At 63.0% G+C, this 55,943-nt stretch carries 57 protein-coding genes and 3 pseudogenes (2 of these 60 only partly in view); 35 read left to right on the top strand and 25 right to left on the bottom strand.

Annotated elements, in window-relative coordinates:
• The 5 genes in view from urtC to FB547_RS22150 are tightly spaced (at most 50 nt apart) and all read left to right on the top strand, a layout consistent with a single transcriptional unit that may run on beyond the window.
• A protein-coding gene (urtC, locus tag FB547_RS33640; protein WP_145745829.1) for an urea ABC transporter permease subunit UrtC crosses the window boundary here: on the top strand, positions 1–23 show its final stretch. The gene continues 1,075 nt to the left of window position 1, outside the view; the window shows 23 of its 1,098 coding nt (coding positions 1,076–1,098); the start codon falls outside the window, past its left edge; the stop codon is at positions 21–23.
• Entirely contained in the window at positions 20–766 is a 747-nt protein-coding gene (gene urtD, locus FB547_RS22165; protein WP_145745828.1) for an urea ABC transporter ATP-binding protein UrtD, read from the top strand. Before urtC ends, urtD begins: the two co-directional genes overlap by 4 nt.
• A 5-nt stretch (positions 767–771) precedes the next feature.
• Entirely contained in the window at positions 772–1,506 is a 735-nt protein-coding gene (gene urtE, locus FB547_RS22160; RefSeq protein ID WP_145745827.1) for an urea ABC transporter ATP-binding subunit UrtE, read from the top strand.
• A 50-nt stretch (positions 1,507–1,556) separates the two neighbouring features.
• Positions 1,557–2,552, top strand: coding sequence for an acetamidase/formamidase family protein (locus FB547_RS22155; protein WP_126184668.1), 996 nt, complete (start codon positions 1,557–1,559; stop codon positions 2,550–2,552).
• Between the two features lie 28 nt (positions 2,553–2,580).
• Complete coding sequence (locus tag FB547_RS22150) at positions 2,581–3,342, top strand: SDR family NAD(P)-dependent oxidoreductase (RefSeq protein WP_145745826.1); 762 nt, start codon at positions 2,581–2,583, stop codon at positions 3,340–3,342.
• A gap of 74 nt (positions 3,343–3,416) precedes the next feature.
• On the opposite strand, the pseudogene FB547_RS22145 reads toward FB547_RS22150, so the two are convergent.
• The 3 genes and pseudogenes from FB547_RS22145 to FB547_RS22135 form a co-directional block, all read right to left on the bottom strand.
• Positions 3,417–3,811: pseudogene (locus tag FB547_RS22145) on the bottom strand (transposase); the annotation flags it as partial.
• A 30-nt stretch (positions 3,812–3,841) separates the two neighbouring features.
• A complete protein-coding gene (locus tag FB547_RS22140) occupies positions 3,842–4,117 on the bottom strand; it encodes a hypothetical protein (RefSeq protein ID WP_410000809.1) in 276 nt (91 codons plus the stop codon).
• 296 nt (positions 4,118–4,413) lie between these two features.
• Positions 4,414–4,959, bottom strand: a complete 546-nt coding sequence (locus FB547_RS22135) for an RraA family protein (RefSeq protein WP_145745824.1) — start codon at positions 4,957–4,959, stop codon at positions 4,414–4,416.
• Positions 4,960–5,270: 311 nt separating this feature from the next.
• On the opposite strand from FB547_RS22135, the gene FB547_RS22130 reads away from it, so the two are divergent.
• Both FB547_RS22130 and FB547_RS22125 read left to right on the top strand, forming a co-directional pair.
• Positions 5,271–6,482 carry an MBL fold metallo-hydrolase gene (locus FB547_RS22130; protein ID WP_261380358.1) on the top strand — a complete coding sequence of 404 codons (1,212 nt, stop codon included), beginning with the start codon at positions 5,271–5,273 and terminating at the stop codon, positions 6,480–6,482.
• 134 nt (positions 6,483–6,616) lie between these two features.
• Positions 6,617–7,174: a transposase gene (locus tag FB547_RS22125; protein WP_145745823.1), complete on the top strand. Its 558-nt coding sequence runs from the start codon at positions 6,617–6,619 to the stop codon at positions 7,172–7,174.
• Positions 7,175–7,316: 142 nt separating this feature from the next.
• Here FB547_RS22125 and FB547_RS22120 read toward each other — a convergent pair whose 3' ends face one another.
• Positions 7,317–8,150: an IclR family transcriptional regulator gene (locus FB547_RS22120; RefSeq protein ID WP_145745822.1), complete on the bottom strand. Its 834-nt coding sequence runs from the start codon at positions 8,148–8,150 to the stop codon at positions 7,317–7,319.
• A gap of 203 nt (positions 8,151–8,353) precedes the next feature.
• Here FB547_RS22120 and FB547_RS22115 point away from each other — a divergent pair, with 203 nt between their 5' ends.
• The 3 genes from FB547_RS22115 (at position 8,354) to FB547_RS22105 (ending at position 11,532) form a co-directional block, all read left to right on the top strand.
• Positions 8,354–9,517 (top strand): CaiB/BaiF CoA transferase family protein, encoded by a 1,164-nt coding sequence (locus tag FB547_RS22115; protein ID WP_145745821.1) that lies wholly within the window; start codon positions 8,354–8,356, stop codon positions 9,515–9,517.
• 237 nt (positions 9,518–9,754) lie between these two features.
• Positions 9,755–10,735 carry a Bug family tripartite tricarboxylate transporter substrate binding protein gene (locus FB547_RS22110; RefSeq protein WP_186454226.1) on the top strand — a complete coding sequence of 327 codons (981 nt, stop codon included), beginning with the start codon at positions 9,755–9,757 and terminating at the stop codon, positions 10,733–10,735.
• Positions 10,732–11,532 carry an enoyl-CoA hydratase-related protein gene (locus FB547_RS22105; RefSeq protein ID WP_145745819.1) on the top strand — a complete coding sequence of 267 codons (801 nt, stop codon included), beginning with the start codon at positions 10,732–10,734 and terminating at the stop codon, positions 11,530–11,532. Before FB547_RS22110 ends, FB547_RS22105 begins: the two co-directional genes overlap by 4 nt.
• A 116-nt stretch (positions 11,533–11,648) precedes the next feature.
• Here FB547_RS22105 and FB547_RS22100 read toward each other — a convergent pair whose 3' ends face one another.
• From FB547_RS22100 to FB547_RS22040, 13 genes are all read right to left on the bottom strand, one after another.
• Positions 11,649–13,127, bottom strand: a complete 1,479-nt coding sequence (locus FB547_RS22100) for an amidohydrolase family protein (RefSeq protein ID WP_261380357.1) — start codon at positions 13,125–13,127, stop codon at positions 11,649–11,651.
• Positions 13,128–13,521: 394 nt separating this feature from the next.
• Positions 13,522–13,875 (bottom strand): DoxX family protein, encoded by a 354-nt coding sequence (locus FB547_RS22095; RefSeq protein WP_145745818.1) that lies wholly within the window; start codon positions 13,873–13,875, stop codon positions 13,522–13,524.
• A gap of 3 nt (positions 13,876–13,878) precedes the next feature.
• Positions 13,879–14,421 (bottom strand): NADPH-dependent FMN reductase, encoded by a 543-nt coding sequence (locus tag FB547_RS22090; protein ID WP_145745817.1) that lies wholly within the window; start codon positions 14,419–14,421, stop codon positions 13,879–13,881.
• A 36-nt stretch (positions 14,422–14,457) separates the two neighbouring features.
• The gene (locus FB547_RS22085; protein WP_222431249.1) at positions 14,458–14,772 is read right to left on the bottom strand and encodes a Dabb family protein; all 315 of its coding nucleotides are present in this window, start codon (positions 14,770–14,772) and stop codon (positions 14,458–14,460) included.
• Between the two features lie 17 nt (positions 14,773–14,789).
• Entirely contained in the window at positions 14,790–15,095 is a 306-nt protein-coding gene (locus tag FB547_RS22080) for a YciI family protein (RefSeq protein ID WP_145745815.1), read from the bottom strand.
• Between the two features lie 301 nt (positions 15,096–15,396).
• Positions 15,397–15,783: a RidA family protein gene (locus FB547_RS22075; RefSeq protein ID WP_125966973.1), complete on the bottom strand. Its 387-nt coding sequence runs from the start codon at positions 15,781–15,783 to the stop codon at positions 15,397–15,399.
• 46 nt (positions 15,784–15,829) lie between these two features.
• Positions 15,830–16,924, bottom strand: a complete 1,095-nt coding sequence (locus tag FB547_RS22070) for a maleylacetate reductase (protein WP_145745814.1) — start codon at positions 16,922–16,924, stop codon at positions 15,830–15,832.
• Between the two features lie 5 nt (positions 16,925–16,929).
• Positions 16,930–17,772 (bottom strand): intradiol ring-cleavage dioxygenase, encoded by an 843-nt coding sequence (locus tag FB547_RS22065; protein ID WP_145745813.1) that lies wholly within the window; start codon positions 17,770–17,772, stop codon positions 16,930–16,932.
• Positions 17,773–17,921: 149 nt separating this feature from the next.
• Positions 17,922–19,091, bottom strand: coding sequence for an MFS transporter (locus tag FB547_RS22060; RefSeq protein ID WP_145745812.1), 1,170 nt, complete (start codon positions 19,089–19,091; stop codon positions 17,922–17,924).
• Between the two features lie 179 nt (positions 19,092–19,270).
• Positions 19,271–19,996 carry a DUF1028 domain-containing protein gene (locus FB547_RS22055; protein ID WP_186454225.1) on the bottom strand — a complete coding sequence of 242 codons (726 nt, stop codon included), beginning with the start codon at positions 19,994–19,996 and terminating at the stop codon, positions 19,271–19,273.
• Positions 19,997–20,029: 33 nt separating this feature from the next.
• Entirely contained in the window at positions 20,030–21,013 is a 984-nt protein-coding gene (locus FB547_RS22050) for a tripartite tricarboxylate transporter substrate binding protein (RefSeq protein ID WP_186454224.1), read from the bottom strand.
• Between the two features lie 31 nt (positions 21,014–21,044).
• Positions 21,045–21,764 (bottom strand): DUF1028 domain-containing protein, encoded by a 720-nt coding sequence (locus tag FB547_RS22045; RefSeq protein WP_145745809.1) that lies wholly within the window; start codon positions 21,762–21,764, stop codon positions 21,045–21,047.
• A gap of 53 nt (positions 21,765–21,817) precedes the next feature.
• The gene (locus FB547_RS22040) at positions 21,818–22,801 is read right to left on the bottom strand and encodes a Bug family tripartite tricarboxylate transporter substrate binding protein (protein WP_145745808.1); all 984 of its coding nucleotides are present in this window, start codon (positions 22,799–22,801) and stop codon (positions 21,818–21,820) included.
• 123 nt (positions 22,802–22,924) lie between these two features.
• Here FB547_RS22040 and FB547_RS22035 point away from each other — a divergent pair, with 123 nt between their 5' ends.
• From FB547_RS22035 to FB547_RS22025, 3 genes are all read left to right on the top strand, one after another.
• On the top strand, positions 22,925–23,845 hold the full coding sequence (locus tag FB547_RS22035; RefSeq protein ID WP_145745807.1) for a LysR family transcriptional regulator: 921 nt from the start codon (positions 22,925–22,927) through the stop codon (positions 23,843–23,845).
• An 821-nt stretch (positions 23,846–24,666) separates the two neighbouring features.
• A complete protein-coding gene (locus tag FB547_RS22030) occupies positions 24,667–25,182 on the top strand; it encodes a GlcG/HbpS family heme-binding protein (RefSeq protein ID WP_145745806.1) in 516 nt (171 codons plus the stop codon).
• A 78-nt stretch (positions 25,183–25,260) separates the two neighbouring features.
• A complete protein-coding gene (locus tag FB547_RS22025; RefSeq protein ID WP_261380356.1) occupies positions 25,261–25,719 on the top strand; it encodes a RidA family protein in 459 nt (152 codons plus the stop codon).
• 84 nt (positions 25,720–25,803) lie between these two features.
• Here the strand turns inward: FB547_RS22025 and FB547_RS22020 are convergent, their stop codons facing one another.
• The gene (locus FB547_RS22020; RefSeq protein WP_145745805.1) at positions 25,804–26,721 is read right to left on the bottom strand and encodes a LysR family transcriptional regulator; all 918 of its coding nucleotides are present in this window, start codon (positions 26,719–26,721) and stop codon (positions 25,804–25,806) included.
• 71 nt (positions 26,722–26,792) lie between these two features.
• On the opposite strand from FB547_RS22020, the gene FB547_RS22015 reads away from it, so the two are divergent.
• From FB547_RS22015 to FB547_RS21995, 5 genes are all read left to right on the top strand, one after another.
• On the top strand, positions 26,793–28,202 hold the full coding sequence (locus FB547_RS22015) for an aspartate aminotransferase family protein (protein WP_145745804.1): 1,410 nt from the start codon (positions 26,793–26,795) through the stop codon (positions 28,200–28,202).
• A 46-nt stretch (positions 28,203–28,248) separates the two neighbouring features.
• Positions 28,249–29,226, top strand: coding sequence for a Bug family tripartite tricarboxylate transporter substrate binding protein (locus tag FB547_RS22010; protein ID WP_186454223.1), 978 nt, complete (start codon positions 28,249–28,251; stop codon positions 29,224–29,226).
• Positions 29,223–31,541 carry a LamG domain-containing protein gene (locus tag FB547_RS22005; RefSeq protein WP_145745802.1) on the top strand — a complete coding sequence of 773 codons (2,319 nt, stop codon included), beginning with the start codon at positions 29,223–29,225 and terminating at the stop codon, positions 31,539–31,541. Before FB547_RS22010 ends, FB547_RS22005 begins: the two co-directional genes overlap by 4 nt.
• Positions 31,538–33,589, top strand: a complete 2,052-nt coding sequence (locus tag FB547_RS22000) for an acetoacetate--CoA ligase (protein ID WP_145745801.1) — start codon at positions 31,538–31,540, stop codon at positions 33,587–33,589. The genes FB547_RS22005 and FB547_RS22000 overlap by 4 nt, the downstream gene beginning before the upstream one ends.
• A 426-nt stretch (positions 33,590–34,015) precedes the next feature.
• Positions 34,016–34,156: a JAB domain-containing protein gene (locus FB547_RS21995; protein ID WP_261380355.1), complete on the top strand. Its 141-nt coding sequence runs from the start codon at positions 34,016–34,018 to the stop codon at positions 34,154–34,156.
• A gap of 45 nt (positions 34,157–34,201) precedes the next feature.
• Here FB547_RS21995 and FB547_RS21990 read toward each other — a convergent pair whose 3' ends face one another.
• Positions 34,202–35,014 (bottom strand): NYN domain-containing protein, encoded by an 813-nt coding sequence (locus tag FB547_RS21990; protein ID WP_145745799.1) that lies wholly within the window; start codon positions 35,012–35,014, stop codon positions 34,202–34,204.
• Positions 35,015–35,557: 543 nt separating this feature from the next.
• Here FB547_RS21990 and FB547_RS21985 point away from each other — a divergent pair.
• Both FB547_RS21985 and FB547_RS21980 read left to right on the top strand, forming a co-directional pair.
• Positions 35,558–36,391 (top strand): DUF932 domain-containing protein, encoded by an 834-nt coding sequence (locus tag FB547_RS21985; protein ID WP_145745798.1) that lies wholly within the window; start codon positions 35,558–35,560, stop codon positions 36,389–36,391.
• A gap of 78 nt (positions 36,392–36,469) precedes the next feature.
• Entirely contained in the window at positions 36,470–38,542 is a 2,073-nt protein-coding gene (locus tag FB547_RS21980; RefSeq protein WP_145745797.1) for a ParB/RepB/Spo0J family partition protein, read from the top strand.
• A 138-nt stretch (positions 38,543–38,680) separates the two neighbouring features.
• Here the strand turns inward: FB547_RS21980 and FB547_RS21975 are convergent, their stop codons facing one another.
• Complete coding sequence (locus FB547_RS21975; RefSeq protein ID WP_145745796.1) at positions 38,681–39,064, bottom strand: hypothetical protein; 384 nt, start codon at positions 39,062–39,064, stop codon at positions 38,681–38,683.
• Between the two features lie 175 nt (positions 39,065–39,239).
• Here FB547_RS21975 and FB547_RS21970 point away from each other — a divergent pair, with 175 nt between their 5' ends.
• The gene (locus FB547_RS21970) at positions 39,240–39,548 is read left to right on the top strand and encodes a DUF736 domain-containing protein (RefSeq protein WP_145745991.1); all 309 of its coding nucleotides are present in this window, start codon (positions 39,240–39,242) and stop codon (positions 39,546–39,548) included.
• 594 nt (positions 39,549–40,142) lie between these two features.
• Positions 40,143–40,489, top strand: a pseudogene (locus FB547_RS21965) (DUF2958 domain-containing protein).
• A 12-nt stretch (positions 40,490–40,501) separates the two neighbouring features.
• On the opposite strand, the gene FB547_RS21960 reads toward FB547_RS21965, so the two are convergent.
• On the bottom strand, positions 40,502–40,819 hold the full coding sequence (locus FB547_RS21960; protein ID WP_145745795.1) for a helix-turn-helix domain-containing protein: 318 nt from the start codon (positions 40,817–40,819) through the stop codon (positions 40,502–40,504).
• 143 nt (positions 40,820–40,962) lie between these two features.
• Between FB547_RS21960 and FB547_RS21955 the strand changes: the two genes are divergently transcribed.
• The 12 genes and pseudogenes from FB547_RS21955 (at position 40,963) to FB547_RS21905 (ending at position 50,687) form a co-directional block, all read left to right on the top strand.
• On the top strand, positions 40,963–41,304 hold the full coding sequence (locus tag FB547_RS21955) for a DUF2958 domain-containing protein (RefSeq protein WP_145745794.1): 342 nt from the start codon (positions 40,963–40,965) through the stop codon (positions 41,302–41,304).
• Positions 41,305–41,429: 125 nt separating this feature from the next.
• Positions 41,430–41,615 (top strand): transcriptional regulator domain-containing protein, encoded by a 186-nt coding sequence (locus FB547_RS33635; protein ID WP_225612727.1) that lies wholly within the window; start codon positions 41,430–41,432, stop codon positions 41,613–41,615.
• Positions 41,616–41,682: 67 nt separating this feature from the next.
• The gene (locus tag FB547_RS21950; RefSeq protein WP_261380369.1) at positions 41,683–42,225 is read left to right on the top strand and encodes a DUF2285 domain-containing protein; all 543 of its coding nucleotides are present in this window, start codon (positions 41,683–41,685) and stop codon (positions 42,223–42,225) included.
• 92 nt (positions 42,226–42,317) lie between these two features.
• On the top strand, positions 42,318–42,614 hold the full coding sequence (locus tag FB547_RS21945) for a helix-turn-helix transcriptional regulator (RefSeq protein WP_225612725.1): 297 nt from the start codon (positions 42,318–42,320) through the stop codon (positions 42,612–42,614).
• Positions 42,615–42,640: 26 nt separating this feature from the next.
• Positions 42,641–43,465, top strand: a pseudogene (locus tag FB547_RS21940) (replication initiator protein A); the annotation flags it as partial.
• Between the two features lie 200 nt (positions 43,466–43,665).
• The gene (gene parA / locus FB547_RS21935; RefSeq protein ID WP_261380354.1) at positions 43,666–44,427 is read left to right on the top strand and encodes a ParA family partition ATPase; all 762 of its coding nucleotides are present in this window, start codon (positions 43,666–43,668) and stop codon (positions 44,425–44,427) included.
• Positions 44,424–44,687, top strand: coding sequence for a chromosome partitioning protein ParB (locus FB547_RS21930; protein ID WP_145745792.1), 264 nt, complete (start codon positions 44,424–44,426; stop codon positions 44,685–44,687). The genes parA and FB547_RS21930 overlap by 4 nt, the downstream gene beginning before the upstream one ends.
• On the top strand, positions 44,684–45,214 hold the full coding sequence (locus tag FB547_RS21925; RefSeq protein ID WP_145745791.1) for a DUF2840 domain-containing protein: 531 nt from the start codon (positions 44,684–44,686) through the stop codon (positions 45,212–45,214). Before FB547_RS21930 ends, FB547_RS21925 begins: the two co-directional genes overlap by 4 nt.
• Positions 45,211–45,723, top strand: a complete 513-nt coding sequence (locus FB547_RS21920; RefSeq protein WP_145745790.1) for a S26 family signal peptidase — start codon at positions 45,211–45,213, stop codon at positions 45,721–45,723. Before FB547_RS21925 ends, FB547_RS21920 begins: the two co-directional genes overlap by 4 nt.
• Positions 45,724–46,098: 375 nt before the next feature.
• Positions 46,099–48,069, top strand: coding sequence for a DUF3363 domain-containing protein (locus FB547_RS21915; RefSeq protein ID WP_145745789.1), 1,971 nt, complete (start codon positions 46,099–46,101; stop codon positions 48,067–48,069).
• 211 nt (positions 48,070–48,280) lie between these two features.
• Positions 48,281–49,651, top strand: coding sequence for an aspartate aminotransferase family protein (locus FB547_RS21910; protein ID WP_145745788.1), 1,371 nt, complete (start codon positions 48,281–48,283; stop codon positions 49,649–49,651).
• Positions 49,652–50,150: 499 nt separating this feature from the next.
• Positions 50,151–50,687, top strand: coding sequence for a GNAT family N-acetyltransferase (locus tag FB547_RS21905; protein WP_145745787.1), 537 nt, complete (start codon positions 50,151–50,153; stop codon positions 50,685–50,687).
• A 287-nt stretch (positions 50,688–50,974) separates the two neighbouring features.
• On the opposite strand, the gene FB547_RS33880 is transcribed toward FB547_RS21905, so the two are convergent.
• Complete coding sequence (locus FB547_RS33880) at positions 50,975–51,220, bottom strand: transposase domain-containing protein (RefSeq protein WP_410000811.1); 246 nt, start codon at positions 51,218–51,220, stop codon at positions 50,975–50,977.
• A 263-nt stretch (positions 51,221–51,483) separates the two neighbouring features.
• Between FB547_RS33880 and FB547_RS21895 the strand changes: the two genes are divergently transcribed.
• The gene (locus FB547_RS21895) at positions 51,484–52,449 is read left to right on the top strand and encodes a helix-turn-helix domain-containing protein (RefSeq protein WP_145745786.1); all 966 of its coding nucleotides are present in this window, start codon (positions 51,484–51,486) and stop codon (positions 52,447–52,449) included.
• Between the two features lie 189 nt (positions 52,450–52,638).
• Here the strand turns inward: FB547_RS21895 and FB547_RS21890 are convergent, their stop codons facing one another.
• The 3 genes from FB547_RS21890 to FB547_RS21880 all read right to left on the bottom strand — a co-directional run.
• Positions 52,639–53,946, bottom strand: a complete 1,308-nt coding sequence (locus tag FB547_RS21890; protein WP_145745785.1) for an alginate export family protein — start codon at positions 53,944–53,946, stop codon at positions 52,639–52,641.
• Positions 53,947–54,126: 180 nt separating this feature from the next.
• Complete coding sequence (locus FB547_RS21885; RefSeq protein ID WP_145745784.1) at positions 54,127–55,656, bottom strand: PepSY domain-containing protein; 1,530 nt, start codon at positions 55,654–55,656, stop codon at positions 54,127–54,129.
• A gap of 46 nt (positions 55,657–55,702) precedes the next feature.
• Positions 55,703–55,943, bottom strand: partial view of a DUF4198 domain-containing protein gene (locus FB547_RS21880; RefSeq protein WP_209535074.1) — the final stretch only. The gene runs 587 nt beyond the window's last position; the window shows 241 of its 828 coding nt (coding positions 588–828); the start codon falls outside the window, past its right edge; it ends in the stop codon at positions 55,703–55,705.

Raw genomic sequence — 55,943 nt, 5'->3', positions numbered from 1 at the left:
GTATCTGGAAGGCGGCGTCATGAGCCAGACGACCGCCCTGTACATCAACGGGCTGAACGTTCGTTTCGGAGGCTTCGCGGCCATCACCGATCTCACACTGGAAATCCGCTACGGCGAGACACGTGCCCTGATTGGACCGAACGGTGCAGGGAAGACCACCTTGATGGACGTCATTACTGGCAAGACACGACCCAACAGTGGCGAGGTCTTTCTGGACCGCACGCTGGATCTGTCCACGCGCGGTGAGGCGGAGATCGCGCGCAGCGGCATCGGGCGCAAGTTCCAGAAACCCAGCGTTTTCGAAGCATTGCCGGTAGCGCAGAACCTCGAGCTGGCTGTGCGGCGCGGGTTGGGCTGGGGCGAGATGGTGATGTCGCGGCTGAGCGTCGCGCAGCGGGAGCGCATCGAGGAGGTGCTGGTGACCATCGGCTTGCAGGAAGAGCGTCAGCGCAAGGCGGCCGAGCTCTCGCACGGCCAGAAGCAGTGGCTGGAGATCGGCATGTTGCTGGTGGCCGAGCCCAAGGTGCTGTTGCTGGACGAGCCGGTGGCCGGCATGACAGAGGCGGAGTCCGAGCGGACGATCGAATTGATTGCGTCTCTGCGTTCCCCCGCCCGGGCCATCGTGGTCGTGGAACACGACATGGAGTTCGTCGATCGTGTGGCTGATCTGGTGAGCGTGCTGCACGAGGGACAGCTGTTGGGCGAAGGATCGATGCAGGCGGTGCGAACCAACCCGAAGGTCATCCAGGTCTATCTGGGGAGGTGATGGTGATGCTCAAGATTGAAGGACTGAACCAGTACTACGGCAGCAGCCATGTCTTGCGGCAGGTGAGCCTGCAGGTAGCTGACGGAGGCTGCACGGTGCTACTCGGACGAAACGGCGTCGGCAAGACCACTCTTTTGCGCTGCCTCATGGGACTGCTGCCCATTCGTTCAGGTCAGGTGATGCTGGGTGGTCAGGAGGTGGCATCGTGGACCCCCGAAGCCCGCGCGCAGGCAGGGATGGGCTACGTTCCTCAGGGCCGCGAGGTGTTTTCGGAGCTCACGGTGCGTGAGAACCTGCTCGTGGGTGAAATCACCGCTGAGCGGCGGCGCCGGCCGGCAGGGTCAGGAGGCGGTGCCGGACAGGATCGCCGGCCCCGCCACACCTACGAAGACGTCGTGAGCCTGTTTCCCGTGCTCAAGAGCATGGGGCAGCGGCTGGCCGGGAATCTCTCGGGCGGTCAACAACAGCAGTTGGCCATTGCACGGGCGCTGCTGACCCAGCCGAGACTGCTGATCCTCGACGAACCCACGGAAGGCATACAGCCCTCCATCGTGCAGGAGATCCAGGCCGTCATTGCCTCACTCAAGGGGCAGTTGTCGATTCTTCTGGTGGAGCAATACGTCGACTTTGCAGAGTCGGTGGCCGACCATTTCACCGTGCTCGTGCGAGGACAGGTCGTGGCCAGTGGTGAAGGCCGTGACATGGCGGCTACCGACATTCGTGCCCTGATCTCGGTCTGACCATCCCGGCTGACCATCCCCTATTTCAACTCAACACAGTAAGGAAAAAAATGGACTGGCTCAAACAATCGATCATGCACACGCGAGGTGTCGCCCGCGGTCAAGTGGGGCAGACTCATGAGCTGAGCGAGGCCCGCCAGGGCACCTTTCACTACACGATCGGCCCGTACTCGCAGCCGGTGATGCAAGTCGCGCCAGGTGACCGTATCGTTGTGGACACCCGTGATGCGTTCGACGGGAAGATCCAGACCGAAAAGGATCTTCCGAGCCAAAAGCTGAAAGTGCCGTTCCTCAATCCCCAAAGCGGCCCGATCATGATCGAGGGTGCTGAAAAGGGCGACGTGGTAGCTGTCCACATCGAGTCGATGTTGCCGCGCGGCGCCAACCCCCGAGGCACTTGTTGCCTGATCCCACGCTTCGGCGGACTCGCAGCCACGGATTTCACTGCACTGCTCAACGATCCGCTGCCGGAGATCACTCGCAAGATCGACCTGGATGAAGAAGGGGTGTACTGGAGCCGACGCGTCACGCTGCCCTACCGGCCGCACATTGGCACTCTGAGCCTCTCGCCCGAGATCGACTCCATCAATTCGCTCACTCCCGACAACCACGGGGGAAACATGGACATCCCCGACATGGGGCCAGGCAGCATCACCTACCTGCCGGTTCGTTCGCCCGGCGCGCGGCTGTTCATTGGCGATGCGCATGCCTGTCAGGGCGACGGCGAGGTCTGCGGCACGGCGGTGGAATACGCCAGCAGAACCACGATTCACGTCGACCTCATCAAGGCTTGGGAGATCGACTGGCCCCGCCTGGAGACCGAGGACAAGATCATGGTGATCGGCAGTGCGCGGCCGCTCGAGGACGCTACCCGCATCGCCTACCGGGAACTGGTGCTCTGGATGGCCCAGGAGTACGGCTACGACCAATGGGATGCCTACATGATGCTCAGCCAGTGCGGCAAGGTTCGCCTGGGCAACTTTGTGGACCCCAAGTACTCGGTGGCTGCCGGCGTGGAGAAGAAATACCTCGCTGACCTGGCTTGAATCCGTTGCTCAGACACAGGAGATCGATGTGGACCTGCGATTGCAAGGATTGAACGCCGTTGTCACCGGCGGCACCAAGGGGATTGGACGAGCGATCGTCGAAACGCTTCTGGCTGAGGGGGTAAGGGTCGCTTTTTGCGCACGCCACGGCGCCGAAGTCGCACAAGTGCAAGCCGAACTCTCGGCCGGAGGCGCGAAAGCTCGGGGCCACGCACTGGATGTGAGGGATGGCGACGCGCTTAAAGCTTGGGTCGCCGAGGTCAACGGCGAGTTTGGCGGCATAGACATTGTCATTGCCAATGTCAGTGCGCTGGCCATTTCGCACGACGAAGCTGCCTGGCGCAACGGGTTCGAGGTGGACTTGATGGGCACAGTCCGTTTGGTTGACGCGGCCATGCCTTCGCTGGAAAAGAGTGCACACGCGGCCTTGGTCACCATAGCCAGTGTCTCCGCGCGAGAAATCGACTTTGCCTCCGGGCCATACGGCGCCGTCAAGGCCGCGATCGTGCACTACACGCAAGGCTTGGCTTTTCATCTGGCGGGCAAGGGCATCCGTGCCAACTCCGTTTCACCGGGCAACACCTACTTTCCCGGCGGTGTCTGGACGCAGATCGAAACTGACAATCCCAAGTTGTTTGCGGAAGCGCTTGCGCTGAATCCAACAGGGCGGATGGGAACGCCTCAGGAAATGGCCAATGCGGCGGTGTTTCTCGCGAGTCCGGCGGCGAGCTTCATTACCGGGACCAACTTGGTAGTTGACGGAGCGCTAACGCGTGGAGTTCAACTTTGACTTAGAGCTCGCCGGTATGTTGATTTCCATCCAGAAGTGACCCAGTGGGGGTGCGGATAAAAACTTGGACTAGTTTATGCCGCAAGTCCAAGGCTCACCCGGTATTCGATCGGGCTGAGGGAGCCGAGCGAGATCTTGATTCGCTTTTCGTTGTACCAGCGGATGTACGCGTCGAGCGCCTCGACGAATTGCTCGATGCTGGCGTTCTTCCAGTCTTGAGGATAGAACAGCTCGTTTTTCAGCCGACCGAAGAAGCCTTCGCAAGCGGCGTTGTTAGGCGAGCATGCCTTGCGAGACATCGAGCGGGTGAAGTTCGCGTCGCTCATTCTGGATAACCAACCTGGCCAGCGGTAGTGGTCGCCCCGATCGGAGTGGGCACAGGACGATCAGTCGTGTCGGCCACCGTCTCGATGGCTGCGTCCAGCATCGTGTTGACCAACTCCGCGTCCGGACTGGTCCCAATGGTCCAACCACGTCGCCATCGCCCCGCGAGCCCACGTCAAACTAGGTTTCTTTGCCGCCCCGGAACATCGTTACGCGTTCGGGCTCGCCGGCCACGCCGGATGCCTGCTGCCCGCCGATGAACTGGGGCATCATCTGCGCCGATCGATCCGCCGAACGCGATGGGTTCCATGCGCACATTCGCCTTGCGTGTGATGGCAGCACCGATGATGTCGGGCACGCCGCCGATGAGCGGAACCCCGTAGTTGCCGTTCTGAGGCGATTCGCGCACGTAGTCGACAAATTCCGGAAGCGTCTTGACGGGGCTGGACATCGGGACAGCGAACGTCCACTGGAACCGCGCCACCTTTCCGACAGGGATCAAGTCCTCTATGGCGCCGTAGCCGGCAGAGGGCGCGAATCTTGATCGGGTGCTTGAAATCCTGGCTCGCCGCTGCGGTCGAGAGCAGGGCGGCGGCGAGGCCGCCAATGAGGGCGCGTCGATTGGACAAGTCGTGGCTCCGTGCGCGGCCTTGTAGTGGCCGCGTTAAATCAAGAAAGAAGGGCGCCGAGCATCGGCGGCATTTGTGAATGCGCAACAGGCGGCGAGCTTGAACTCGCCGCGTCGCATCATTGCTCGATGTAGCAGTTCAGGCGGGTCAGCGTCGCGTCGATCCACGAACGGTCGAGGGTTCCGACCTTGATGTCGGCCACCATCTTGTTCTCGATCACTTGCTTCTGATGCGCTGCAGCGAGCAGGCGTTCTGCATCGTCGAAGGGCACGCACAGGAGGCCGTCTTCGTCGCCGATGACCAGATCGCTCGGTTCGATGACCATGCCGTCGATCGAGATCGGCACGTTGACTTCGCCCGGACCGTCCGCGTAGGGGCCGCGGTGCGTGACGCCTGCTGCAAAGACAGGAAACGAACCTTCGCGGATCGCGCCTGCATCACGGATGGCACCGTTCATCACGAAGCCGCCCAGCTTCTGGTTCACGGCGTCACCGACCATGATTTCGCCGATGAGGGCGTTAGTCAGATCGCCACCGGCGTCCACCACGACGACATCGCCAGGCTTGGCCAGGTGGAGCGCCTTGTGGATCATCAGGTTGTCACCGGGGCGCGCCTTGATCGTCAGCGCCGGGCCGGCCATGCGGCCAGGCACTACCTTGATCATGGGAGCTGCATCGCATTCACCAAGGGGGTTGAGCTAGCTATCCCAGCGTTGTCGCCTCCACGCTGCTTGGCGCATAAGCGTGAAATGTGGCAGAGCTCGCGGCCATCACCCGTGACAGATCGACACGCGCAGGGTTTGTACCGACTCCCACATGTCAGCGTTGACAGCTATTCGACAGCTTGCAAACGCCACGATTGCGGCTCTGCTGGAAGGCGGTCCTGGATTCGCTTTCCTTCCCCAGCCCGTCTTTATGTCAGGGTGACTTGCAGAGTGGCATCCAAGAATCAATCTGAAAAATACAGAGGCAACAAATGAAACTCAAGATGTTCGCGTACACCTCGCTTGCGGCCGCCGCGGCGCTGACTATGACGTTGACCGCATGTGGTGGCGGCTCAGACAACAACAACAGCTTTCCCTTGATCGGCATTGGTGCCAATACGCCGCCTCCCGCGGTCCCGAACACACCCGCCGAGCCGCCTGCTCAGGAGCCTGCCGATCCGCTCGCCAAGGCGCCGTCGGACATTCGGACCACCTGGTTCGGCATCAGCAACTGGCACTATCAGGTCGGCGACCTTGGCTTCATCCTGGACGGCGAGGTCGTCAACTCCGGTCGCACACCTAATCCGGCAGCCGTCAAGAAGGCCTTGACGGCGTTGACCAAGCGCGGGACTGTCGACTTCTTTCTCGTAGGCCATGAGCATGGCGACCACGCCCTGCAGATCCCTGAGTACGCAAAGCAAACTGGAAAGCCGATCTACGCCCCCGCCGCCGTTTGCGCAGCTGTGGCCGCGTATGGCAACCCCGAGTCGCAATGCACCACCCTCAAGGGCGGCGAAACATTCAAGATGAACGAGTTCGTGACCGTGCGCGTGGTGCGCTGGTTGCACAGCCTGGACTGTGGGCAGGCAGGCAACGGCACGGCAGGGGTGGAGACATTCGGATTTCTCGTCACCGCACAGACGAAGAACAAGGACAAGGTACTGACGCTCTATGTCTCCGACAGCGGCGCGGGAGGCGTCGACCTCTTCATCCCCCGAGTCGTCGGCAAGGGCACGCCTTCGGAGACCGTCTACGGCGCGCCTTTCTCCAACCTCGCCGACGCTGTGCGCGCGGCCAAGGTGCCCAACATCGATGTCTGGCAAGGTGGCCCCGAATCGCGCGTGGTCAACCAGGCGCGCGTACTGATGCCGGCCTTCGGCATCAAGTATTTCCAGCCCCATCATCTCGGTACTCGCGCCACCTTGGTCGATGGCGTGAGCGTGGGCTACAAGCTCGAATACGGACTGCATTTCCCTTACCTCGAATCGGAAGTTCCGTTGCTTACGGCGTTTATGAAGAGCAATGGCACGACCCCGATGAATCCGTCGAACTATTTCGACGCCTGGGTGCTCGATGCCGCGGGCTTCCGACCTGTAGACAACGCTGACGTGAAAGCCGATTACGGCCTGCCAGCCACCGGCCCTGGCCCCGGAAAGCAGGGACCGAACCCCCGTTCCGGACAACTGGAATGCGTTAACGATTGATTTCTAGAGGGGCCGCTTTGCGTGTATGAGCTGGCCCCTTGAATGACAGGACACGGTCTATCGCTTATCTTTAATGATAGGGGTAGGACTGTGAGTACGACACGACTAGGAATACGGATACCGTCGAAGTGATCATGAGGGATCAGCGCCGCAGGCGCTGGTCCCTTGCAGAGAAGGCCACGCTGGTTCGTCGAAGCTATGAACCTGGCATGAGCGTGTCGCTCGTGGCGCGCCAGGAAGGCGTTGCTGCCAGCCTGCTGTTCCAGTGGCGCAAGCTCGAGCGACAAGGCGCGCTGACGGCTGTATCGGCGGGCGAAGCGGTGGTGCCGGCCTCGGAGCTGGCCGCCGCTCGTGCCGAGATCGCCAAGCTACAGCGCGTGATTGGCAAGAAGACGCTGGAGAACGAAACCCTCAAGGAAGCTGTGGAGTTCCTCTTTGACGACGGGGGCGCCGACATCGCAGCCGAGACCCGGGAGATAGCTCGACAGCCGAGCCTAGCCCCGTCAACACAGCTGTGCAGTCCCCAGAGCAACGGCATGGCCGAGAGCTTCGTGAACACGTTCAAGCGCGATTACGTCAGCCGCATGGACCTTGTCGACGTGAGAACGGTGATGGCGCAGATGGCCGCCGTCTTCGAGCACTACAACGAGGTGCACCCGCACTCGGCAGCCCTTCAAAGAATTCTTTGTTGAATAACCGAGCTGACGGATAGTGGGTCTGACGCGTTTGCCCAGCTTGATGTAGAGCTCAATGGCTCGAATCCGATCTTCGTAGGAATACATGAACTACCTCCTGGTAGTCCAAGTTTTCGTTCGCACCCCCAGTTGGCCCGAATCAGAGGGAGGTCAACTTTGGCGCTAGAAAATTCGCAAAGTCCTTCAATTGCGGTGCGATTCTGTGCTTGAGCGTTTCCAGATCGAATTCCGCGCTCATACCCGCACAGGACACCACGTACTTCCAGCCACTTCCTGAGCCGTCGCCACAAGTGCAAGCGACGGCGTTGATTCCGAGGCGCCACGCACCAATGCTTGTGCAAAATCGATAGCTGTCCCATTCAGCCTGAGCCGCGCGCATTTCTTCAGCGATCCTGGCCCGGACGTCAGCCGGAAAATTGAGCCATTCCTGTTCGACCTCGTGCTTCTTCGCGTCATCGGACACGGACCAGAAGACTCTGCCCGCCGCCGCCTGCCAAAGCTTCAGCCGAGTCCCGACGCCGGTTCGGACCTGTACTTGCGCTGGGCCCGATGCGTGAGCCACATAGATGACTTCGGAGCCGGCTTGAATATTCAGCGCTACGGTCGACGCTCCGATCTGGTTCGCGAAATCCTGCAGAAACGGAGTTAACGACTGGACGCCGGCCATGCTGTCCATGACTGCGTAGCTCCATGCCATCGTCGCGGGACCGAGCCGGTATTTCTTGATCGCGCTGTCATACACCAGGTGTTTGGTGATGGACAACGTGTAGGTCATCCGCGTCACCGTCGATCTCGCCAGCCCCGTGCTTTGAGCAATGTCCTCGTTGCCCAAAGCGGTCACGTCACGGGTGAACAGCGCAAGGATGTCCAGCCCTCGGCTGAGCGCCGTGACGAAGTGCCTCGATTCCTTTTTCTCCTCAAGCGTCGTGCTCAGGTCGGTGAGCAGGTTTGATGTTCGAGCCAATACGTGCATCCCAAGAGCGAAACGATGACGCGAAGCATACCGGTCACACGCTTGCTGCCTGGACCCAAGTTCAACGCCATGATGATTACTGCATTGCAGTAATCATTACTGCTTGTTGACACATCGACAGTAGACTTTTTAGAATTTGCTGAAGGCTTCAGGGGGCGCCGATCCCGGCACCTGAGGCGACTCGGAGAATTTGGAGACTGGTTATGAGTGGAAAGCAATCTGCGCTTGATGGCGTGGTTGTCATCGATGCGTCACGGGTGTTGGCCGGCCCATACGCTGGTCAGATCCTCGGCGACCATGGCGCAGAGGTCATCAAGGTGGAATCCTTCGACGGCGACGACACGCGGCGGTACGGTCGCCCGGTCGCCGACGGCAGCGCGCCCTATTTCCTGGGTCTGAACCGCAACAAGAAAAATGTCGCGCTGGATCTGAGCGCGGACAGCGGGCTCGATACGCTTCTCTCGCTTCTGTCGACGGCGGACGTGTTGATCGAGAACTTCAAGATGAGCACATGGCGAAAATGGGGTATCGACGACCTGTCGACCCTGGCCACCAAGTTCCCGAATCTGATCCACTGCCGGATTTCGGGGTTCGGAGAAACGGGCCAGATGGGCGGGCTACCCGGTTACGACGCCGCGATCCAGGCCATGTCAGGCCTCATGAGCACAAACGGCGATCCTGCGGTCAAGGCGGCCCGGGTCGGCATTCCGCTGGTCGATGCAGCGACGGGCGTTCAGGCTGCGCTCGGCGTCATGCTTGCGCTCTACGAACGTGAGCGATCGAAGAAAGGACAAATGGTGGAAGCGACGCTGTACGACACGGCGTTGTCGCTCCTGCATCCCCACGCGGCGAACGTGCTCTATGGCGGTGAGGCCACCAGGACAGGAAATGGCCATCCCAATCTGGTGCCATACGACCTTTATCAAACGGCCACGATCCCGATCTTCATTGCGGTAGGCAACGATCGGCAGTTTGCGACGCTCTGCCGGCATCTGGGTCTCGTGGATGTCATTCAGGATGCGAAGTACGCCACCAACGTCAGCCGAATCGCCAATCGTGCGCAAGTGACCGAGCGCCTGTCGCAAAAACTGGCCGAGCGGGATGGCATGACGCTGTTCACCGAACTCATGGCGGCTGGCGTGCCTTGCGCGCCCGTACTCACCGTCGACGAGGCCCTCAAGCTGCAGCACACGTCTGACCGGGAAATGGTTCTCGAGAGAGATGGCTATCGCGGCGTGGGCATTCCCATCAAGCTCAGCCGCACGCCCGGACGACTGAGATCGCTGCCACCGAGCATCGGTCAACACAACGCCGAAATCCTCGCGCGATTCGGAATCTCCGCGGAGCCGGCGGCCACGAGTAGCTGAACGCAGGATCTTCGCGCGCCGAAGGGCTGGTTCGGCCACTCACCGTCTCTGCCGGCTCTTTCATACGCATCGCCGACGCGTGCGGCGCGTCCGTTGCAGCAAAACGGAACGGCGTCGGCGCGATTCGTCCATTCAGGCCATCGGCATCTGAACGTCGGAAATCGCGCGCCACGAAAGCCGCCAGTCCACCGACATTTTTCGCAGGTATTACGTTCTACACAACCAAGGAGCCAAGCGTTGACCCATCCCAAATACGTCCTGTCGGGCAAGCAGATCGTCATCTCGACGACGTTGGCTTTGCTCGCACTGGCGACCGCCGCACAAGAATATCCGAGCAAGCCAATCACGCTGGTCGTCCCTTTTCCTCCGGGCGGCAGCACGGATGTGCAGGCCCGCCTGGTCGCCAAAGGTCTGCAGGAGCAGCTTCGCGCCACCGTCATTGTCGACAACAAGGCCGGCGCGTCCGGCGCCATCGGCACGAAATACGTCGCAAAAGCGGATGCGGACGGGTACACGCTGCTGTTCGGAAGCACATCGTCGCTGGCTGCGGAACCGGTACTGAATGAAAAAGCCGGATTCGACCCACTGAAGGATTTCGCCATGGTCAGTCTGTCGACCGACCTCCCGTGGCTCCTCGTGGTGGAGTGCCAGAAGGGACCGAAAGACGTCGCGAAACTGATCGAGGCCGCGAAGGCAAGGCCAGGCGCACTCAACTACTCTTCGGTCGGCTACGGCAGTGCCAGCAATCTGGTCGGAGAGATGTTCAATCAAAGCGCGAACATCAAGGCTGCACACATTCCTTACAAAGGTGAGGCTCCTGCCATCACGGGTCTGATCGGTGGCGAAGTCGAGTACACCTTTGTCAGTCCGGTGGCGATGCCGCATATCGTCAGCAAGCGAATTTGTCCGCTGGCTGTCACTGGAAACTCGCGATTGGCCTTGCTGCCCGAGGTGCCGACGTTCAACGAACTGGGCCTCAAGAACATGAACTTCAACGTGTGGTATGGGATCGTCGCGCCCGCAAAGACCCCTGCGAAGATCCTGCAGACACTCGAGCGTGCCTCGATCAATGTGGTCAAGACACCGGAGTTCGCGAAATCGGTCGCGGCTCTCGGCATCTCCGGCGTCGGCACGAGCGGCGCAGCATTTGCCAAGCGCCTGGAAGCCGATCAGGCCGCCATCCGAGCGCTTTCGAAAACTGCGAGGCTCAAGGAATGAGCGACAACGCTATCCAGCACTATGAGTATTGCGACGTGGAGCAGCGCGGCCATGTCTTGATCGTCACGATCCGCCGGCCCGAGGTGCGCAATGCGCTGCATCGGCCAGCCTGTCTGGAGCTTGAAAAGATCTTCGACAGGTTCGAGGCGGACCCTTCATCCTGGGTGGCCATCATCACTGGGGAAGGCGACAAGGCATTCTGCGCCGGGAACGATCTCAAGTTCCAGGCTGCCGGCAACGACAACACCTGGCCGCCGAGCGGCTTCGGGGGCATCACCGGGCGGGTCAATCTGCAAAAGCCGGTGATTGCCGCTGTCAACGGCGTCGCCTTGGGCGGAGGGTTCGAAATCGCATTGGCGTGCGACCTGATCATTGCATCGGAAGACGCAGAGTTCGCGTTGCCTGAGCCGCGTGTGGGTTTGGCCGCCATCTGTGGGGGACTTCTGCGGCTTTCGCAACAGATCGCCTACAAGGAAGCCATGGGGATCATTCTGACCAGCCGGCGTGTCAAGGCATCGGAAGGCAAGTCCCTGGGCTTCGTCAACGAAGTGGTCACCAAGGATCAGGTGCTGGCGACAGCACTGCGGTGGGCAGAAGAAATCCTCAAGGCATCGCCGCTCGCCATCAGGGCCTCCAAAGCGCTTGTGCAAGCCGGACTGTCCGAGCCGGACATGAGTGCAATCTATCCAAGGCAAAAGCAGTTGCCGGAGGTCGCTGCACTCTACGCAAGCGCTGACCGGATCGAAGGCCCGAAAGCCTTTGCTGAGAAGCGAATTCCAGTTTGGTCAGGCCGATAAGCGTGGCATGAAAAAATCGCTTACCGCACCTCAACGGTGCTGAACAAGGCGATCACAGCCAGACAATTCGAGCCGACGATAGAGGACACCAGCGCTGCGATGTCCCCAGGCGTTTCTTACATGCGGCGGATCGGCATGAACGATTCCGAAAATGGATCTGGCTTGTAGCCAGCGGCATTGAACAGATAAGCGCGGGACTCGTCGATCGCGGCGCGCAGTTTTGCTCGATCCACGCCGAGCACGACGCCATCACGTTTGCGCAGCCGCCCACCGATGATGACGGTATCGACATTGCTGCGCTCAGCCGCGTGCACCACAGTACCGATCGCGTTGTTGACCGGGTAGATGTTGAGGTCCCTCGTTCGGATCAGAACCACGTCGGCTTGCTTGCCCGGCGTCAGGCTGCCAGTGCGCTTTTCCAGTCCCGCGGTTGCTGCACCGTCGATCGTGGCAGCCTGCAGCAACCGGGAGGCATTTGTCGATGCCGCCACATCGGGATTGCCACCGTGCCCCAGCACCCGTCGCAGATAGAAGGCCACGCGCATCTCCATGAACATGTCACCGCTGTAGGAGGTCTCGTTATCGACGCTCAGGCCAGGGCGAATGCCATGCTCGAGCGCCTTCTGCCACGCATTCATGCCATCCTCGATGCCGTAGTGGGCATCCGAACGTGGGGTCACGCTGACGCGCACACCTGCTTCGCGCAAGATCTTCCAGGCGGATTCCGGCAGACCAATGCAGTGGTTGAAGATGTTGTCACTACGTAGCAGCCCCTTGCGGTGCAGGTCCGGAAGTTGGGCCGCCAGGTCGGCGCCAATGAACTCGGTCACGATGACAGCGCCCAGTTCCCGTGCAACGGCCCACTGGTCCGTTTCAAGCTTTGGAAAGGCGTCCATCACGCCAAGTGTCAACAAGCCTGCAGGCCGATTGGCGAGGTACTTGGCATGCAGACGCGCAAGGTTGCCCGGCCAATGTGCCGTATCCCAATCGCCCGCGACCGGCGCCCCGGTGACGTGCACCGCCCGGATGCCTGACTCGAGCAGTGCGTCAACTGCGGCGTCGGAGTGCGCGGCCGTACGGCTGTTGTGCGAATCGTCGACCACGGTAGTGATACCGGCATCGATGCAACCCAGCGCCGTGATCATGTTGCCTACGTAGATGTCGCGCGGGCGGTAGTACTTGGCAAATGAGAGGTGGGTGGCGTTGCTATAGTCCTCGAGCGTTGCCGCATTGGGGTTGATGCGACGCAGTTGGCCTTCCCAGGAATGACGATGAGTATCGACCATGCCTGGCATGGCGATCATGTCCGCGGCGTTGATTACTTCGGCTCCGCCAGCATCAAGATTCACGCCGATGGCAGCAATGGTGCCGTCGGCAATCAGGATGTCTCCCTTGGGCATATTGCCGACTTTTTCATCCATGCTGATGATCGTGGCGCCTCGAATCAGAAGCTTGCGAGGGGGCGGTGCCAGCGGTGCCATCAGCTCGGCGCCCCGATCGAAAATTGCTGATCTTTCACGGGCGCCAGCGGCTCCAGCCAAGTATGTTGCCGCGGCAAATGCAAATGCGGTACGGCGGGTGATAGCAGAACTCATTCTGACCTCATGATCGTATGGTTGGATGGGAATGCGATGTGCCATAACTGGCGCCATGGGACGGAATCTATGATTTCGACATTCTTTAGAGAAGAACGGAACTTGGAATTGAGATTTACGAAGATCGGAAGAATTGAGTCAGATCGTCAACCGCGCGTTTCCTTCCAGATCGAAGTTCTCAGCCCTGATATTTCTAGGAAGGACATCGGACCCGACGGTTTCACCAGCTTGAAAAAGCTAAGATCCGCTGTCGATCTGTAGATTGCCGATCACAAGATCGGCTCCGACCGTTCAATTGGAAGGCGATCCCCACGAGATCTTGGTCAACGCCGCACGGGTAAAAGGCGCAGTTGACGTCGCGACGGACAAGTGGGGAACGGATTGGCCCGCCACATCAGCCATGGATGGCGACGATCACCATGCAGAGTGCCCAGAAGACATGCAGTTCGCAGCCCCCCAGGCTCCAGTTCCATTTACCGCCCGAGATCTTGTACGAGGCCGCTCCCGCGGAAAGCATGAACAATGCCCCAAGCCACGCGGTGTATGGCTGCAGCAGGTTGAACACGAGACCGATAGTCGCAATGATTTCAATGATCAGCGACACGATGACGAAGAAGGCGACTGGGCGCAATCCTGCGGACTCGAAGACCTTGTCCACAGCTTGGCGCGCAGTGAACTTCGCAACGCTGTGCGGGATGAACATCAATCCGCAGAGGATGGAGAGCAGCCGTACTGGATCGTCGATCATGGCTTAGCCGAGCCGCTGTTTCAGGGCCTGCATGGCAAGCAGCAAATCAACGATGAGCTTGCTGCCACCCTCATCGGTGAACTGTCCTTGCGCATCGAACTTTTCCGCGCAATGATTGATGAACACCTCGGGCTTGTTCACCGTGAACGCATCCATGAACACCAGGACCTTGCGCAGGTCGTACTGCACGCGCGCCGTCCCGACTGGCCCGGGGCTCGCGCCGATGATGCCGACGACTTTGCCTGTGAAGGGGGGCTCCGGCGGGCGCGACATCCAATCGAGAGTGTTCTTCAGCACTCCGGGGATGGAGAAGTTGTATTCTGGTGTGGCGATCAGCAGTCCATCCGCGCGGCGCACTTTTTCCTTCAGCGCTGCGACGGCGGCGGGTTCACCCTGAACGCGCTGATCGTCGTTGTAGATGGGAACATCGCCGATGCTTGCGATCTCGATCCTGATTCCTGAAGGCGCGAGTTTCTGAGCTGCTTTGAGTGCCAGCGTGTTGTAAGAGCCGGCGCGGAGGCTGCCGGACAGGCCAAGAATGTTCATCGGGTTTCCAGTCGAAATTAGACGAGGTCCGCGGACCTATGCCGCGAGTCTTGTAGTGAAGTAATCCACCTGGTGCCGCGCGATACGCAGATTGCCAATTTCGCGCTTGACGCGCAGGTGTTCGGGGTGACCCGCGTAGGCCTCCAGGTCTGCTTGGGAGGCGAATTCGCTGTACAGCACGACGTCGCACGCATAGTCCACGCCGCTTGTATCGATTCCAATTTCCAGGTGCAGAAGGCCGGGTATTCGCCCGCGAAGGCTGTGGAAGCTCTCCGCGAGCTGGTCAGCGTTTTGCCGACGCTGTTCAGGCGTTTCGCCGCGCAGCTTCCACATGACGATGTGTTTGATCACATTGCTCTCCATGACGCTTACTTTGCGGGCGGAAAGCCCGCCTTCTGAGGCCATAGATTCTGGAAGGCATGGATACTGCTTGATGCATAGACGCCAGCGTGCGTGAACGGCTCGTCATTGAGCCATGTGAGTGCATCGTCCCGGGAGGCGAACTCGATCGACAGCAAGCTACCGATCATCGACGTTCCGTCGTCCGTGAGAAGGGGGCCGGCAAAGGCGATCCGGTCAGCTACCTGGGCCAGATATGCTTTGTGGGCGGGCCGAAGTTGCAGGCGTAGCTCCTTCGAACCAGGCTTGTCGATCAAAAAGAATGTGTAGAGCATTTTGGATATCGCATCCTCGCAAGTGCCGTGGACAGGGAACATCGCAGTCGGCGGGGTGACGCTCGCAATATCGAAGAAGCCCCAAGAGCGCGGCGTTCAGCCGCGCAGCTCTTCGGGGAAAACAAAGGCCACCGGACATCGGACACCGCCGACGATCGGCTTTGCTTGCCTTGACTCGTCCAGGTCCTTTACTCGAGGTCGTGGAGCCTGGGCGTTGATGATGGTCGCGATATGCCGGCGTATCGAATCACCACCGACGGGAGCCTCATGGCTCCCGTCGGCGGGGCTTTGATTGGCCTGGTCAGTCCTTGACGGTGGCGATCGCCTCGATCTCCACCCGGGCGCCCATGACCAGCGCTGCCGCCTGGAACGTCGTACGCGCCGGCGGATCGTTCGGGAAATACTCGCTGAACACCTTGTTCATCGGCAACATTTCCGCAAGGTCCGCAACATAGATGACGACCTTGTGGACATCTTGAAGCGACGAACCACCGGCTTCGAGAACGGCTTTCAGGTTCTCACAGACCTGGCGCGTTTCCGCCTCCATGCCGCCCACAGCCAGTTGCCCCGTGGCGGGATCCATACCGAGCATGCCGGACGTGTAGATCCAGTCGCCAACCTTGATGCCTTGTGACAGCGGTACCTTCACTGGCGGGACTTTGTTCGTGTGAATGACGGTTCTCTTCATGTTGCTCTCCTAAAGGTTGGTTAAATCTGCCTCGAGAGGCAGGCGGTTAAGGCACTTGTGCGCCAATCGAACTCGGCCTCACGCCTTCATAGGCGTGCTGCAGCAGATCGCGGATTTCGGCGCGCTGGGCGCTGCCGATCGGACGCGGGTTCCAATATGGGTTGGCAACCGCGATGTAAGCAGCCTTGTCGAGATCCTCGTGCCGCATGCCAATATCCTTCAATGCCACCGGGGCACCGTTTTGCTGCGCAAGGTCGAAAAGGCCAGCCGCAGCGCTCACCCCATTTCTTCCAAGCGCACGCTCGATGCGTCTGACTGCTTGTGGGGCCGCGGTTGAGTTGAACGCTATCGCGTGGGGCAGCACGATGGTATGGACTTCAGCGTGGGGCAAGTTGAATGTTCCGCCAAGCGTGTGGCAAAGCTTGTGGTGCAGCGCCATGCCGACCGTTCCGAGCACGGTGCCGCACAGCCAAGCCCCGTACAGCGCGTCGCTCCTGGCCGCTATCTCCGTGGCGTCCGCCCGGATTCCCGGCAGCGCCTGTGCAAGTGCGCGAATCCCTTCCTCGGCCATCAGATCCATGACCGGATTGCTGTCCTGCGCGTACAAACCCTCTGCGGCATGCGCGATGGCGTTCATCGCACTGGTGACGCTCATGCCGGCTGGAAGCGTCAGCGTGAGCTCGGGGTCGTAGATTACCGTGCGAGGCAGCACGCGCGGATCCTTGCCAGTCTTTTTGAGACCGGCTTCCGTGATGCCATAGATCGGCGTCATCTCGCTTCCAGCGTAAGTCGTCGGAATTGCAAGCACTGGGAGGGAAGACTCGAGCGCAATCGCCTTGCCCAGTCCAGTCGTGGATCCACCGCCGATCGCAATGGCGCAATCGGCATTGAGCTGACGCGCGAACTCACGGGCTTCCCGCGCAGTTTCGATCGGCACATGCATCACCGCGCGTGCGAACACCCCTGCAGCTCGGTTGCCGATGCGCTCGGCAATCGCGCGAGCCTGTTCGGCCTGCTCGGGAGTCGAAAGAACGATCGCTCGCCTGGCACCCAGCAGATCGATCTCCCGCTCGAGGTGCGACAGGCTTCCGGCACCGAAAACCACTCGCGAGGGTTGCGCGGTATAGACGAAGTCCTTCATGTCCCTCAACTCGAGTGCCCCCGAGCCGGGTTGAGCACGAAGTCAAACTCCAGCAGGTAGCTGCCATCCGCCTGCTCCTTCCACTCGCAGATCAGCGACTGGCGCACGCCGAATACGGCATCCGAATCGAGATAGTCGCTCTTGTCGCGAAAGACATGCGTGACCAGCGTCTGGTAGCCGGGTGCCTTGATCATGAAATGAAGGTGCGCAGGGCGCCAGGGATGGCGTCCTGTGGCTTCCAGTAAGCGACCCACGGGACCATCGTGAGGAATTGCGTAGGGAACAGCGAGGATGGATCGGAAGCAGAACGTGCCGTCACCATCCGCCGTCAATACGCCCCTCGCCTGGGCTTGCTCCAAGCCTTCTTGTTGTACGTCATAAAGTCCGTCTTCGTCGGATTGCCATACATCCAAGACGGCGCCCGGGATGGCTTTACCCGCGATGTCGCGGACGGTCCCGCGCACCAGGCAAGGCGTACCCTTCGCCCCGTTGGCGATGTCATCGCCGAGCTCATACCGGGGCGCACCTTCGACATGGAAGGGTCCGAAGACAGTCGATTCTGTGCATCCTCGCGGTTTCTCGGTATTCATCGCAACCGTGAGCATGGACAACCCCAACACGTCGGAGAGCAGGATGAACTCCTGACGCTTCGAGTCCGTGATGTGTCCGCACTGCGTGAGGAAGTCGACTCCCTGGAACCATTCCTCCTCCGTCAGCTTCACGTCACGTGCAAAAGCATGGAGATGCTGCACCAAGCTCGTCATGATCTGCTGGAGACGAGGAGTCCCGGCCTCTGCGAAGCTGGCGATCACGGCCTGAGTGATGTTGTCTTGATTGAGGTTTCGCATGGTTCACAAGAAGCGCGTTTTTCCGCGTGGGGCAGTCGAACTTTAAAATTTCACAAAGTAGATGAAAAGTCGCTGAAGTGGAAATGATATTTCCTGAGTTTGGAAAAATGGATCGCTTTGCCGTGGCTCGCCATTGAAACCGGACGCACTCAATCGCCAGCCGACCGGCGCTGAAGGCCACGCGCAAAACTTCGGCCCACGAAAGGCAAGGCAACAGCCGCCGACAACAGGACTGGAGTAAAGCCGAACCGGTCCACGACATACCCGGCGGCGGTCACGCCCAGCGCCTGCCCGGTGAACAGGAAAGACGCGAATACGGCCACGGATGTCCCCCGTGCCGCAGGCGCCATCTGGGTTGCGTGGGTCTGCAGGGTGTTGTGATACAGGAAGGTTCCGAAACCCACCACCAGGGCGATAAGGCCAGAAAGCAGAGGCCCCGCAGAAATCCACCAAGCCAGAAAGCCGATCCCCATCAGCCAGCCACCTGCCAGCACCATGCGCCATTCCCCGAAGCGGGCCACGATGTGCCTGGCGGTGAAGGCGTATACCAAGCCGCCGACCGCATTGAGAGCTGCCAGGGCAGAAGCCGTGGACAGCGGCAGTTCGTGGCGCACATGCAGGTAGGTGGGTAGATAGCTCAGCGGCCCTAGTAGGAAGAACCCCTCTGCCAGTACCGCCAGCAGCACGACACGCGCCCAAGGCAGGCGCAGAACGTACAGCAACTGCTGCGACATCGGCACCCGAGAAGCAGCAGCGACGGGCGCGGCGATCGAGGCATGTACCTGCCGCGCTTGCGCCATGAGCAGGAGCGCCACAACGGAGTACCCCACGCTCAAGCTGAGGAAGGCGGCGCGCCAGCCGACGGCCGATTCGGCAAAGAATCCGCCGGCCAACTGGCCTGCCATCATTCCCGAGATGGTCCCTGTGAGCAAGCGCGCCAGCGTTACCTGGCGCTGGTCGTAGGGGACGGTGTCACCGATCCAGGCCATGGCCAGCGGGATCACGCCCGCGGCGGCGATGCCCCATGCGACGCGGGTCCAGACGAGCACTTGGAAGTCGGGCGCAAGCGCCGACGCCAAGGATGCCCCCGCACAGCCGGCGAGCGCCAGACGCACCAAACGTGCCTTGCCATAGCGGTCGCCCATCGGTCCGAACAGCAACTGCACCAGGCCGTAGGCGACGGCAAACCAGATGATGACCTGCCCGGCTGTACCCGGCGTCACGCTGAAGTCGCTGGCCAAGCGCGGCAGCATCGCGTCGCAGATGCGCAAGGCGGCCGCGCTGAAAAACGCTGCGCCAGCCAAGAGGGGGACCGTCATGGCGCCACTGGCGGTCGCTCGGGGTGTCCGCTCACAATGGATGGGCCGGCTGCCCGGCTTTCAACGTTACCCTGGCCGAGGTTGCCAGCGAAGTTCATGAAGACGGAAAGGTCAGGGGTTTCGTCGATTGCGCAAGGCGTTCGGAGAGGCGGCACAAAGGGCCGGCAGTTGCCCTCTGATCACTTCAGCGTTTCTTGGAGGTGAGCGCCGCTCAGGCTCTCGCGTTCCCATGCCAACTGGGTCGGGCAACTGGTGGGGTCGATCTCCCGTGCTTCGTAGTAAGGCTGATACGGCTTGTACAGGTTGTAGATGCGACGCAGTTCCTCCACCGCGGTCCCGTGCATGTCGACGCGCAGGTCCCATGCCGCATAGCTCTCGCGATCCATCACGACCACACAGGCCGATCGCTCGGGCAAATGTCGGTCGTTGGCGGTCTGGCCACCTGCGTCCCTGCCGGACTCCAGCGTGCTGATGAGGCGTTCAACCAGCGGCCAGGTCGCATCTTCATTGAACTTGGCCTCCATCGCATTGAGCACGTGTTCGCCTGCTAGTACGTTCCCGAAGACGGTGTAGTCCGTCCCCGTCTTGTCTCCGGCCCAACCCGTGACGCGCGAGCCCGTGTGAACCACACCCAAACCGTCTCGTGTCATCACGGCGATCTGGCGAAGGCTCTCGTGGACGTCATCCTGGACCAGCGCTGCAAGCACGCTTTTGCTCGTTAGCCCTTGCCGCAGCAGGCTCTGCCCCAGAGGGGCATTCCGCCTGCGCCCGTTGGCCTGTGACATCACGACGCCATAGGCACTGTGCGCTCCTTGCGTGAACGACCCGAAGGCAACTGAATACGTCGCAACGGCGACGCCGATCTGGTGAGTCCGAGGGCAGCGCCCGATTACTGTGTAGGTCACGATGAATTTTTTGTGAGGGTAATAGGTATAGGCTCAGTCAAGGCGAATGTTGTTGCGCTTCACGACTGCTCCCCACTCTTCGAAGTCTTTGGCCAGGAATGAAGCAAACTGCGCCTGTGTTCCACCCACTGGAATCAAGCCTAGATCGAGCGCCTTCTGTTGGAACTCGCTCGATGCCACGATCTTCTGCAATGCCACTGATAGACGATTCAGGGCTTCCGGAGGGGTGCCGCGCGGCGCCAGGATTCCATTCCATGAATGCAACTGGTTGCCGGGATAAATCTCCGACAGGACAGGGACACCTGGCAGATTCGGCACACGCCCATTTGCAGACACTGCCAACCCTCGCAGCTTGCCTCCGTTGATCTGAGGGATGGCGGCAGCTGACGCTTCCATCGAAAACTCCACGTCCCCACTCATGACAGAAAGGATGCCTCCATCCTTGTATGGAATTGCCGTCATAGCAATGCCCGCCTTCTGCACGAACTGGAGGGCAGCAATGTGGCTTGGCGTGCCGTCTCCGTATGTCGCGTAGTTCAGCTTGCCCGGTTCCCGTTTGGCGGCTTGCACCAACTCATCGACCGACTTGAACGGGGAGTTAGCGCGAACGATCATCACAAAAGGAACTTCCACGACATGGATGACCGGCACCAGATCGGATGCCTTGTATGGAAGCTTGGTAAACACATGTGGATTGAGCGAGACCGACGGAGCCGCGGTAAAGAGAAGCGTGTGTCCATCGGCGGGAGCTTTGGCCACAAGATCCGTGCCAATGATCTGGCTCGCCCCTGGCCTGTTGTCGACGAGGACCGGCTGGCCAAGATCCTTGGTAAGGCGCTCTGCAATGAAGCGGGCCGTGACATCCGGAGAGGCTCCTGCCGGCCAGGGGACGACCAGGCGCACCGGCTTTGTCGGAAACGGCGTCTGGGCGAAGGCAGACGCGGACAGGAGGGCCGCTGCCGCGAATACAGACGCGGTGCGGCGTGAAACGGCGCAACGAAAAAGATTGATTCTCATGTCTGGCTCTACGAAAGGAATGGGTTGAAGTTCAGGCCAGGTGCGACGGCGGTTTGCCGTACTCGCGTTCGATACCGCGCTCCTTGAGCCAGTCCTTGTGCCGGGGCATGACCGACGGGTCATCGACCAACGCCTCGTAATACTCCACCAGTGGCATGTACCAGTCGACGATCCGCCGCAGTTCCGCGATCGGCTCGGACGCGTGGTCGCAGCGCAGATCGAGCCGCGCCGTGCCCTTGCGGCCGAACGTCTTGATTGCCGCCGAGGTCTGGCCCTCCAATTGGCCGCCGGCATCGCGGCCACCTTCGATGGCGCGCAGCAAGCGGTCGTCGAAACTCGCAGCTCGGTTGCTCTCCCATGCCTCGCAGATCCCATCGATGGTCTTCTCGCCGGCGAGCACGTTGCCGAAGGCGATGAAGTCGGGCCCGATGCGGTGCCCCGCCCATTGATAGTTCTTCTTGCCCGTGAAGACCGCCATCCCGCCGCGTGCATCGAGGACGCCGACCTGCCGGTATTCCCAGTGTTTGTCCATCTGCTCCATGTCGATGAGCACCTTCTGCGCTGAATATCCTCTTTCAAGCAGGCCCAGCGCCACCTTGCCCAGCCGCGGTTCCACGGAGGATTGATAGGAGAGCACGCCGGCCTGCGCCGACCCGAACGGCGCTATCCAACCCACCGCCGGCGAGAAGCTCGAAATGCAGAGACCGAAATCACCCGACTGCTTGTCGCGCGCAATGATCGTGAAAGTCATGACTAAAACTCCGTTTTTGAATTGATGAGATTGACGCTTTCCGCTTGGCTGAGTCAGTCGAGTCGAATGCTGTTCTGCTTCACCACTGCTCCCCAGTTGTCGAAATCCCTGGCCAGGAACGAACGAAACTCTGCAGGCGTTCCCCCGGCGGGAATCAATCCAAGTTCGAGCAGGTACTGCCGAAACTCGCTCGATGCCGCGATCTTCTGCAGTGGCGCAGACAAGCGATCCACCACTTCCGCAGGAGTGCCACGCGGCGCCAGGATGCCGTTCCACGAGTACAACTGGCTGCCGGGGAAGCTCTCAGATAGGGCGGGTATGCCAGGAAGACTCGGCATACGTCCGTTCGCAGATACCGCCAGCGCGCGCAGCTTCCCTCCCTTGATTTGAGGAATGGCGTCCGCCGAAGCGACGAACGCCCAATCCACGACTCCGCTCATGAGGTCGAGAATGCCTCCATCTTTGTATGGCACGTGCGTCATCGTCGCGCCGGTCTTCTGCAACAGCTCCAGCATCGCAACATGGTTGGGGGTACCCGGACCATGAGACGCATAGGTCAGCTTGCCGGGCTGCTGCTTGGCGGCTTGCAACACCTCGTCGACTGACTTGTACGGGGAACTCGCACGAACGCTCAGCACAAAGGGAACGTCGACGAGGTGAATGATCGGCACAAAGTCTGACGACTTGTATGGCAGCTTGGTAAACAAATGCGGATTGAGCGAGATCGCGGGAGCTGTGCCGTAGAAAAGCGTGTATCCGTCGGCGGGAGCCTTGGCCACTGTGTCCGCGCCGATGATCGAGCTTGCCCCCGGCTTGTTGTCTACAAGCACTGGCTGTCCAAGATCCCTGGAGAGGCGCTCGGCAACAAAACGGGCCGAAACGTCTGGTGACGTTCCCGCTGGCGTGGCGACGACCAGCCGAATGGGCTTCGTCGGAAACGCTGTCTGGGCGAAGACAGATCCGCCTACGAGCATTGCTGCCGTGAGTACAGACGCGGTACGGCGGGAAAGAGCCGCACGGAAACGATTGATGCTCATGCTTTCTCCAAAGTGGGCGATTCGGATAGACCCATGTACCGAACCGGTGAGCCACACTTTAGAATTTCACAATTAGGACGCAAACCACCCAGCCCGGAATTCACATTTCCAAAAGTCGGAAAAATGGATCGATTCACTGAGCTATCGCTCTTCATTCAGGTTGCTGAGCGTGGGGGGCTTGGTAAGGCCGCCGAGGCGTTGGGCTTGTCCAATCCTGCCGCAAGTCGCACCTTGGCTTCGCTCGAGAACCGTGTCAAGGTGCGGCTGGTAGAGCGGAACACGCGTCGCCTGTACCTGACACGCGAGGGGCAGGAATTTCTTGAGCGTGCGAGGCACATCCTCAGTGAGTTGGAAGACGCGGAATCGGCACTCCAAAGCGCTACGCTCAATCCCTCGGGCGTTCTACGAGTGAGTGCCTCGCTGTCTTTCGCGATGCAAATCATCGCGCCTCGCTTGCCACGCTTTCAACAGTTGTACCCGCAACTGCGGGTGCACATAGAGACCGCGAACAGGTACTTGGACATGATCGACAACGGGATCGATGTCGCAATCCGAACACGCGAACTGGAACCGGACAGCACCATCACTATTCGCCGGCTGGGGACCACACGGAGATTCTTGGCGGCCTCGCCGGCATACCTTGCGAACCGAGGCGTGCCGCAACACCCGAACGAGCTGTCACGGCACGCGCTTTTGCTATACGTCTATGCGAAGAACCCGAATGAGCTGAGTTTCACCCGCGGGGCGCAGCGGGAATCAGTGGCGGTTCATGGCTTGCTCGAGTCGAACGATGGCCAGGTCCTCAGGGCAGCTGCACTGAACGGCCATGGAATACTCGTGCAGCCCAGCTACATCCTCTACGACGACGTTGTTGCCGGTCGCTTGGTGCCTGTACTGGACGAGTGGGAGTTGCCGCAACTCACGATCAATATCGCCTACCCCAATCGAAAGCACTTGTCGGCGAAAGTTCGCGCGTTCATCAACTTCATGGTTGATGAATTTGCCGACCATGAATACGAGCGGAAGTGGACCGGACGGATGTGACGGTCGGGCTTTCGGGATCAAGAGCTTGGACCTACCCGTCTCGTGCACCTATGCGTCCAGCAACTAAAGATGCAACCGGCAAAGAACTCTGGGTCGGAAGCGCTGAGTTCGTTACCGAGCGCGGCGCGCTGGCCGGCACGACGACTACGGGGCACTGCTGCCTTAGAGCATACGATTCCGCGGCGCATGAATCGTCGCGCAAACGTCCGCGCTCGTATCACGCGCAAGAGCATAGTTGATTGACGGATTACGCTGGCCCAGCCGTCTCCCGTCCCCGATCTGCGCGCGGCCAGCGGCGTATCACCGTGGGGTCCGAAAGCCCTAGTGCCGTGGCTGCGCCGCTGAGGCTGCCTTGCTCCGAAACCTGGGCACACAGCGATTGCTTGGTGAACTAATCCAATTTTCCATCTCAAGGAAATGTGATTTCCAGAAATTTCTCTTTGCACACGATCGATGAATTTATAGAGTGCAGTTCATCTCTCACGCCGAAGTCGAATATGCGGAGCCTCGATCAGACAACCTCATTCAATTGGCGATCGCCAGCCTCGAACTGGTGGGCTTGCCTAGTCTCCTAGACTGCATCGGCTCATGAAGAGCATCGCGCAGAAGCTCAGGACAGAGTTGGAGTCTGCAGCGCCGACGCTCTAGGGACCTGCACATGATCCCTATTCATGCGGTCGATTTCGTGTGCGAAATCTGAACGTCGAAGATATTTCGACAGCAGTTCGCAACTGGACAACTCATATCAACAGAGGGAAGCGGGTACCACCCTGCGGTGCGCATGCGTGCGCGCGCTTCTTCTATACCCGGAGCAATTCACCATGGTTACTGTCCGCAATATCGCATCCCTCATCGCTGCGCTTGCCGTATACGGGGGAAACGTACCGGCCATCGCGCAGGCGCCCGCGCCCGCCGCGGTCTCAGTCCCGCAGTACGGAAACAACATCAATCTCGAGCAGGCCCGCCACGCTATCGGTGCTGCGCTTGCCGAGGCTCGCCGAATCAACGTTCCCATGGCGGTGGCAGTGGTGGATACCGGGGGCAACCTCGTGGCATTCGAGAAGATGGACAACACTCAGAACGCCAGCATTCTGGTCGCCCAGAACAAGGCGGTGTCGGCCGCGATGTACCGTCGTCCGACCAAAGCGTTTCAGGATGCGCTGGCAGCTGGCAACGCCGGCCTGCGCATTCTTACCCTGCCCCATGCGAACGCAGTTGAAGGCGGCATTCCGCTGATGCAAGCGGGCATGATCGTCGGAGCGATCGGCGCCTCAGGCGGCTCTCCAGATCAGGACTCGGTCGTGGCGACTGGTGGCGTGGCAGCGATGGGGCGATGAGGCCTTGCCGACATCGCCAACAAGTGCGCATGTACCTGCATGCCCTATTGAAACCGGCTCGTCAACTTAGGAGTGGATATGAAATTTCGCCATGCACTGCTCGCCACAGTATGCAGTTCGCTTTTTTTGACAATGACTGCGAATGCCCGCGAGTACCTCAAATCGGAAGCTGGGCAGCCCCGTGGGTATTCCACCGCGGTGGCGACGCAAGGCGGAAAGACGCTCTGGATATCGGGTCAAGTCGGTATAAGGGACGAACAAGGAAAATCGATGGCCGGCGACTTCGAAGGCCAGGCCCGCGTGATCTTCCGAGCCATCGACGCAGCGGTCAAACGCGCCGGCGGCAGCATGAAAGATGTCGTCAACATTACTGTCTATCTGACCGACCCCAGGCTGCTGGAGCCGCTCATTCCGATCCGCCACGAGTTCTGGCCCGAAGGCAACTTCCCTGCAAGTACGTCTATCACGGTACACAGTCTGCCTTTCGTGGGAATGATGATTGAGGTGTCTGCAATCGCGGTCATTGGTGATAAATAGACTTTCCTGTTGGCGGCGAATGATGGTCCGATCCCGTCCGCCGGATTGCAAGGGCATTGGGTACGTCTTGGTGGTTTGCTTTTCTTAGTGCGATGGCTTGAATCCGGAAAGGGCAGACATCCTTGCCTTGAGGGCCTCGATGAATGCGGTCACGCGCGCGGGCCTGTAGATGCCCGGAGGCAGCGCGACGTGAATGGCGATCGGCTCAAGCCACCAGTTCGCCAGCACCCGCTGCACCCGGCCCGTGTTGAGGTCTTCCTGGCACATCCAGGGAGCCGCTGCGCCGATGCCCGCTCCGTTGAGGATCGCGCGGTAGCTCGACAACAGGCTGTCGGTCTGGACCGGCGTGTCGAGCATGACCATGCGGGAGCGGCCCGCCCGGTCCAGCATGCGCACGTTGCCGGTCACGTACGGTACGAGCCCCACGCAGGGCAACTGCGAAAGGCGCGCGATGCTGACGGGCTCCAGCTTCTTGAGCAGTTCGGGCGTGGCGATCAGCACGCGCTCCATCGTGCCGAGCTTGCGGCTCACCAACCCAGGGTCACGCACCTCGCCCACGCAGACCCAGCAATCCGCGCCCCACGCCGTCAGGTCGAGCAACCGATCTGTCAGCGTGAGTTCGACACGCAACGCGGGATGCGCCGCGCGCAGGTCAGTCACCGCGTCAGTCAGGAAGCCCGTCCCGTACCCCGAAGGCCCGATCACGCGCAGCGTGCCTTCTGGCCGGCTCTGCCCGCCCTTCAGGCGTTGCGACAGGCCTGACCAGCGATCGCCGAGGTCGCGGGCCTCGACGAGCAGCGATCGCCCTTCATCGGTGAGCGAAAAGCTCGCGGTCGTGCGCAGCGCCAGCTTGCAGCCGAGCAGCCGCTCCAACTCGAGCAGTCGCCGGCTGACCGTGGGCTGCGTCATGCCCAGCAAACGGGCCGCCTTGCTGAGCGATCCGCTCTCGCCGATCTTCTGAAAAGTGTCGAGCAGATCGAGTCGGTCATGTACGTGCTTCATGCGCTATACGTATAGCACTTCATCGCTCCATGCGTCTAGCGGAAAGTGACAGCGGTTCGTATCGTCGGGCCATGAACACTTCGAACTCCCCCACGGCCGGCATCGCCCGGATCGGCGACGAGCCCAAAGGCGGCTCCGTCCTCGGCTTCTACGCGCCCAAAGGGTCGGCCCGTCCGCCGCGCGTCGCCCGCGGCGAAGGCGTCTTTCTGTGGGACGCGAACGGCAAGCGCTATCTCGACGCAACGGCCGGCGCCGTCGTCGCGAACATCGGCCACGGCAATCCGCGCGTGCTGGCCGCGATGACCGAACAGGCGTCGAAGGTGACCTTCGCGTACCCGCGCTTTTTCGAGAGCGAGCACAACATCGCGCTGGCCGACAGCGTCTGCGCACTCGCAGGCGACAGCTTCGATCGCGCATTCTTCGTCTCGGGCGGATCTGAGGCCAACGAGGCGGCGATCAAGCTGGCGCGCCAGTACGCGGTCGTGACCGGCCAGGGCAGCCGCGCGAAGGTGATCTCGCGCGACCCCAGCTACCACGGCTCGACGCTCGGTGCGCTCGCGGTCACGGGCGATGCCAACACGCTCAACTTGTATGGCCCGATGGTTCGTGCCATGCCCAAAGTGCCGGCGCCCTTGTCGTACCGCATCCCCGATGGCCACACGGTGGAGTCGCTCGAACAGGCGTGCGCCGATGCGCTCGAACAAACCATCCTGCGCGAAGGCCCGGACACAGTGCTGGCGTTCATCCTGGAACCTATCGGTGGCCTCTCGACCGGTGCGGTGGTGTCCTCGGCCGCCTACTTTCGGCGCGTGCGCGAGATCTGCGATCGCTACGGCGTGCTGGTGATCTTCGACGAAATCATGAGCGGCGCCGGCCGCACCGGCGCCTTCCTTGCCGCTCACCACTGGGAGGGCGCACGCCCCGACCTCGTGACGCTCGCCAAGGGCCTGGCCGCCGGCTACACACCGCTCGGTTGCCTGCTCGCACCGAACCGGATGGTCGATGCGATCGCGGGGGCCGGCGGCTTCGTGCACGGCCACACCTACTTCACGAATCCGCTGTCGTGTGCAGTGGCGCGCGCCGTGGTCGACGAGGTCGTGCGGCAAGACCTCGTGACCTGCGCACGCGACAGGGGGGAACTGCTGATGGCACGCCTGCGCGACATCGCCTCGCGCTCTCCGATCGTCGGCGACGTGCGCGGCAAAGGCCTGCTCACCGCCATCGAGATCGTCTCGGACAAGGCAAAGCGCAGCCAGTTGCCGGTCGCTTTCAACGCACCCGCGCGGTTGACCGAGCACGGGTTGAAGCATGGCATCGCGCTCTACAACCGCCGGGCCAACCTCGGCGCCTTCGGCGATTTCCAGATGATCACGCCCCCGCTCACGATCACCGAAACGGAGATCGACGAGTTGGCCGACCTGCTCGAAAAGTCGCTGGCCGATCTCGCCGATGAGATCGCGCGCAAGGGCCTCGCGCACTGAGCCCGGTGACCGCACCGATTTCGCAACCCACCCAGGAAAGCCTCCGATGAAGCTCCCGTTCACCCTGAAGGTCACGCTCGCCTGCACCGCGCTGGCCTTCGCAGCCGCGGCCACCGCACAGATCAACACCGCGCACGGCCCGCTGAAGCTCATCGTCGGCTACCCGGCCGGCGGCTCGGCCGACGTGCAGGCGCGCACGCTTGCCGACAAGCTGGCCGCCGAACTCGGCACGGTTGTCGTCGTCGACAACCGCACCGGTGCAGGCGGCGCGATCGCGGCTGACTACGTTCGCACGGCGCCGGCGGACGGGCTCACCGTGCTGCTGGCCAACATGCACATGATGGTCATGCTGCCGCTCACCACGAAGTCGGTGCGCTACGACCCCGTCAAGGACTTCAAGCCCATCGGCCGCATCGTGAGCTTCTACGAAGGCATCGCGGTGCCTGCGGAGCTGCAGGCCAAGGATGTGAAGCAGTGGCTCGACATCGCCACCAAGGACCCGAAGAAGGCGAACTACGGCGTGCCCGCACCGGGCAGCGTCTCGCAGTTCATGGGCTACCGGCTCGGGAGCGACGCCAAGGCTGGCCTCGTCGCCGCGCCGTACCGAGGCGCCGCGCCGCTGGTGCAGGACCTGCTCGGCAACCAGATCTCGGCCGGCATCATGCCCATTGCCGATCTCGTCGCTCACCAGCAGTCAGGCAAGCTCAAGGTGCTGGCGGTCAACGGCACCCGGCGTGCCGCATTGCTGCCCGACGTGCCGACGCTCAAGGAACTCGGCCAGCCGCACTTCGACAACCTGGAATGGACCGGCCTCTTCGTGCCGGCGGGCACGCCGCGGCCCATCGTCGACCAACTGAATGCGGCACTCGGCAAGGCACTGGCCAACAAGGACGTGCAGGAACGGCTACTCAAGCTCAGCAGCGACCCGAATCCGAGCACGCCAGAAGAACTCTCGGCCCTCATCGCCGACGACATCAAGCGCTGGGGACCGGTGGTGAAGGCCTCGGGATTCACATCGGAATGACTGCGAACGCCTCGCACCCGATCCCACCGCACAAACCGCTGCAACTGCCCGGCCTCCATGGCTACGCCGATGCCAAGACCGTGGCGGCGGGTGAACTCGTCCGCTTCCACGTCAGCAGCGACGTGCCCTACGAATTCGCGGTCTGCCGGCTGGGCAGCGACGTCGAAGGACGCAGCGACGACGTGGCACTCGAAGCATTCGCGCCGCATCCAGTGCGTGTTCAGCCGATCCACCCCGGCTCCTACGTGCATGTGGAACGCGGCTTACCCGCCGGTCTTCCACTGCGCGGATTGAGCTTCGAATGCTGGATCAAGCCCTGGACGGTTGATGTCAGGCAGACCATCGTCAGCCAGCACGACGACCCCGCTTACCGCGGCTTTGCGCTCTTCATCGAACCGGGCGGCGCACTGTCGTTTCATCTGGGAGACAACGCCGCGCCATCGCACGGCCGGCTTGCTGCGCGTCGTTGGCAGCACATTGCCGCCACGTGGGACGGCGAGCTCGCAACGCTGTGGATCGATGGGGGTTGCGTGGCGCAGTGGCCCGCACCGCAGGCCGTCGAGCCCGCAGCCGCGCCGCTGCGGCTCGGCGCAAGCGCTGTCGATGGCCTGGTCGACCTGTTCCTCGAAGCCGACCTTGTCATGCCTGCGTTGTACGACCGGGCGCTGACGGGCAGCGAGATCACCGCCCGCCACGAACAACGCGGATTGCAGATCGCGACGGGCCGTTCGGTGCTCGCCTGCTGGCCCCTTCGGGAAGAACGCGACGCGCAAGTGGCCGACGCCAGCGGGCACCAACGCACCGGCCGAATTGTCAACCATGCGACCTGGATGATCGTCGGCCCGGCCTTCGAGCCCGGAAAGGTCGGCCAATTCGAAGAAGACGAGTCGCTTTATGACCCGCTGCACGATCCGACGCGCGGGCACGGCCTGCGTTTCGCCGGCGACGACCTGTACGACTGCCGCTGGGACGCGGTGCACGAATTCCGCATTCCCGACGACGCCCGATCTGGCGTCTACGTCGGCCGCGCGCGCTTCGATATCGAAGGCCGCACGGCGGACTACGACATCACCTTCATCGTGCGCAAGCCCGCGCACGTGGCACCAGCGCCCATCCTCGTCCTGTGCGCCGTCAACAGTTGGCTCGCCTACGCCACCACGCCCTTCGCGAAGAACGTGGTCGACGACCCGGTATGGCCGCGCCGTTCGGAAGGCCTGGAGAACAGCCACCCCGAAGCGCCGGCCTACAGCAGCTACGTCTATCACCGCCACGGCCAGCCCTGCTATCAGGTCGGCCTGCGCGTGCCCTGGCCCAATGCCAGCCCCAATGCACTCTATGACCCGGCCGAGAGCGGCTTCAGCCAATGGACCCGGCTCGAACGGCACCTGCACGTGTGGCTCGACCAACAAGGCTACGACTACGACGTGATCGGCGACATCGACTTGCATCGCGACCCGTCGCTGCTCGCTCGCTACAAGACCGTAGTCATCAACGGCCACAGCGAATACTGGTCGCTGCCCGGCGTGGAAGGGCTCGACGATTTCCTAAAGCGCGGCGGCAGCGCTGTCGTGCTGTCGGGCAACACCATGTACCTGCGCGTGAGCTACGACGAAGACTTCACCGTCATGGAGCAGCGCAAGGTCAATGGACCCGATCACGACGACACGAAGCCGCCCGTCGGCCCACCGGCCGGTGCGTTCGGCGAGCAGTACCACAGCCAGGACTGGGCACGCGGCGGACGGCTCAAGGCATCGGGCCGGCCGGCCGGCGAGATCATCGGCCTCGAAACTGCCGGCTGGGCCTTCGCCGACGGCGATGACTTCGGCGTCTACCACGTCGAGCTGCCTGCGCACGCGCTCTTCAACGAGCCACATCCTCTGGGCCTCGGCAAGGGCGAGACCTTCGGCCACGCGCCCGGCGGCGGGCTGCCGCGCGCCATCGGACACGAGTGGGACCTGACCCTTTCGACCCTCGCGAAGATGACGAAGTGCTGCCCCCCGGGTGCTTCTCTTCCCGTCGCACAGGAGGGCATCGAGGTCATCGCCAAGGGCATCCGGCGCGTCCCGGGCAAGCTGGACGCCTACCTCGACTACTACTCGAGGCCCACCGAATCGCTCGACGGGCTTTCGGCCGAAATGATCTATTGGGAGCGGCCGCAAGGCGGGCGCGTGTTTCATGCAGGCGCCGTCGGCGCGGCCTGGGTGATCGGCAACGACCCGCTTTTCGGACAACTGCTTGGCAACGTGCTGCATCGTTTCGGCGTGGCCCCCAGGAATCTCATGCAAGCGCCCACCAGCAAAACGGCACCGCGATGACCACACATCCAGAAATCACCTCTCACACGGCGCTCGATGCACCCCTGTGGACGCCTGCGCCGGACCGCAAGGCACGGGCCCTGATCACGCTCTTCGAGGCCTGGCTGGATCGCGAACGCGGTCTTCGCTTCGAGGACTATGAGGCGCTGTGGCAATGGTCAGTGACCGATCTGGAGGGCTTCTGGAGCGCCGTCCTGGCCTTCTTCGAGCTTCCGTTGCGAACGCCGTATGAGCGCATCCTGTCCAGCGACGACATGCCGGGCGCCCGCTGGTTCGAAGGCGCCCAACTCAACCTGGTCGACCAGGTGTTCCGCCACGCGCACCTGGCCTCGCCCGCGATCGTATTTGAAAGCGAAGCCTCGGGCACCGGCGCTGTGAGCTGGGACGAGCTCAAGCGCCAGGTGGCATCAGTGGCCCAGGCCCTGCGTGACCTGGGTGTGCAGCAAGGTGACCGAGTGGCCGGCTACCTCCCCAACATCCCCCAGGCGGTCGTTGCGTTCCTGGCCGCCGCCAGCTTGGGCGCGGTGTGGTCCCTGTGCGCGCCGGACATGGGGCCGGTCAGCGTGGGCGACCGGTTTCGCCAGATCGAGCCCAAGGTGCTGGTCGCAGTAGATGGCTATCGCTTCGGCGGCAAGCCGTTCGACCGCCGCGGCGCACTGGACGAGATCCTGCGCGAGCTGCCGACGGTCACCGGCATCCTCTGGATTCCGCATCTTGACGCGGCTGCGCATCCGCCCGGGCAGGCCACGGGCCGCACGACGGTGCGCTGGCAGGAGGCCATCGCATGCGTGACAGCCTGGCAGCCGGCGGCGCTCCCGGCAGATCACCCGCTGTGGATTCTTTACTCGTCGGGAACGACGGGGCTGCCCAAGGCGATCGTCCACGGCCACGGTGGCGTGCTCGCGAACGGCATGGTGAACATGGTCCTGCATGGCGACCTGCACCCGGGCGAGCGCGTCTTCTGGGCCGCCAACACGTCGTGGATGGTGTGGAACGCGCACGTCATGGGGCTGCTGGGGGGCGCCACCCTCGTGCTGTACGACGGCGCCGTGACCGGCGCCGGTGCCGAGCCGGACTGGGGCCACCTGTGGAAGCTGGCGGGACGGCTGGGCATTCACGTCTTCGGCGCCGGCGCTGCGATCCACCACGCCTGCCTGAAGGCCGGCATCGTGCCGCGCGAGATCGCGGACCTGCGGCAGTTGCACACGGTGTCGTCCACCGGCTCTCCGTTGTCACCCGAGGCTTGTGATTGGCTGTACAGCGCCGTCAAACAAGATCTCTGGCTCAACATCGTTTCCGGCGGAACGGACATCGCGGGCGGTTTCCTAGTGGGGCTCCCCTCCCTGCCGGTGTACACAGGCGAGATGCAATGCCGCACCTTGGGCGCCTGCGTGCAGGCGTGGAACGAGGCCGGCCAGCCCGTGCTGGACGAGGTGGGGGAACTGGTGTGCACGAGGCCCTTGCCTTCGATGCCGTTGTACTTCTGGGGAGACGAGGGAAATCGGCGGTACCTGGAGAGCTACTTCGAGACCTTCAAGGACAGCCGGGGCCGCAACGTCTGGCGGCATGGCGACTGGTTGCGACTGGCGCCACGGCCGGAAGCCACGGCAGGCGTGATCTACGGCCGTTCAGACGCCACCATCAACCGCCAAGGCGTGCGCATGGGAACATCCGAGCTGTACCGTGTCGTGCAAGGCATCACCGAAGTGCTGGACAGCCTGGTCGTGGACCTGGAGTACCTCGGGCGCGATTCGTACATGGCGCTGTTCATCCAGTTACGGCCCGGCATCGAGTTGGACGAGCCGCTGGCGCAGCGCATCCGGCAGGCCTTGCGCACGGGTCTGTCGGCACGCCACGTCCCCAACGAAATCGTCCAGGTGAGCGCGATCCCGAAGACCATCACTGGCAAGAAGCTGGAGTTGCCCGTCAAGAAGCTGCTGCTGGGCCACGCGCTCGAGAAGGTCGTGAGCCGAGATGCGCTCGCCGAGCCTGGGAGCATCGACTGGTATGTGGATTTCGCCCAAAGGTACCGCCGTCGCATAGGCTGATGCGGATGTGCATGATGGCTGGACCAGATGAGGGATCCCAAACCATCGGGACTGATCGCAGGAAGACAAAGTTTCCGCTCCGTGCACTTTCTTTGACCCAAGGGGACTCGAAGCAACACCCACAGCTTCAATTGGCAGACCTCTGTGCTGGGGTCATCAATCACTTCTACAAGTGCCAAGTCGGTGGCCTGACCGACGGCCTCACGGGCGCGGTCATGGACCTCAAATGTCTCGATTGGGGCGACAACTTCGTATTGCCGCAGCCCGATGTCACGCCAGAGGCACTTGGCACAGCCGAAACAGATGGATCCAACAGTGTTGAAGCAATGGTTGAGTATCTAGAGCGAAGGAAAGTCCGGAAGCGAGCGGGCTGAGAAAACCGGTGAATTCACGCGAATACTCGCGTTGAATCAGTTAGCGGCTCCCGTGGCCGAGCCGTCGCGGTCCGACAAGGCTCTGACCCTGACACTCGTGGCAGCGCTGACGCTGGTTGACGTGCAGGTGCTGGATCTCCTGACCGTCTCGGGCGGCACGGTCCTCTCGATGGCCGAGCGCGCGCTTCTGTGAAGCCGGGGCCTTTCAGGCCTTTGCGTCAATGTGCCGCTGCACGTCCTATGTGTGCGGCACGTTGGCCTCCGCCGCGCCCTCGGCCTTGGGCAGCAGGCTTACCGACCAGTGGCCGCCTTCTTCCTGCTGAGGCGCCAGGAGGTCGTAGGTCTTGACCATGTTCAACAGTCCGGAGTGGCCGTAGGTCTGGGGCGAGAAGGCCGGGTCGGTGCGCTTGAGGTACTGGCCCAGGACGCCCAGGCCCACCTTGCCTTCGGACGTGTCGCTGGCCAGCAGTGCGACGGCCTCGACGAGGAAGCGTGGCCGGCGCTTCGGCGCCGGCTTGGGCGGTTCTTGCTTCGGCGGTTCGGCCTTGGCCGGCTCCGCTTTCGCGGAGGCCTTCGGCGCGGGCTCGACCACTGCTTCCGCCGGTGGTTCGGGACGTGTCCATTCGAAGAACTGGTCGCTGGCGTTGCGCAGGGCGTCGGGCGTCTTGGGCTCGCCGACGATGCAGACGGTGGCGCCGCGTTCGCGCAGCTTACGGCACAGGTAGGCGAAGTCGGAATCGCTGGTGACCAGGCAGAAGGTGTCGGCTCGCTGGTCGAAGAGCGCTTCTAGCGCGTCCAGTGCCAAGGCGATGTCGGCGGTGTTCTTGCCGGCGGCGTACTGGTACTGCAGGCAGGGGGTGAAGGCCAGCCGCACCAGGGCATCCTGCCATTTGTTGGCCAGCGTGCCCTGGTTGCCGTAGCCGCGGCGCAGAACGACGCGGCCGAACTGCGCCACCATGCGCAGTGCGTGTTCGAGGATGTCGGGCGGTACGTTGTCGCAGTCGACCAGGACGGCCACACGTGTCTCTGTTGCGGTTGGGGCAGTGTTCATCCGGGGTTTCGCGTTGCTGGTTGAATTGCCCGCAACAGTAGCTGATTCCGGGCGTCTCCGGCCATGGAGGTATGGCCGGCCGCGCTGTCGTGCTTGCGCATCGAGCCACCCTTGGCGTCTCGCCCCTTGGGGCTTCCATCGTTCCCTCGCTCCGCTCGGCTGACGCCTTCGGCCCGGCTCGTTGATCCGGGCCTGCGCGCTTCGCTTGCGTGGGGTCGGCGTGAAGAGTGGCCATTGCCAGTCCAGCCATCTTTCCTTCCCTCATCACCTTGTCCGCGACCGTAGCGCGCGCCGGGGCGCCGTCAAGGCGCGCCAGGCCGTGTCCTCGCCTTCGGCTGCGGGCCGCACCAGCCCCGGCGCTTCTTCCTTGACGGCGCCCCGGCGCGCGCTCCTGTTGGCCGCGGGCGATGAACTCAGGAAAGACGGTGGCAACGAGGCCGACCGGGTTCTTCGTGCCGACCCCACCGGAAGACCCGAAGAGGGCTCCGAATCTAGGAATCCGGTGAGGCTTTTTCAACAGCCAACCTTGTCAGGAGAAAGACCATGCAACTTGCATCCCGTTTCCGTTTCGCCGACCACTCGCCGGTGCTGCGCTCGGAACATCCGTTGTCGGATGACCAGATACGGACCGTCGCGCCGTCCATCTTCGCGCAGGCCCCGCACGGCAGCCGCTCGGAGCGCTACAGCTACATACCCACGGCCAGCGTGCTGCGGGAATTGAGAGGGGAGGGCTTCGAGCCCTTCATGGTGTGCCAGACCCGTGTGCGGCAGGAGGGGCGGCGCGACTTCACCAAGCACATGATCCGGCTGCGCCATGCAAGCCAGATCAATGGTCAGGAGACCAACGAAATCATCCTGCTCAACTCCCATGACGGGACCAGCAGCTACCAGATGCTGGCGGGCATGTTCCGCTTCGTGTGCAGCAATGGGCTGGTGTGCGGCGATACCGTGGCCGACGTGCGCGTGCCCCACAAGGGCGACGTGGCGGGCCATGTGATCGAAGGCGCCTATGCCGTGCTGGAAGGTTTCGGACAGGCGCAAGCCTCGCGCGAATCCATGCAGGCCGTCACGCTGGACGCCGGGGAATCCGAGGTGTTCGCCCGCGCCGCGCTGACCCTCAAGTACGACGACCCGGACAAGCCCGCACCCATCACGGAAGCGCAAATCCTGATGCCGCGCCGCACGGACGACGAGCGCCGCGACCTGTGGAGCGTGTTCAACCGCACGCAGGAAAACCTCATCAAGGGCGGCCTGCGTGCCCGCGCCAGCAACGGACGCCGCCAGAGCACGCGGCCCGTTCAGGGCATCGACCAGAACCTGCGGCTGAACCGCGCCCTGTGGCTGCTGGCCGATGGCATGCGCCAACTCAAGGCCTGAGCCATTCCGAAGGGGCATGCAGCCCCTCCATTCATTCCTCGGTTTTACGTCTTTCCATCTTTCCGATTGGAGCTACTCATGAACACCGCTACCTTTCAAGAAACCGCTGCCATCGGCGCAGCCGCTTACATCGCCGCATCCGTCCCCACGGGCGGCGCTGCCGCTGTCGCGGCTTCGCAGCAACTGCTGCTCATTCCGCTGTCCAGGCTGCGGCCTTCGAGCCGCAATGTGCGCAAGAGCGGCGGCACGTCGATCCTCGAACTGGCATCGAGCATTGCCCGCGTGGGCTTGCTGCAAAACCTCACTGTGGTGGCCGCACCCGATGGCGAGCACTACGAGGTGGTCGCTGGACGGCGGCGCTTGGCTGCGCTCATGCTGCTGGTCAAGCGCCGCAAGCTGGCGAAGGACCATGAGGTGCACTGTCTGTTGGTGCAGGACGATGCGGCGCGTACCGTGAGCTTCACCGAGAACGTGCAACGCGAGGCCATGTCGCCCATCGAGGAACTGTTCGCGTGGAAAGACCTCGTGGCCGAGGGCCGTCCGGTGGAGGACATCGCGGCCGACTTCGGGGTGACGCCTTTGGTGGTGCAGCGGCGCCTGAAGCTCGCCAATGTCTCGCCCCGGTTGCTGGCGGACTTCGGATCGCAGGCCGTGACGCTGGAGCAGTTGATGGCGCTGGCCATCACCGATGACCATGCGGCGCAGGAGGCGGCGTTCTACGAATCGCCGCAATGGCAGCGCAGCCCCGAGGCGCTGCGCGATCACCTGACCGGTGACGAGATCGACGCCGGCCGCGATGCGGTGGCGCGCTTCGTGGGGGTGGAAGCCTACGAGCAGGCGGGCGGCGGGGTGCGCCGCGACCTGTTCGCGGACGAGCAAAGCGGCATCTTCCTGACCGATGGCGCGCTGTTGGATGCGCTGGCGCGCGACAGGCTTGCACCGACCGTCGAGCAGGTGCGGGCCGAAGGCTGGGCATGGGTGGATGCCGCGCCGCGTGTCACGTCCTCCGATCTGTACCAGTTCCAACGCGCGCGCAGCGCGCGGCGCGAACCCTGCAAGGCCGAGGCCAAGCGAATCGCCAAGCTCGAAGACCAACAGGCGAAGCTGCAGGCGCGGTTGGACGACGAGAACGCGGACATGACCGACGAACAGGCGCAGGCGCTGCAGGAGGAAATGGACGAGCTCTGCAACGAGCTGGATGCCATCGAGCAGAAGCTGGTCGAATACTCGCCCTCCGTGGTGGCGCTGGCCGGGGCCGTGGTGTCGGTCGATCACATGGGCGGCGTGGTCGTGCACCGCGGCTTGATGCGCGAGGAACAGGCCAAGACCTTGCGGGAGCAGGCGCGGCAGGAAGAGGGCGGGGCAGGCATTAACCCAGTCGATAGCGACGGACCGGCCAAGCCCGGCATCTCGGAGAAGCTGGCGAAGCGCCTGAGCGCGCATCGGACCGCCGCCTTGCAGGCCGAGGTGGCGCGGCACCCGCAAGTCGCGTTGGTGGCCTTGGTGCATCGTCTCGCTATGCGTGTGATTGTGGACAGCTACGGCTCGGGCGGTTCGCCGGTCGATATCAGCGCCACGCCGCAGGACGGGTTGGGGCTGCATGCGCCGGACGTGGCGCAGTCGCTTGCAGCCATCGGCATGACGAAGGTTCGACAGGCTTGGGCCGATCGCCTGCCTGACAACCCGGAAGCACTGTTCGCCGAACTGCTGACCTTGCCGCTGCAGGAACTGCTGTCGCTGCTGGCGGTGTGCGTGGCCTCCACGGTCAGCGTGCTGGCTTCGCACGAAGAGGAGGTGCCCGCCGCCGCGCTCGCGCGGGCGGTGAACCTCGATATGCACGACTGGTGGACGCCGACCGCTGCGGGCTATTTCGAGCATGTCTCGAAAGCCAAGGCGCTGGAAGCGGTGCAGGCGTTCGCGCCGGATCAGGTGAACCGGCTGGGCAAGCTCAAGAAGGCCGAGATCGCGAGCGAAGCCGAGCGGTTGGCGGTGGGTACGGGCTGGTTGCCTGTGATGTTCCGGGGGCAGGACGCTGCTGTCGCAGCCGAAGCGGAAACGCGTGTCGTGCCGGAGAGTGAGGTCAGGGCCGAAGCCGTAGGCCGTGGCAGCATCGAGGCGGTGGCCAAAGAGGGCGAGCACGCTACTGCGTGAACATGAGCCCCGGCCTTCGGGCCGGGGCTTTTGAATCGGCGCGACGCGCGCGGCAGGTGTGCCGCGCGCGTTTTGACATCCAGCGGCTGCGCCGCTGAGACCTTCCGGGAGTGCGCCCCGCCGATGGGCGGAGCGGGTTCACGACAGGCTTGGCTGCGCTGGGTTCCGGAATGCAGCGTCGTCCTCGACGCTGGCGGCAGGCCACCGTGAACGACGGAGGCCTTCTTCGACAGGCCGTCCGCCATGCCCTTCCATTTCGCCGATGCCGACTTCCATGCCGCTGCGATGCGGCGGTGCGTTCTTTCTGGTCTTCGCGAGGCGGCTACTTTGGCGTTCGGGTGCGGGCGGGTCCATGCCGGAATGCTGTTGCTTCGAGCGGGTACCAGGCTCATGCGTCCTTTGCGAGAACAGGTCCACGCCCACGGCCTTGTATTTGCCGTGAATCCTGGCGCGGGCACGGCGGCGCTGCTCTTCGTTTCGTTTCGCCTCGGGCTTCCTCGCCGCAACCGTGCGGCCCGACAAATTTCCCCTCTGCTGCGCAGATTCCTCGCGAGGCAAATTTCTCGTGCCTTCCGGTCCTTCGCTGCGCTGCGGCCCCTGCTTCGCCTGGGGTGCGGCGCGCCCGGCCCCGCGCCGTCCGGATCACGCCAAGGCCGCGATCGGCGCGGACCTGGATCAACCTCGAAAGGACTTCATCATGAGCACCATTGGTAACTTCACCGCTTCGGGCAACGGCTACACCGGCACGGTTCGCACCCTGACCTTGAATGTCAAGGTCAAGATCGCCGCCAGCGACAAGACGAGCGAAAACGCCCCTGACTTCCGCGTCATCGCCGGCAACGGCCTGGAGATCGGCGCGGCGTGGAAGAAGGTCAGCAAGGCGGATCGGCCCTACCTGTCGGTGACGCTGGATGACCCGTCGTTCCCGGCGACCATCTATGCCCGCCTGGTCGAAGGCGAGGACGGCGCGCACAACCTGATCTGGTCGCGCAGCAAGGGCGACTGAGCGTCGCCCTCGGCGCCCCGCTTCGGCGGGGCGCTTTCTCTGCCGAACGCACCGATGGCCCGCGAAGGTTCGCGGGCGTCGTCGTGTTGGCGTTCGTGTTCGCGGCTCGTCTTTTTTGTGCATGTGCGGATATACCCAAAAGCGCAACTCCGCATTTGCGCTTTGTCGAAGAGCCGATTCCGTGCTTGTGCTGACCTGCGGTTTTACGTCGATGTGTGGAGTCGGAATGACGGTTCCTCGGATTTCAGCTGATGCGCTTCCATGGTTTCACGATTCCGTGCGTCTCCAGCGATGCCGGACCGCGCTCTCGTGCTGCGCATCGAGCCGCCCATGGCGTCTCGCCCCGTTCGGGCTTCCATCGCTGACGCCTTCGCACCTGCGGTGCTGCGCGCTGCGCTTGCGATGCGGATGCCGTGGTTGGGGGACTGTCTTGCTGTTCCCTTCATCGTTGCACGCCGTTCTCGCCGTCAAGGTCGGCGCGTGCCTTGCGCGCTGGCGTCCTGGCGGCCGTCTTCGAACCCTGACGGCTGCGCTGCGCCGTGCTGCGTCCGGTCTCGGGCAATTCCGCCCGGATTCCTTCCAAGGAGAAAGACCATGACGAAGCTCATCACCGACGAACAAAGTGCGCAGCTGCTGGCCAACGGCCGGCGATCCGTCGAAAACGACGGATTCGATCCATATCCCGTGGTCAAGCTGTTCACGCCCAATGCAGGTGCGACCTGGCTCCTGACCGAAATCGATCCGGATGACCAGGACCGCGCCTTCGGCCTGTGCGATCTGGGGCAAGGATTTCCCGAGTTGGGCTACGTGAGCCTTCAAGAGTTGGAGAGCTTGCGAGGGCGCTGGGGTCTGCCCATCGAGCGCGACTTGTACTTCCAGGGTGACAAGCCATCAGCGCCTATGCACGCGAAGCCCGGCTGGCGGGGCGCATCGTGGCATAGGCGCTGCGGGCATCAGTCGCCGGCTTGTCCGGCGGGCGGCTGGTGCCATTCCTTCGGAAGCCTGGCCTCCGTCTCCAGCAGCAGTTCGCCCGCGCTGCGGTCGAGTGCCCGGGCTATTTTGAGCACGAGGACCAGCGTGGGCATGTGTTCGCCGCGCTCGATCTTGCCCATGTGCGAACGCTCGATGCCGGCCAGGTGCGCCAGCGTTTCCTGGGCAACACCATCCGCGGTACGCAGTGCGCGCACCACGGCACCGAACGCCAGCGCGGGCGCGACCTCGAAGGTCGTCGCGCCGGCCGGCCGTCCACGCTGGATGGTTCGCTTCTGCATGGACAGAAGCGTCCCGGTTCAGCACAATTTAAACCACGTTATCTTTAACTCAATCTGGCGTCTAATTAATGCCTCTTGGAAGTACTTACCTGCGTCCTTTCCCCCTTCACGGCAGTAGCTTCAACCCCTCTTGCGGAGGAACCATGACCCTCCTCACCGAACAACAGCGCACCCAGTTGCTGGCCAACGGCGCGGCCCGCGCCACTGGCCAGGCCATCGATCCCTATCCCATCGTCAAGCTGTACACGCTGGACGCGCCCGCCTGCTGGCTACTGACCGAGCTCGATGCCGATGGCGATCGCGCCTACGGGCTTACCGATGCCGGCACCGGCTTCCCCGAGTTGGGCCGAGTGAGCCTGTCGGCGCTCGAGAGCGTGCGCGGCCCCAAGGGCCTGCGCATCGTGGCCGATCCGCATTTCAACGCGCGTCAGCCGCTGTCAGCCTATGTGGCAGACGCACAGCGCGACGGGTCGATCAACGACTGAGCTTCATGACGGTTGGGTCGCGCGGCAGCGTCGCCGCGTGCGCGACAGCGCACCGCCGCAAAAGCCAGCCATGCCAGCCATACCTGTGGCAGCGTACTCCCAGGCAAGAAAAACGGAGTTTCGCCATGACTGGCCGCAATATTGAAGATCAGCCGAACGCACCCTGGGGCGTGTCGGCCGCCTATCTGTACACGCTGAGCCTCGATGGTCCCGCACTCGCTTGGGAGTATCTGCGCCGCCATCCGCAGTACCAGAGGGACTGGGCACGGCGCGGTGCATCGTTCGAGCGATGGGGGTTGCGACGGCGCTGAAGATCCAACTCTCGACGCGCGTGAGGCGCATCCGCTCTGGATCACGGCGACTGATGATTTGCTGCACGTGCGCGCATTGACTGCGCGCAGCGCATCTGACCAGCAGTCCTTCGACCTGTGGCGTGTGCCTGGACGCAAGCGCCTGGCGCTGGGCGGCGCAGGCCTGACGCTGCTGGCTGAGGTGTCCGCGCAGCATTTGCATGCGTCACTGGCTGGTGACCTCGCCGACGGGACGGCCTACGCCGTCACCGTTCCGCTCGGCCCTGCCCTGCGTGGGCAACTCGACACATTCACCGTACAGGCACAGGCCCTGCAGGGCCTTTCACCCGCGGCAGGGGGCGTGCGGGCTGCTAGCCGTGCCGAACTGCTGCATCTTCGCGCCCTGCAGGCGCTCGACGGCACGCAGGCCGGCGCGTCGCATCGCGACATCGCTCAGGCCCTGTTCGGCCTCGAAGCCGTGGCGTTGCGCTGGCAAGCCGATGGTGAACTGCGAGCGCAGGTCCGGCACCTGCTGCGGCGCGCCGAGGCGTACATGAGGGGCGGCTATCTGGTCCTGGCGGGGGCCAGGCGCACCGTAGCACAGTCCCCCGGAGACGAACCGATGCGCTGAATCTCTCCCTGCGCAGGAAGGCCCTTACTCCCGAGACTGCCTCCATCGGGCTGCAAATGGTTTGCGGCTCACCGACAGTGATGGAGGCCGTCATGGCGAGTGCCAGTTCCCTGTATCCCACCCGCGCCCCTGCGCCATCGCTAAAGGCGCAAGCGGTACCCGCCGCGCCAGCTAACCCCGAGTTCCTGACCACCGAGGAGGCCGGCGCCTTCCTGCGGCTGTCGCCGCGCACGCTGGAGAAACAGCGCGTGTTGGGCGGTGGCCCGCGCTTCCGCAAGTTCGGCGCGCGTGTGGTCTACGCGGTCGAGGACCTGCGCACCTGGGCCAACAGCCGCGCCTACGGAATGACCTCCGATCCCGGCTACGTGCAGCGCGACTCGGTCCGCTGATCGATGCAGGGCAGGGGCCGGTCTCTATGTCGAAGCGCCCGAGTGAACGCGAACAGCTGTCACTGTTCCGCGCATTGCCGGGCGGCGACATGGCGCTGCGCGACGCGCAGGACCTGATGGCCTACCCGTTCTTCTCGCTGGCCAAGTCGCCGCGCACCGTGCCGATCCGCTTCGAGGCCGGCGGCGTGTCGCTCAACGTGGAGGGCGTGCCTGAGCATGGCATCGCCACCATCTGGGATGCCGACGTGCTGATCTGGGCCGCGAGCCAGATCGTCCAGGCCAAGAAGGAGGGCATCGCGCCTTCGCGCCTGATGGTGGCCACGCCCTACGAGATCCTGTGCTTCGCGCAACGAGGTACCGGCCGCAGCGACTACCTAGCGCTGCGCGCCGCGCTGGACCGGCTGCAGTCCACAACCGTCGCGACAACCTTGCGCCAGCGGGAGCGCCCGAATGGCGCCAAGCGCACGCACCGCTTCTCCTGGATCAACGAATGGAAGGAGTACATCCGGCCCGATGGCCGCGCCGACGGCATCGAGTTGATCCTGGCCGACTGGTTTTTCTCGGGCGTGATGGACGAGGCTCTGGTGCTCACTCTGGACCCCACGTACTTCCGGCTTTCCGGAGGCATCGAGCGTTGGCTGTACCGGCTCGTGCGCAAGCATGGCGGCCGGCAGCCCGGTGGCTGGCGCTTCGACATGCGCCACCTGTACCTGAAGTCCGGTGCGCTCCAACGCTACCGCGACTTCGCCGCGCATGTGCGCGGCCTGGCTCTGCACCAGGCGTTGCCCGGCTATCGCCTCTTCATCGAGCGCAGCGGCGGCAGCGAATGGCTGGCGTTCCGCCATTGCCCGGACGTCGTCGCGAGGAGCAACTTATTCACAACTTCTGTTGAAGAACCTGTGGATGGTGTGTGGACGGACTCGGTGGATCACCGGCACGCGACTCGGGGTATCACCGGCGCTTCTATCGGTGGATCACCGGCGCGAAACACCCAGCGAGCCGCGCCCAGCAACGGTTTCGGGGCTCCCTAAACATCTAAAGGGATACATAAATGGAAGTCACGCGCGCGCGAGCGGAGGATGCCCAAAAAATGGGCAGTGGTTCAGCGACTGCAAATCAGGCAGGTCCAATACCCGAGAACTGCCTCCCGGCAAGAGAAGACAGCCGCCCCGGCAAAGTGATCGCGCTGCTTAACCAGAAAGGCGGCGCAGGCAAGACAACGCTCGCCACGCACCTGGCTGGCGAGTTGGCTCTGCAGGGAAGCCGCGTCACGCTGCTCGATGCCGACCCGCAGGGGTCGGCCCTCGACTGGGCGCAACGGCGGCTTCAGAACAGGCAGGGGCGGCTGTACAGCGTCTTCGGGCTGGCGAGGGACTCGCTGCACCAAGAGGCGCCGCAGATCGCTTTGCAGACGGATTTCGTGGTGATCGATGGGCCACCGCGCGTCGCGGCCCTTGCGCGTTCCGCACTGCTGGCCGCCGACCTCGTGCTGATCCCGGTGCAGCCGAGCGCCTACGACGTGTGGGCCAGCCACGAGATGGTGCAGCTCATTGCAGAGGCCCGGGTGTTCCGGCCTGCGCTGCGCGCGGCCTTTGTCATCAACCGGCGCGTGGTCGGCACGGTGATCGGGCGCGAGGCACGCGCCGCGCTCGCCGATCAGCCGTTCGCCGCGCTGACGGCGGAAGTCTCGCAGCGCATCGTGTTCGCCGACAGCGTCGCCGCGGGGCGCCTGGCCTGCGAAGTGGCGCCGCAGTGCGCAGCCGCACGCGAGATCGCGGCGCTCGCGCAGGCGGTGCGGGAGATGCTGCGATGACCAAGCCCCTGCCATCCGCGAAGCCGCGCCGGGCATCCATTGGCCGCAGGCCCGGTGCCGATCCGGCATCGGCCTGGGTTCGACAGCCCGACGCATCAGAGATACCGGTGAAGGCATCAATCTACACCGCGCGGCTGACCATCGACGTGACGCCCGCAATGCGCGGGCGCATCAAGGTCGTGGCGTTCCGGCGCGATCTCACAGCGGCGGACATGCTGCGTGAATTGCTGGAGCGCGAATACCCGGAGGACGCGGCATGACGGCGCCGGCTTCGCATCCGACGCCAGTCGTCCCGCAGGCTTCGCTGCAAGCGATGGCGCCGCCGCGGGCCACCGGAATGCGGGTTTCGCTCGCTTTCGTCGAGCATCGGGTGAACGTCTGGCTGCGGTTTGGTCAGCCGACCGTCGAGATCGTGCTGGATCGTTGGCGGCGTGTTGCGATGTTCACGCCACGCAAAGTCTGCTGCCGCGTGAAGTGGATCGGGAATGACTACGGCACGGCGCTCTGGCAGCTCATGGTGCTGCAGTCGCCGACACCATTTGACGACGCTCAGCGCGTTGCCGGCGTGGCACCCGGCGCGCGCATACTGCTGCGCGCCGATGGCGAGCTGCAGGTCAAGGTAGTGCTCGCGGTGATTGACGCCATCGAGGCGCTGGGCATCGAGCCGTGCGCAGCCACCGCCACATACTGGCGCACAGTCGGCAACCGGCTGGCCGCGCGTCAGCCGTTGCCCGTCTACACGGCCGAGCGGCATGCGGCGCATCTCGCGCGCGAGGTACTGCAATGATGCGCCGCATGGTTTTCGCCTGCATGGGCATCAGCCTTGCGGCACTGTGCATGCCGGCCATGGTGCAGGTTCCGGTGCGCCTGGTCTACAACCCAAGCCACAGCGTGGCGCGTGGCTGGTATCGCATCGAGCCGCCTGACTCGCTGCACGTTGGCAGCATCGTGCTAGTACGGCTTCCCGCCGACGTGGCCGCGTTCGCAGCGCAGCGCGGCTACCTGCCGAACGGCGTGCCGATCCTCAAGCGCATCGGCGCGCTCGCGCCGCAATCAGTGTGTGTTCGAGAGCTGGTTGTGCGCATCGATGGCGTCGCGCTGGCGAACGTGCGCACGCATGACGGCGTGCATCGTCCGCTGCAAGCCTGGTCGCAATGCCGTTCCCTGGCGCTGAGCGAGCTGTTTCTGCTCAGCGACACGAACCCGGCGTCGTTTGACAGCCGCTACTTCGGGCCCATCGCCGCGTCGGCCGTGCTCGGCGTCGCGCAGCCCTTGTGGACATGGAGCGCGCCATGAACTTCCCATCATTCTGTCTCCGGGCATGCGGCCGAACTGCAGCTGGACCTGCGTCGGCGCTGCATCCCATCGTGCAGACGGTCCGCCGCCAGCGTGCAGCGGGCGCTGCACCGCTGCTGCCTCACGGGCAGCATTGCGCACTTGGTGCGCGGCTGGCGGTGGGTCGGAGCCGGGAGCGGAGGCGGGAGGCGGAGACGGAGGGCAAGATAAAAGGGGCGGCACGCCTTCGTCTGCCGATCCAGTCTGCACGTGGGGTTGGCGCGGCACGGCGCCTTGCAGTGCCTGTGCCGCGCAGGCATGCAACGCGGTTCGCCGCCAAGCGTGTCTGCGTGCCGTCTGCGTTGCCGTGCGTTGTGTTGCGCTGGAGCTTGCGCCATGGCCTCGCGTAAAGATACGCAGGATGGCGAGCGTTTCCGCGTCAAGCCGGTGGCGCCGAGGTCGCGCGCCGGGCCAAGTTCGCAGCGCTTCGTCTCGCAGGTCCTGAAGGCGGCCTCGAAGGCCGGCGCCAATGCTTCAGGTGTACGTATTGGGCGGCCAGCATCCATCTTCGGCCGCGGCCGCGTGGCTGCCGGCATGGCTGGCCACCGGCTCCCGGCGAACGCCCGGCGCGTGGTCATCAAGTCCCGCTTCGTGGTCCTCAAGAAAGCCGGCGCCAGTTCGGTCGCCGCGCACCTGCGTTACATCGAGCGAGACGGTGTCACGCGCGATGGGCAGCGCGGCCAAGCCTACGGTGCGGCCACGGACGAGGCGAATCTCAAGGCCTTCGAGGAACGAGGCCGAGGCGACAGGCACCAGTTCCGTCTCATCGTTTCAGTCGAAGACGCCGAGCAGCTGGAAGACCTGCGCGGCTACACGCGCGAGCTGATGCGGCGCATGGAGGTGGATCTGGAGACGCGGCTGGACTGGGTCGCGGTCGATCATTGGGACACGGACAACCCGCACACCCACGTCGTGTTGCGCGGCAAGGTCGGCGAGGGGAGGGCGAGCCGGGACCTGGTCATCGCCCCGGACTACATGGCCCACGGCATGCGGTTGCGTGCCAGCGAGATCGCGACCGAGTGGCTCGGGCCCCGTACCGAGCTGGAGATCCGGCAAGGGCTGCAGCGAGAGGTAGAGCAGGAGCGGCTGACTAGCCTCGACCGGACGCTGTTGCGGCAAGCGGCGGCCGATGTGGTGGACCTGACCCAGGCGCCAGAGAAGACCGCGAACCTGCGGCAGCGCCAGACCCTGCTGCGTGCCCGGCTGCAGCGGCTCGACGCCATGGGGCTGGCCGAGCGGCTCGACGCGAACCACTGGCAGTTGGCGCCGGGCGTGGAGCGATCCCTGTCAGCGATGGGCGAGCGCGGAGACATCCTGCGCGCGATGCACCGGGCAATGAAGGGCGACAAGCGTGAGCTGGTGATTGAGGCGAGCCCGACAATGTCCATCGTCGGGCGCATCACAGGCAAGGGCTTGGCCGACGAACTGCACGGGCGAGGCTATCTGGTGGTCGATGGCGTCGACGGACGGGCGCACTACCTGAAGCTGCCGGTCGGCGCCGACTTGTCGGCGCTTCCGATGGGCGGGATTGTGGAGGCGAACCCGCCGGCGCAGGAGCGGGCGGTGGACCGCAACATCGCGGCGGTCTCGAGAGATGGCGTCTACAGGACCGCCGAGCATTTGGCCCATCTCGAGCTGACCAACGATCCGGATCCTCGATCTGCCGTGGATGTCCACGTGCGCCGACTCGAGGCGTTGCGCCGTGCGGGCGTCGTGGAGCGTGTGGCCGATGGCGTCTGGAAGGTGCCGTCGGATCTGACGGTGAAAGCGCGACAACACGATGCGCAGAAAGCTGCAGGACCGACCATCGAGTTGCACTCCCACCTGCGCATCGATCAGCAGGTACGCGCCATCGGCGCCACCTGGCTGGACAGGCAATTGATCGATGGGGGCCGCGGCTTGGTAGCGCAAGGCTTCGGTACCCAGGTACGCGATGCAATGCGCAGCCGCGCGGAGTTCCTGATCGAACAGCGCCTGGCCGAACGTCGAGGTCGGCGTTTCGCGCTCGCACGTGACCTGCTGTCGACCTTGCGGGATCGGGAATTGGCGGTAGCTGCCAAATCCTTGCAGGATCAGACCGGCCGGAGCTACCGGAGACTGAAGGACGGCGAGCGGGCCAGCGGCACCTATCGCCGAAGTATTCAGCTTGCCAGTGGTCGCTTCGCCATGCTCGATGACGGGGTGGGTTTCGCCCTGCTGCCTTGGCGACCTGTGATTGAACAGCACCTGGGTCAACAGGTCTCCGCCGTCAGCCGTGGCCAATCGGTGACTTGGCAGTTGGGGCGGCAGCGGGGCATCTCCATATGACGACCGCCCGGCGTGCATTGCCGATTCGGGCTACCGAGCCGAGGTGATCTCGGCCAACATCGGTTGGACCAAGCGTTGTCGGACCCTATTTCATGAATGCAGAGCCGCCGCCTCGCGGCCTAGCCACCTCACGAAGCTGTCCGCTCCGTCCTTGTCCGTCGCAGCGATGCGGCGATTGCTCAACCCCGAATCCGACCGAAAAGCTATGACTATGACCGAGACCGATCTGGAAGCCCTCAATTTCCCCGACGCACCGAAAATGGTGTCAGCCGAGTTCCCTGGCCCGAAGTCGGCTGATGCGCTGGCCCAGTCGGCACGTACCGAATCCATGGCGCGCGGTGCCGGTCGAGCGCCCGTGGTGATCGATCGCGCTTTCGGCGTGACTTTCAAGGACCCCGACGGCAATACGTTCATCGACCTGTCGGCTGGCGTTGGTGTAAGCAGTGTGGGACGTTGCCATCCCAAGGTGGTCGCAGCCATGCGCGAGCAATCCGAAGTGCTGATGCATGCCATGGAGGTGAATAGCACGAAGCGCACGGAGTTGGCCACCAAGATCTCTGAGATCATGCCGGAAGGACTGCGAGGCGATTGCATCACGTTCTTCACGCAGGGCGGCAGCGACGCGCTCGAAGCAGCAGTGAAGTTTGCCAAGCGCGTCACGGGACGGCACCAGATCATCGCTTTTCATGGGGGCTATCACGGTGTGTGGAACGCCTCCGTGGCGCTGACTACCGGTACAGCCTATCGCAAGGGCTACGCTCCCTTCATGGGCGGCGTAATTCACGCGCCCTATCCTTATGCTTATCGGTTTCCATTCGACACCAATCAAAAAAGTGCCGAACAGATCGCAGGTGAGTACGTCGACTATCTTCTGAATACGCCATACACGGCCGCCGACGATGTTGCAGCTGTGATTGTCGAACCTGTGCAGGGTGAAGGCGGATACGTGCCGCCCGCGCCGGAGTTCCTGCAAATATTGCGCAAGGCCTGTGATCGCAGTGGCGCGCTGCTAATTGTTGACGAGGTGCAAGCCGGCGCAGGTCGGACCGGCAAGATGTGGGCGGTGGAGCACTCTGGCGTGAAGCCGGACATGCTCACCTTCGGCAAGGGCATCGGGGGCGATGTCCCTATGGCAGGACTCGTGATGCGCTCAGACCTAGCGGCAAAGATTCCGGACGGATCAGTACCGAATACCTTCGCAGCCAATTCGGTCTCCGCCGCCGTTGCGCTCACCAACATCAGTCTGTTGCAGGATCCTTCGCTGGGTCTGCTGGATCGCGCTCGCTCGCTTGGTCAGGAGGCAAAGGAGTACATCCAAGGCCTCAACAGTCCGTTCATCGGCGAAGTCCGCGGCTTGGGGCTCATGATCGGTATCGAGTTGGTGCAGGATCGGGCGACCAAGGAGCCCCTGAGCCACGAGAAGATTGGCGAGCTGATGGGCTATGTTCTGAGCCACGGCGTGATGATGGTGCCATGCGGGCGCTATGGCAATGTGATGCGCGTGATGCCGTCGCTCACGATTCCGCGATCGCTGTTGTTCAAGGCGCTTGACATCTTTGGACGGGGCTTGTCCACGCTTTGACGGGGCCGCAACGCGACGAGCCGATATGCACCACCTTGCCAGCGGCAAGGGAGACGCTGCGTGGCTGCGAAAAGGTCATGGTGCCGCACGCGGATGATCGAGGCCTTCGTTGCTGGGGTATCTGCACACCGCGCACCAAGATTCTTTCCCGTTCGGCCTAGCCTGCGCGCAGAAGAGCCAGCTTGTTTGCGGACTATGGGCTTCATGTAGCGCGGCCCGGGAGTGCGGTGAGGTGGGACGCGGCTTGTCCATCGCCAAGCTGCCGCGAACTGGTTGTGAGCTTTGCGTTGCCGGACGCCACGAACAGGTGCTCCGCTGTGTGCCCAATGGGAGGCGCCGTGGTCGCTGACGCGATCGTGCATCGATGACGGCGGATGAAACAGTCTCGCAAGTCAAAAAAATCCCTTGCGTGATGGCGCTTGGCGAAGTGGCTTCAAACCACTATGAATGAGACCTCTATCACTATTGCCTTGCGGCGAGTGGCACAGGAGCAGAAGTCGTGAAGAAAAATTGGCAGGAGATCTGCCTGACACTCGAGATTGCTCGCAAGGAGGATCTGCGGGGATTCAAACGGGAGCTGCAGAAAGCATTTGCTGCAGGCATGGTCGAAGCCCTGTGCACCAGCCCGGACGAGCCCATCCCCTCGGATGAGGACATGGAGAAATCGTTTGGCGCGACGGGTGCCGTCACCTGTCACATCTTGATGAATGGAGCCCGGGTCGGTGGTGTAGTGCTGAGAATTGACGAGGCCACCCAGTACAACTCGCTGGACCTCTTTTTTGTGTCGACTGGCACTCACGGCCGTGGCGTCGGACTCCAGGCCTGGAAGGTCATCGAGGCTCGTTATCCTGAGACGAAAGTCTGGGAAACGCACACGCCGTATTTTGAGAAACGCAATATCCACTTCTACGTGAACAAATGCGGATTCAAAATTGTAGAGTTTTACAACCGGCACCATCCCGATCCCGAGCATCCCCAGCCTGCAGGTCTCCCCGGGAGGTGGGACATGTTCAGATTTGAGAAGCTCATGGGTTAGGGGGGCGCTTGTTCGGTAAATCGCATCGTAACCAGCACACCGAACTGCGCTTGGATCAGCACGATGGCCTTGCCGCTCGATCTCGCTTGGCCAGGCAAACCGTTTTTCCGCGCTGGCCGGGGTTTCGCTTTCGGAGCCGGTCGGCAGATGCGCCAACATATGTCGGCGTTTGGGTTTTTTGGAATCCCACAAGCGATCGTGCCTGAGGTGGGTTCCTTTAGGAGGCTCAGTACTTCGCGGAACATCGCGACCCTCTGCGCCTGACGCTGGCCCCACATGTACGAATGTCAGGCAGCGGATGCCCCGGGTTGGCGGCGATGCGGCAGCAGTTCGCCGACAAGCGACACCTTGTGCGTGGCAGGCACAAGCAGGACGTCCTTCAAGTACGCGTACGGATCGAGCTGATTGAGCTTGGGCGACTTGTCGACCGGATCAAGTTCATCGCTGCGGAGGCCGTGCCGATCCGCGCACGGTGAACCCGCGAACAGCCAGTTGCCTCGGGTGCCTCCACCCAGTTGTTTCCATGCGTGCAATGCATCGGCAACGGGCCTTGCCTTGTGCAATCTCTCTGACGAGCTGCGGAGGATCGGACGGACTGCACGCCAAGGCGCTCCGCATTGGACAAGTATTCAACAGGTCAACGGCGTTTGATCGGCACGGCCTTTGCGTTGGCCGCGAAGCTGTCCTTCGCTAAAGGGGTTTCCCCTCTATGAAGCTCTGATCGATCTGTGCAATATTTTGTCTATGTGAGAATTTGGCATAGTAAAAGCAACCGTCCTTCAAGGAGTGCCAGCCGGTGAATCAAAGCATCCATCGCTTTCAAGACATACATGCCCACGCGGTCTCGGTGCAGGAGTGGAACCAGACCTACAGCCAGATCACTGCGGGGTCGCTCGAGAGTTCACTCATGCAACTCACGAGTGCAAGATGCCATGTCTTTCGGGAGCAAATCAACCAGCGGGTGGTGCAGCACGGGGAGGCGCCGAAGGGCAGGGTGTGTTTCGCGGTGCCACTTGCGATCCCGGGGGCGATCCGGATGCAGGGACGCGAGGCGGACTTCAGCAGCATCTTTTTTCTTCGTGGCGGAGAGGAGTTCATGTTCCACATGCCAACAGGCATGGACATGCTGGCGATTACCTTCGAGCGCGAATTCTTCGAAGCCGCGTTGGGCGACACCGCTTCGGCTAGCGAGATCCAGACCTTGCTTCGGCAACCAGTAATCAAGGTGCCGCCGCCGCGTCTTGCAGAGTGTCGCCAGCGTTTGCTCACGATGTTCTCCGAAGCGCTTGTCAACGAGGAGCTTGGCAACACGCAGGCGCGCGAGCGCGAGCTGGAACAGGCCATGCTGGATGAACTTCTGGTGCTGATGACCGACCCGGCCTGCGACAGGCGGCAGCGCAGCGGCAGCTCCACGCACAGTTTCATCGTTGAGAAGTGCCACAGATTGGCGATGTCGGAGACGATCAACGTGCCCAGCGTGATCGAGTTGTGCCAACGCCTTCAGGTGAGCCGGCGCACTGTCCAGAACAGCTTTCGCTTGGTCGCTGAGACTACGCCTTTGAACTACCTGCGCTCCGTGCGCCTGAACGGAGTACGTCGGACTCTCATGTCGACTCCGGCCTCCGAGCTTTCCATTGGCGACGCGGCCTCCCGATGGGGCTTCTTCCACCTGAGCCATTTCGCAGCGGAATACCAGGAACTGTTCGGTGTCCTGCCGTCCCAGACCAAGCGGGCGGAAGAGGCCCGGGCATACGCTGCCTGAAGCAGCGCGTCGAATCGTCGCGCTGGTGGCAGAAAGTACCTCCGGTGCACACAGGATCGTGGAGTTCATTGGCGTCGCCGATGGCATCGCTCGCCAGAAGAGCAGTCTGCACGCAGCCCATCATGTGCAGCACTCCCCGCCGCATACGTTCCCGGCCCTTTCTGGGCACGACGCGGCGTGGTGCACCGTTTAAAAGCTTGCCACCACCATCAGCTTGAGATAGGGATTGGCCTTGGCACTGCCGCTTTGGTTGCCTCCATTGGCTTCGTACTTACGAGGCTTGTAGATCCCAATGATCGGCGAGAAAGTCAGGTTCTTGGTGATGGTCCAATCCAGGTAAAGAGCCAATTCGCGCGCGTCCAGGTTTAGCGTTGAGCGGTCGGCGAGCGTCCTGAAGTCGAAGAACATCAGCGTCGCTGCCAGACTCTCAAGCGGCCGAACGGTGAGTGCGACATCGTGGATGCGGGTGTTGAAGTTGTACGAGAACGCATAGTTCGATGCGACCTCGCCCTGGTACCGCCCGCGGAAGCCACCCTGAAACAGGGAATCGAATTCTTTCGAATACCGGGTGTAGCGGTAGCTCAGCGAAGGCTGCCATGCCACGTCGGAAAACGTATAGCCCGCCTCGGCGTACCATGCGTTGTCGTTGCGAGAGCGCTTCTTTTGGTAGGCGTACTCGAATGCGAAGTCTGCATCCGGAATTCCGGCGTTGCCGTCCGCGCGAATGCTATAGATCTTCATGCCCTTGCGCTCCAGACGCGTCGGTGAAATGGCGTATCGCTCATCGACGTCCAGGCCGCGGATGAAGGTGAATCCGACGGTGCCTTCGGGGGCGGTGTAGTCGAGCGTCCCGACCGCGATCTCCGTGTTGGCCTGCAGGCGCGTGTTCGACTTGAGCCACATCGCGCTTCCGTGCAGTCCCTCGGTGCCGCCCAGACGCAGGACAGCCGTCCTGGCGAACGCCAGGCGCTGGCCGAAGTAGTAGGCACCGCCGCGGTCATAGCGTCCATCTGCCAGGCCTTTGCCGGGATTCACGCCGTCGTCGTTGACCAGGAAGCCGGAGCCGGCTTTCACAACCTGGCGGCCCGCGGAAAAGTCGATTCCGTCCTTGCCCAATGCGGGAAGCAAGTCACCCGACTTCCATCCCACGTACGCGTCCTCGAACCGTGTGCGGTGTTCCCGGCCCGTGGTAATGCCGCCGGGGTCCCCGTCTCCCCATGTAGCCGTGCTGATCGCACTCAGTGCGCCGTAGAGCGTCCCGCTGCCGATCCGGTCGGTGGAGCCGTTCAGGCCGTACTTGGCGAAGCCCTCTTGCCATCGGAAACCGCCGGGTCGACCCACATAGTTGCGCCGGGTGCCGAACATGCCGTAGCCCGCTTTGAGCTCTGCGTTCAGAGTCGTTTCGCTTTCGGCGTAGAGTTCATAGCCATGGGCCGCAGGCGTGAGCATGCAAAGGGCGGTGAGTGAAATGAAGGGTAGGCTGCGGATCGGACGCATGGTGTCTCCTGTGTTGTGTCGTGAGAGACTTGTGATGGGCGCCCATGCGGCGGCAGAGCGTGCGCGTTGTCGTCGTTCGACGACGACCGCGCCATGGAGACAGGGAGTCGACCACAAGCGGGGCGAGTGTCCTGTTGCCCGTGGGTGGGGTGGTAGCCCAAATCAGCAATCGCGAGGAATTCAAGAAGATGGCGACCAGGGCTCATCGAGCTTGGGCATGCGGCGCGGCCTGACCTTGCTCGCGAAAATTCGCCAACCGATCACGCACGACGTGATGCACAGCGCAAGGCCGAGAAGCGACAGCATCATCACGACGCCGTCGCGCACCAACGGCCGGTTGCGCAATGCCTCGAAGTCCAGGCTGTGCATGCCCTGGTACAGCACACGCTGCCAGCGGCCCGAGGGGACGATACGCAGCAGCACCCTGGCCGACAGCGGATCCGCATACAGGTCGATCCCGTCCGCCCATCGGGCTCGCCACACCGGCAGCGGACGCGTATCCCGTACGTCGGAGGACGCGGCGTTCTGCGCGTAGTAGGCGCTGTCGTAGGCGTCGATCCGCCGCAACTCGACCGGAACATGCCCGGCGCCCCGGATGCCTCCCAGCGCCCGCGCGATCTCTTCCTCAGGAAACCTGGCGTGCAACACCGGAGCCGGCGCGGCGGCATCGGCGCGCATTACGCTTTGACCCACGCGGGTATGGACGCGATACCAGGTGTGCCCTGCAAACTGCACACGCTCAAGTTCCAGGGCGTCGGCGTTCGGCGAGCTTCGGGCATGCGCGGCAAGTGCGTCGCGCGGTTGAAGCTGTGCGACCGATGGCGCACCGAACCAACGCGCTTGCTCGGAAGGCAGGGCACTGCGCGGACCGAAAACGCCGTACGGGTTCATCGACATCAAGCCCGAGAACATCCACGTCAGCGTGAAGACTGCGGCCACAAGGCCCGCGATGTGATGCCATCGCATCCAGAACTTGCGATAGGGAATCCAGCGGGTGCGATTCAGGAAGATCTGCCAGATGCCCAGCGCAAGCCCGGTGGCAGCAAGCACCACGCCCGGAATCGACAGCCAGACCACGACCTGGTTCCACGCCTGCGGAAACTGGCGCAACACTGTCGGGTAGATCCAGTGCGGCACCGCGCCGATCCAGTTCCAGAAACGCTCGGCCCGGCGCGTGTCTCGAACCACTTCGGCGCTGCCGCGTGACACATATAACTCAAGGCCGTCGTCGCCGGCCAGCCTGACCTTCACCAGCGGACGATAAGGATCGAGTCCCTGCGGCACCGTCCATTGGTCGCGCTCCAGTTCCTCGGTGTCTACAGCCTTGCGGCCGCTGAAGGCCTGGGCGACCAGCGCGGCCTGTTGCGCAGTCAGCGGCGCGACCGGTGCGCCGCTTTCCGCGTCGAAGGTCCGCCAGACGGGGGCGCGGCCCTCGGCCTCGCCGGCCAGGATGCGCCAGACAGGCACGTCGGCGTGCATGCCCAGCCTTGCAGCGCCCAAGCCGATGCCGGCGCGCTGCGCGATCGCTTCCGCCGTCAAGCAGCAGCCCGGCTCTACCCGCAGCGGCTCGAGCCCTTCGAGCCGATCCACCTGCGACAGGTTGGGAAACGGCACATAGTGCAGCACCATGCCGGAGGCAAACCACATCAGGAAAAAAAGCGCCAGGACAACGCCGAGCCACTTGTGAACGAAGATCAGCGCGCGCTTCATGAGCTTTGCCGCCCAGGGGGACCTCTTGGGCATCTGCCACTCGATGTCACTTCATGTCCTTGACCTGGACCCACAGCACGGCGTCCTGCGACATGGTCTTTCCCTTGTGGCTTCTCGCGGTACCGATGTCCAAGGCCGCAATGCCCCACCATCCCGCTTTGGGCAAGCCGACCGCGATGACGCCTTCGGTATCGGCGACAACGCTCAGGCGTTCGTATGCGGCATGAGGCGCCGTCACGTGCGCCTTTCGTCCGAATGCCCCCGTCTTGAGATCGACCGGGTGGTTC

It is taken from the genome of Variovorax beijingensis, assembly GCF_007828835.1.
Taxonomy (GTDB): domain Bacteria; phylum Pseudomonadota; class Gammaproteobacteria; order Burkholderiales; family Burkholderiaceae_C; genus Variovorax; species Variovorax beijingensis_A.
This window is presented reverse-complemented; position numbering and strand designations above follow the sequence as displayed.

Bases quoted from the DNA above. Each gene is read 5' to 3' on its own strand.
- urtD (WP_145745828.1), top strand. From the start codon at position 20: ATGAGCCAGACGACCGCCCTGTACATCAACGGGCTGAACGTTCGTTTC.
- urtE (WP_145745827.1), top strand. From the start codon at position 772: ATGCTCAAGATTGAAGGACTGAACCAGTACTACGGCAGCAGCCATGTC.
- FB547_RS22155 (WP_126184668.1), top strand. From the start codon at position 1,557: ATGGACTGGCTCAAACAATCGATCATGCACACGCGAGGTGTCGCCCGC.
- FB547_RS22140 (WP_410000809.1), bottom strand. From the start codon at position 4,117: ATGTCCAGCCCCGTCAAGACGCTTCCGGAATTTGTCGACTACGTGCGC.
- FB547_RS22135 (WP_145745824.1), bottom strand. From the start codon at position 4,959: ATGATCAAGGTAGTGCCTGGCCGCATGGCCGGCCCGGCGCTGACGATC.
- FB547_RS22130 (WP_261380358.1), top strand. From the start codon at position 5,271: ATGAAACTCAAGATGTTCGCGTACACCTCGCTTGCGGCCGCCGCGGCG.
- FB547_RS22125 (WP_145745823.1), top strand. From the start codon at position 6,617: ATGAGGGATCAGCGCCGCAGGCGCTGGTCCCTTGCAGAGAAGGCCACG.
- FB547_RS22120 (WP_145745822.1), bottom strand. From the start codon at position 8,150: ATGCACGTATTGGCTCGAACATCAAACCTGCTCACCGACCTGAGCACG.
- FB547_RS22115 (WP_145745821.1), top strand. From the start codon at position 8,354: ATGAGTGGAAAGCAATCTGCGCTTGATGGCGTGGTTGTCATCGATGCG.
- FB547_RS22105 (WP_145745819.1), top strand. From the start codon at position 10,732: ATGAGCGACAACGCTATCCAGCACTATGAGTATTGCGACGTGGAGCAG.
- FB547_RS22100 (WP_261380357.1), bottom strand. From the start codon at position 13,127: ATGAGTTCTGCTATCACCCGCCGTACCGCATTTGCATTTGCCGCGGCA.
- FB547_RS22095 (WP_145745818.1), bottom strand. From the start codon at position 13,875: ATGATCGACGATCCAGTACGGCTGCTCTCCATCCTCTGCGGATTGATG.
- FB547_RS22090 (WP_145745817.1), bottom strand. From the start codon at position 14,421: ATGAACATTCTTGGCCTGTCCGGCAGCCTCCGCGCCGGCTCTTACAAC.
- FB547_RS22080 (WP_145745815.1), bottom strand. From the start codon at position 15,095: ATGCTCTACACATTCTTTTTGATCGACAAGCCTGGTTCGAAGGAGCTA.
- FB547_RS22075 (WP_125966973.1), bottom strand. From the start codon at position 15,783: ATGAAGAGAACCGTCATTCACACGAACAAAGTCCCGCCAGTGAAGGTA.
- FB547_RS22070 (WP_145745814.1), bottom strand. From the start codon at position 16,924: ATGAAGGACTTCGTCTATACCGCGCAACCCTCGCGAGTGGTTTTCGGT.
- FB547_RS22065 (WP_145745813.1), bottom strand. From the start codon at position 17,772: ATGCGAAACCTCAATCAAGACAACATCACTCAGGCCGTGATCGCCAGC.
- FB547_RS22060 (WP_145745812.1), bottom strand. From the start codon at position 19,091: ATGACGGTCCCCCTCTTGGCTGGCGCAGCGTTTTTCAGCGCGGCCGCC.
- FB547_RS22050 (WP_186454224.1), bottom strand. From the start codon at position 21,013: ATGAGAATCAATCTTTTTCGTTGCGCCGTTTCACGCCGCACCGCGTCT.
- FB547_RS22045 (WP_145745809.1), bottom strand. From the start codon at position 21,764: ATGACTTTCACGATCATTGCGCGCGACAAGCAGTCGGGTGATTTCGGT.
- FB547_RS22040 (WP_145745808.1), bottom strand. From the start codon at position 22,801: ATGAGCATCAATCGTTTCCGTGCGGCTCTTTCCCGCCGTACCGCGTCT.
- FB547_RS22035 (WP_145745807.1), top strand. From the start codon at position 22,925: ATGGATCGATTCACTGAGCTATCGCTCTTCATTCAGGTTGCTGAGCGT.
- FB547_RS22030 (WP_145745806.1), top strand. From the start codon at position 24,667: ATGGTTACTGTCCGCAATATCGCATCCCTCATCGCTGCGCTTGCCGTA.
- FB547_RS22025 (WP_261380356.1), top strand. From the start codon at position 25,261: ATGAAATTTCGCCATGCACTGCTCGCCACAGTATGCAGTTCGCTTTTT.
- FB547_RS22020 (WP_145745805.1), bottom strand. From the start codon at position 26,721: ATGAAGCACGTACATGACCGACTCGATCTGCTCGACACTTTTCAGAAG.
- FB547_RS22015 (WP_145745804.1), top strand. From the start codon at position 26,793: ATGAACACTTCGAACTCCCCCACGGCCGGCATCGCCCGGATCGGCGAC.
- FB547_RS22010 (WP_186454223.1), top strand. From the start codon at position 28,249: ATGAAGCTCCCGTTCACCCTGAAGGTCACGCTCGCCTGCACCGCGCTG.
- FB547_RS22005 (WP_145745802.1), top strand. From the start codon at position 29,223: ATGACTGCGAACGCCTCGCACCCGATCCCACCGCACAAACCGCTGCAA.
- FB547_RS22000 (WP_145745801.1), top strand. From the start codon at position 31,538: ATGACCACACATCCAGAAATCACCTCTCACACGGCGCTCGATGCACCC.
- FB547_RS21990 (WP_145745799.1), bottom strand. From the start codon at position 35,014: ATGAACACTGCCCCAACCGCAACAGAGACACGTGTGGCCGTCCTGGTC.
- FB547_RS21985 (WP_145745798.1), top strand. From the start codon at position 35,558: ATGCAACTTGCATCCCGTTTCCGTTTCGCCGACCACTCGCCGGTGCTG.
- FB547_RS21980 (WP_145745797.1), top strand. From the start codon at position 36,470: ATGAACACCGCTACCTTTCAAGAAACCGCTGCCATCGGCGCAGCCGCT.
- FB547_RS21970 (WP_145745991.1), top strand. From the start codon at position 39,240: ATGAGCACCATTGGTAACTTCACCGCTTCGGGCAACGGCTACACCGGC.
- FB547_RS21960 (WP_145745795.1), bottom strand. From the start codon at position 40,819: ATGCAGAAGCGAACCATCCAGCGTGGACGGCCGGCCGGCGCGACGACC.
- FB547_RS21955 (WP_145745794.1), top strand. From the start codon at position 40,963: ATGACCCTCCTCACCGAACAACAGCGCACCCAGTTGCTGGCCAACGGC.
- FB547_RS33635 (WP_225612727.1), top strand. From the start codon at position 41,430: ATGACTGGCCGCAATATTGAAGATCAGCCGAACGCACCCTGGGGCGTG.
- FB547_RS21945 (WP_225612725.1), top strand. From the start codon at position 42,318: ATGGCGAGTGCCAGTTCCCTGTATCCCACCCGCGCCCCTGCGCCATCG.
- parA (WP_261380354.1), top strand. From the start codon at position 43,666: ATGGAAGTCACGCGCGCGCGAGCGGAGGATGCCCAAAAAATGGGCAGT.
- FB547_RS21930 (WP_145745792.1), top strand. From the start codon at position 44,424: ATGACCAAGCCCCTGCCATCCGCGAAGCCGCGCCGGGCATCCATTGGC.
- FB547_RS21925 (WP_145745791.1), top strand. From the start codon at position 44,684: ATGACGGCGCCGGCTTCGCATCCGACGCCAGTCGTCCCGCAGGCTTCG.
- FB547_RS21920 (WP_145745790.1), top strand. From the start codon at position 45,211: ATGATGCGCCGCATGGTTTTCGCCTGCATGGGCATCAGCCTTGCGGCA.
- FB547_RS21915 (WP_145745789.1), top strand. From the start codon at position 46,099: ATGGCCTCGCGTAAAGATACGCAGGATGGCGAGCGTTTCCGCGTCAAG.
- FB547_RS21910 (WP_145745788.1), top strand. From the start codon at position 48,281: ATGACCGAGACCGATCTGGAAGCCCTCAATTTCCCCGACGCACCGAAA.
- FB547_RS21890 (WP_145745785.1), bottom strand. From the start codon at position 53,946: ATGCGTCCGATCCGCAGCCTACCCTTCATTTCACTCACCGCCCTTTGC.
- FB547_RS21885 (WP_145745784.1), bottom strand. From the start codon at position 55,656: ATGAAGCGCGCGCTGATCTTCGTTCACAAGTGGCTCGGCGTTGTCCTG.